Source organism: Rhizobium sp. G187 (assembly GCF_051549525.1).
Classification (GTDB): Bacteria; Pseudomonadota; Alphaproteobacteria; order Rhizobiales; family Rhizobiaceae; genus Allorhizobium.
Genome location: NZ_JBPUGM010000007.1, coordinates 173015 through 220282 on the forward strand (window position 1 = coordinate 173015; position 47268 = coordinate 220282).

39 protein-coding genes and 1 riboswitch (1 of these 40 running past the window's edge) are annotated in these 47268 nt (G+C 60.4%); of the genes, 14 read left to right on the plus strand and 25 right to left on the minus strand.

Going from position 1 to position 47268, the window contains the following annotated elements; translation table 11 throughout:
• Window positions 1-186 carry the end of a response regulator gene (locus tag ACSV9I_RS19090; protein WP_054158799.1) on the plus strand. 207 nt of this gene lie to the left of the window's left edge, so only the last 186 of its 393 coding nucleotides appear in the window; the start codon falls outside the window, past its left edge; the stop codon is at window positions 184-186.
• A gap of 3 nt (window positions 187-189) precedes the next feature.
• On the opposite strand, the gene ACSV9I_RS19095 is transcribed toward ACSV9I_RS19090, so the two are convergent.
• Window positions 190-810, minus strand: a complete 621-nt coding sequence (locus ACSV9I_RS19095; protein ID WP_438330387.1) for a riboflavin synthase subunit alpha — start codon at window positions 808-810, stop codon at window positions 190-192.
• Window positions 811-1028: 218 nt separating this feature from the next.
• Between ACSV9I_RS19095 and ACSV9I_RS19100 the strand changes: the two genes are divergently transcribed.
• From ACSV9I_RS19100 to ACSV9I_RS19115, 4 genes are all read left to right on the plus strand, one after another.
• A complete protein-coding gene (locus ACSV9I_RS19100; RefSeq protein ID WP_438330388.1) occupies window positions 1029-1973 on the plus strand; it encodes a 1-phosphofructokinase family hexose kinase in 945 nt (314 codons plus the stop codon).
• Between the two features lie 127 nt (window positions 1974-2100).
• Entirely contained in the window at window positions 2101-3279 is a 1179-nt protein-coding gene (gene exbB, locus ACSV9I_RS19105) for a tonB-system energizer ExbB (RefSeq protein WP_438330389.1), read from the plus strand.
• Between the two features lie 4 nt (window positions 3280-3283).
• The gene (gene exbD / locus ACSV9I_RS19110; protein ID WP_054158795.1) at window positions 3284-3757 is read left to right on the plus strand and encodes a TonB system transport protein ExbD; all 474 of its coding nucleotides are present in this window, start codon (window positions 3284-3286) and stop codon (window positions 3755-3757) included.
• Window positions 3754-4710 (plus strand): TonB family protein, encoded by a 957-nt coding sequence (locus ACSV9I_RS19115; protein ID WP_438330390.1) that lies wholly within the window; start codon window positions 3754-3756, stop codon window positions 4708-4710. Before exbD ends, ACSV9I_RS19115 begins: the two co-directional genes overlap by 4 nt.
• Here the strand turns inward: ACSV9I_RS19115 and ACSV9I_RS19120 are convergent.
• The 3 genes from ACSV9I_RS19120 to ACSV9I_RS19130 form a co-directional block, all read right to left on the minus strand.
• Window positions 4697-6250, minus strand: a complete 1554-nt coding sequence (locus ACSV9I_RS19120) for an AAA family ATPase (RefSeq protein WP_438330391.1) — start codon at window positions 6248-6250, stop codon at window positions 4697-4699. The two genes, ACSV9I_RS19115 and ACSV9I_RS19120, sit on opposite strands and share 14 nt — an antisense overlap.
• A 125-nt stretch (window positions 6251-6375) precedes the next feature.
• Window positions 6376-7917 (minus strand): L-piperidine-6-carboxylate dehydrogenase, encoded by a 1542-nt coding sequence (amaB, locus tag ACSV9I_RS19125; protein WP_438330392.1) that lies wholly within the window; start codon window positions 7915-7917, stop codon window positions 6376-6378.
• A gap of 38 nt (window positions 7918-7955) precedes the next feature.
• Window positions 7956-9239, minus strand: a complete 1284-nt coding sequence (locus ACSV9I_RS19130; protein WP_438330393.1) for an NAD(P)/FAD-dependent oxidoreductase — start codon at window positions 9237-9239, stop codon at window positions 7956-7958.
• Between the two features lie 167 nt (window positions 9240-9406).
• Between ACSV9I_RS19130 and ACSV9I_RS19135 the strand changes: the two genes are divergently transcribed.
• The gene (locus ACSV9I_RS19135; protein WP_438330394.1) at window positions 9407-10309 is read left to right on the plus strand and encodes a LysR family transcriptional regulator; all 903 of its coding nucleotides are present in this window, start codon (window positions 9407-9409) and stop codon (window positions 10307-10309) included.
• 2 nt (window positions 10310-10311) lie between these two features.
• On the opposite strand, the gene ACSV9I_RS19140 is transcribed toward ACSV9I_RS19135, so the two are convergent.
• The 3 genes from ACSV9I_RS19140 to purU form a co-directional block, all read right to left on the minus strand.
• A complete protein-coding gene (locus ACSV9I_RS19140) occupies window positions 10312-10725 on the minus strand; it encodes a DUF3307 domain-containing protein (protein WP_054158790.1) in 414 nt (137 codons plus the stop codon).
• A 173-nt stretch (window positions 10726-10898) separates the two neighbouring features.
• Window positions 10899-13826, minus strand: a complete 2928-nt coding sequence (locus ACSV9I_RS19145) for an aminotransferase (RefSeq protein ID WP_438330395.1) — start codon at window positions 13824-13826, stop codon at window positions 10899-10901.
• 98 nt (window positions 13827-13924) lie between these two features.
• Window positions 13925-14809 carry a formyltetrahydrofolate deformylase gene (purU, locus tag ACSV9I_RS19150; protein ID WP_438330396.1) on the minus strand — a complete coding sequence of 295 codons (885 nt, stop codon included), beginning with the start codon at window positions 14807-14809 and terminating at the stop codon, window positions 13925-13927.
• 350 nt (window positions 14810-15159) lie between these two features.
• Between purU and ACSV9I_RS19155 the strand changes: the two genes are divergently transcribed.
• Window positions 15160-16161 carry a glycoside hydrolase family 5 protein gene (locus ACSV9I_RS19155; protein WP_438330419.1) on the plus strand — a complete coding sequence of 334 codons (1002 nt, stop codon included), beginning with the start codon at window positions 15160-15162 and terminating at the stop codon, window positions 16159-16161.
• Here the strand turns inward: ACSV9I_RS19155 and ACSV9I_RS19160 are convergent.
• Together ACSV9I_RS19160 and ACSV9I_RS19165 are read right to left on the minus strand one after the other, a co-directional pair.
• Window positions 16112-17455 (minus strand): UDP-phosphate alpha N-acetylglucosaminyltransferase, encoded by a 1344-nt coding sequence (locus ACSV9I_RS19160; protein ID WP_438330397.1) that lies wholly within the window; start codon window positions 17453-17455, stop codon window positions 16112-16114. The two genes, ACSV9I_RS19155 and ACSV9I_RS19160, sit on opposite strands and share 50 nt — an antisense overlap.
• Window positions 17455-19464 carry a GumC family protein gene (locus ACSV9I_RS19165; protein ID WP_438330398.1) on the minus strand — a complete coding sequence of 670 codons (2010 nt, stop codon included), beginning with the start codon at window positions 19462-19464 and terminating at the stop codon, window positions 17455-17457. The genes ACSV9I_RS19160 and ACSV9I_RS19165 overlap by 1 nt, the downstream gene beginning before the upstream one ends.
• A 234-nt stretch (window positions 19465-19698) precedes the next feature.
• Between ACSV9I_RS19165 and ACSV9I_RS19170 the strand changes: the two genes are divergently transcribed.
• Genes ACSV9I_RS19170 through ACSV9I_RS19180 form a run of 3 tightly spaced genes read left to right on the plus strand, consistent with a single transcriptional unit; the run spans window position 19699 to window position 23766 of the window.
• Window positions 19699-20874, plus strand: coding sequence for a glycosyltransferase family 4 protein (locus ACSV9I_RS19170; protein WP_438330399.1), 1176 nt, complete (start codon window positions 19699-19701; stop codon window positions 20872-20874).
• Window positions 20871-21992: a GumK N-terminal domain-containing glycosyltransferase gene (locus ACSV9I_RS19175; protein WP_438330400.1), complete on the plus strand. Its 1122-nt coding sequence runs from the start codon at window positions 20871-20873 to the stop codon at window positions 21990-21992. The genes ACSV9I_RS19170 and ACSV9I_RS19175 overlap by 4 nt, the downstream gene beginning before the upstream one ends.
• Window positions 21976-23766, plus strand: coding sequence for an alpha/beta hydrolase (locus tag ACSV9I_RS19180; protein WP_438330401.1), 1791 nt, complete (start codon window positions 21976-21978; stop codon window positions 23764-23766). Before ACSV9I_RS19175 ends, ACSV9I_RS19180 begins: the two co-directional genes overlap by 17 nt.
• Here ACSV9I_RS19180 and ACSV9I_RS19185 read toward each other — a convergent pair.
• The 7 genes from ACSV9I_RS19185 to epmA all read right to left on the minus strand — a co-directional run bounded on the left by ACSV9I_RS19185 (window position 23751) and on the right by epmA (window position 31810).
• Window positions 23751-26213, minus strand: coding sequence for a glycosyl hydrolase 2 galactose-binding domain-containing protein (locus ACSV9I_RS19185; protein WP_438330402.1), 2463 nt, complete (start codon window positions 26211-26213; stop codon window positions 23751-23753). The genes ACSV9I_RS19180 and ACSV9I_RS19185 overlap by 16 nt on opposite strands.
• Window positions 26214-26223: 10 nt before the next feature.
• A complete protein-coding gene (locus ACSV9I_RS19190; RefSeq protein WP_438330403.1) occupies window positions 26224-27225 on the minus strand; it encodes a DUF1839 family protein in 1002 nt (333 codons plus the stop codon).
• Complete coding sequence (locus ACSV9I_RS19195; protein ID WP_054160404.1) at window positions 27197-28105, minus strand: amino acid--[acyl-carrier-protein] ligase; 909 nt, start codon at window positions 28103-28105, stop codon at window positions 27197-27199. The genes ACSV9I_RS19190 and ACSV9I_RS19195 overlap by 29 nt, the downstream gene beginning before the upstream one ends.
• 6 nt (window positions 28106-28111) lie before the next feature.
• On the minus strand, window positions 28112-29296 hold the full coding sequence (locus ACSV9I_RS19200) for an acyl-CoA dehydrogenase family protein (RefSeq protein ID WP_438330404.1): 1185 nt from the start codon (window positions 29294-29296) through the stop codon (window positions 28112-28114).
• Window positions 29296-29547 carry an acyl carrier protein gene (locus tag ACSV9I_RS19205; protein WP_054160414.1) on the minus strand — a complete coding sequence of 84 codons (252 nt, stop codon included), beginning with the start codon at window positions 29545-29547 and terminating at the stop codon, window positions 29296-29298. Before ACSV9I_RS19205 ends, ACSV9I_RS19200 begins: the two co-directional genes overlap by 1 nt.
• A gap of 159 nt (window positions 29548-29706) precedes the next feature.
• Complete coding sequence (locus ACSV9I_RS19210; RefSeq protein WP_438330420.1) at window positions 29707-30753, minus strand: lysine-2,3-aminomutase-like protein; 1047 nt, start codon at window positions 30751-30753, stop codon at window positions 29707-29709.
• Complete coding sequence (gene epmA / locus ACSV9I_RS19215; protein ID WP_438330405.1) at window positions 30743-31810, minus strand: EF-P lysine aminoacylase EpmA; 1068 nt, start codon at window positions 31808-31810, stop codon at window positions 30743-30745. Before epmA ends, ACSV9I_RS19210 begins: the two co-directional genes overlap by 11 nt.
• Before the next feature lie 136 nt (window positions 31811-31946).
• On the opposite strand from epmA, the gene efp reads away from it, so the two are divergent.
• Entirely contained in the window at window positions 31947-32516 is a 570-nt protein-coding gene (gene efp, locus ACSV9I_RS19220; protein ID WP_054160400.1) for an elongation factor P, read from the plus strand.
• 154 nt (window positions 32517-32670) lie between these two features.
• On the opposite strand, the gene ACSV9I_RS19225 is transcribed toward efp, so the two are convergent.
• Window positions 32671-32901, minus strand: coding sequence for a DUF465 domain-containing protein (locus tag ACSV9I_RS19225; RefSeq protein ID WP_054160399.1), 231 nt, complete (start codon window positions 32899-32901; stop codon window positions 32671-32673).
• A gap of 105 nt (window positions 32902-33006) precedes the next feature.
• Between ACSV9I_RS19225 and ACSV9I_RS19230 the strand changes: the two genes are divergently transcribed.
• Window positions 33007-33951, plus strand: a complete 945-nt coding sequence (locus tag ACSV9I_RS19230) for a hydrogen peroxide-inducible genes activator (protein ID WP_438330406.1) — start codon at window positions 33007-33009, stop codon at window positions 33949-33951.
• Between the two features lie 18 nt (window positions 33952-33969).
• Here ACSV9I_RS19230 and ACSV9I_RS19235 read toward each other — a convergent pair whose 3' ends face one another.
• Both ACSV9I_RS19235 and ACSV9I_RS19240 read right to left on the minus strand, forming a co-directional pair.
• On the minus strand, window positions 33970-35454 hold the full coding sequence (locus ACSV9I_RS19235) for an NAD-dependent succinate-semialdehyde dehydrogenase (protein WP_438330407.1): 1485 nt from the start codon (window positions 35452-35454) through the stop codon (window positions 33970-33972).
• Between the two features lie 3 nt (window positions 35455-35457).
• On the minus strand, window positions 35458-36738 hold the full coding sequence (locus ACSV9I_RS19240) for a 4-aminobutyrate--2-oxoglutarate transaminase (RefSeq protein ID WP_438330408.1): 1281 nt from the start codon (window positions 36736-36738) through the stop codon (window positions 35458-35460).
• Window positions 36739-36923: 185 nt separating this feature from the next.
• On the opposite strand from ACSV9I_RS19240, the gene ACSV9I_RS19245 reads away from it, so the two are divergent.
• The gene (locus tag ACSV9I_RS19245; protein ID WP_054160413.1) at window positions 36924-37712 is read left to right on the plus strand and encodes a cupin domain-containing protein; all 789 of its coding nucleotides are present in this window, start codon (window positions 36924-36926) and stop codon (window positions 37710-37712) included.
• A 60-nt stretch (window positions 37713-37772) separates the two neighbouring features.
• Here the strand turns inward: ACSV9I_RS19245 and ACSV9I_RS19250 are convergent, their stop codons facing one another.
• The 6 genes from ACSV9I_RS19250 to ACSV9I_RS19275 all read right to left on the minus strand — a co-directional run bounded on the left by ACSV9I_RS19250 (window position 37773) and on the right by ACSV9I_RS19275 (window position 46277).
• The gene (locus ACSV9I_RS19250) at window positions 37773-39197 is read right to left on the minus strand and encodes an efflux transporter outer membrane subunit (protein WP_054160395.1); all 1425 of its coding nucleotides are present in this window, start codon (window positions 39195-39197) and stop codon (window positions 37773-37775) included.
• A 134-nt stretch (window positions 39198-39331) separates the two neighbouring features.
• On the minus strand, window positions 39332-42448 hold the full coding sequence (locus tag ACSV9I_RS19255) for an efflux RND transporter permease subunit (protein WP_438330409.1): 3117 nt from the start codon (window positions 42446-42448) through the stop codon (window positions 39332-39334).
• 40 nt (window positions 42449-42488) lie between these two features.
• Window positions 42489-43691, minus strand: a complete 1203-nt coding sequence (locus ACSV9I_RS19260) for an efflux RND transporter periplasmic adaptor subunit (protein ID WP_054160393.1) — start codon at window positions 43689-43691, stop codon at window positions 42489-42491.
• Window positions 43692-43815: 124 nt separating this feature from the next.
• Complete coding sequence (locus tag ACSV9I_RS19265; protein ID WP_438330410.1) at window positions 43816-44481, minus strand: TetR family transcriptional regulator; 666 nt, start codon at window positions 44479-44481, stop codon at window positions 43816-43818.
• A 7-nt stretch (window positions 44482-44488) separates the two neighbouring features.
• Window positions 44489-45439 (minus strand): phosphoribosylaminoimidazolesuccinocarboxamide synthase, encoded by a 951-nt coding sequence (locus tag ACSV9I_RS19270; protein ID WP_438330411.1) that lies wholly within the window; start codon window positions 45437-45439, stop codon window positions 44489-44491.
• 154 nt (window positions 45440-45593) lie between these two features.
• A complete protein-coding gene (locus tag ACSV9I_RS19275) occupies window positions 45594-46277 on the minus strand; it encodes an energy-coupling factor ABC transporter permease (RefSeq protein WP_438330412.1) in 684 nt (227 codons plus the stop codon).
• 51 nt (window positions 46278-46328) lie between these two features.
• A riboswitch (cobalamin riboswitch) is annotated at window positions 46329-46542 on the minus strand.
• 167 nt (window positions 46543-46709) lie between these two features.
• Between ACSV9I_RS19275 and ACSV9I_RS19280 the strand changes: the two genes are divergently transcribed.
• A complete protein-coding gene (locus ACSV9I_RS19280) occupies window positions 46710-46925 on the plus strand; it encodes a hypothetical protein (protein ID WP_438330413.1) in 216 nt (71 codons plus the stop codon).
• Window positions 46926-47268 lie beyond the last annotated feature (343 nt).

A 47268-nucleotide genomic window follows, 5' to 3' on the forward strand; every position in this document is an offset into this window, starting at 1 on the left:
CCTGTTGTTCAGAAACTTCGTGTCCGTGGAATTCCCTTCCGCGTCGTTTCGGGGTCCACGTTCCAGGAGATCGCCGACAACGGCATTCCGCGCGAATTGTGCACGGCGAAACCCGCAGACTACAGCAAGGTCGTCAACGCTCTATCGCCCGGTCAGAATGGCTTTGGCAGTGCAAGGCATCACTAAGGGTCAGCTGCGTTTCGCCATCAGGCGCTCGAGTGTGCGTTCAACCACGTCGACCATCACCATGGTCTGGTGATCGACCTCAATGTTGATTGCGTCGCCGACCGCATAGTCGGCAAACGTCGTCTGGCGCAAAGTTTCCGGAATGAGGTTGATGGTGAACTCGTCCCCTTCCGCTTCCGCCACGGTGAGGCTCGCACCGTTCACGGCCAGATAGCCGCGCTTGAACACGTATTTCGACCATTCTTCCGGCATCTTGAACCGGATGAAGGCGCCCGGCATTTCGAACTTGGCTGCAACGATCTCTGCCGTCGTTGCGATGTGGCCCGCAATGTTATGGCCGCCGTTTTCATCCGTTGGCTTGGCCGAGCGCTCGATGTTGACAGTGCTGCCTCCCTTGAGACGTCCCAGGTTTGTGCGATCAAGCGTGGCATCCATGGCGTCAAAGGTGACCGTCGAGCCGGCCATCGATGTCACGGACAGGCAGACACCCTCGACCGAAACGCTGGCACCGAGCTTCAGATCATCGAGCAGGGTTTCCGGCAGATCGATAGCAAAGGTGGTGTAGCCGTCATGGCGGGTAACTTCGGTGACGGGCGCGACGGTCTGGACGATGCCGGTATACATGTTGGTCTTTCCTCGAACTGTTCAGCGAAAAATAGTGTCTCTTTGTCGAAACACAATGCCGTTAGACCATCTCTGGCATAGGTTGGGTTCAGGGACAGGGGGGCATCTTTCAGGGTTGGATCAGCCACGCCCTTTCGGTTCCGAGCCTGTTTGATACGCTTGTTCCACCGGCTTTAGCTCTCATTACGTTTGTCGCTGTCTAGCAGAATGGTCGTTTGATGAAGAAAATTCTCACCATCGCTCTCAATCCCGCCATCGATATTTCCAGTGAAGCCGAGGTGGTGCGTCATACGCACAAGACCCGGACCCATAACCAGCAACAGTTTCCCGGGGGAGGTGGCGTGAATGTCGCGCGCGTGCTGGCGGAGCTTGGGGCTGAGTGCGAGTTGATGTTCCTGTCCGGTGGTGCCACCGGCGAGTTGCTTCAGGCCATGCTGCGGCCCTTGCCGATTGTCGAGCGTCCCTTTCCAATCCATGATCCGGTCCGCGTTGCCTATGCTGTTCGCGAGAGCTCGACCGGGCTCGAATATCGCTTCGTACCCGAGGGACCGCTCGTTACGGATGTGGAACTGGAGCCGCTGATGGAGGCCGTGCGGAGGAGCGATGCGGATTATGTCGTGGCCAGCGGCAGCCTGCCACGCGGGGTATCCAGCGATACCTATGTCCGGCTCGCTGCATTCGCGGAAGCGAGAGGCGCGAAGTTTATTCTCGACACGTCTGGCGACGCGCTCACGGAAGTTCTGACCAAGGCGAGGGTCTTTTTGGTCAAGCCCAGTCTTGGCGAATTTGAGAGTTTTGTTGGCCGCAAACTGGGGCATGATGTGGTTGGTCCTGTTGCTCAGGATTATGTGCGGCAGGGAATTGCCGAGCATATCGCGGTCACGCTTGGTGCCGATGGTGCAATCCTCGTTTCGGCTGATCGCATTGTCCGGCTTGCGGCGATCGACGTGCCGGTCAATTCGGCAACCGGTGCCGGAGACAGTTTCGTTGCCGGCATGGTCTGGTCACTTGCCGAAGGACATAGCGTGGCAGACGCCTTCCGTTTCGGACAGGCTGCTGGCGCTGCAACTGTAATGACCGCAGGCACGGAGCTTTGCAGACGGGCGGACGTGTTGCGTCTCTACGAGGGCTCCAAAATGGCGCCCGAAGGGGCGCGCGGTTGAAAGCTTCGTGAAAATGTCTGGTTAGATTCGGATATTACTTGTCACTCTGGGTCAAGTTTATTAAGGGAGATGCAAGGCCAGCAAGGCTGGCGGTTTACTCTCAGCACGAATTTATAAGGAGCTCCCAATGTCGCTCATCCATTCGGGACCTTCATCGAAACGCATCGGTTTTACGCTTATTGCGCTTCTGCTTGCAGCATCTGTACAGGCGCAAGACGTGTCCACCACGCCGGCTGCGCCACAGCCCGTTGTGCCTCAGGCCAGCACTCTCCCCGCTGACGCACCGACGCCGTCTGCCGCGACGCAGGCAGCACCTGCGGTGACCCAGCCGTCTCCGGTTCTGTCGCCTGCAACGGCGCCAGCCCCGGTAGAGGCTGCTCCGCGAGCGGCCGCACCTCAGGCGTCTGGGAACACGAACAGCACAGCTGCTCCGTCTTCTTCGGCTGCTCCTGCGGGCACTGTTCCTGCTGAGGTTCAGGTCGCGCCGGCCGAGCCCTTGCCGCCGACATCGAACCTGGAAACGGCAGCACCCGCGACACCGGCGCCGGCTAGCACCGCACCCGCAACGGATGCCGCAGACACCATCCCGCATGACCTGTCGCCCGAAGGCATGTTCATGGCCGCCGACTGGATCGTGAAGTCGGTGATGCTGTCGCTCGCATTCGCTTCCCTGGTGACCTGGACCGTCTGGGTCGCCAAATCGCTGCAGCTTTTCGGCGCACGGGCTCGCGCCAATCGTGGACTGAAGGCGATCCTCAAGGCGCGCCATCTGAAGGACGCGCTGTCTGTGCTGGAGAACCGGCCGGGCGTGGTTGCCTCAATGGTCCGTGCCGCCCAGCATGAAATGCTGTCTTCCGATGCTGCCATTGATCGCGTTGGTGGTGATGGGGTCAAGGAGCGTGTGGCCTCGGCACTTGGCCGCATCGAAGCTCGTGCCGGTCGCCAGATGTCCAAGGGCACCGGCGTGCTGGCGAGCATTGGCTCTACTGCGCCTTTCGTCGGTCTGTTCGGCACGGTCTGGGGCATCATGAATTCGTTCATCGGCATTGCCGAAACGCAGACGACCAATCTTGCGGTCGTTGCGCCTGGTATTGCGGAAGCGCTGCTGGCGACGGCAATTGGTCTCGTCGCGGCCATTCCGGCCGTCATCATCTACAACGTTTTTGCGCGGTCTGTTACCGGCTACCGGCAGCTACTTGCCGATGCCGGTGCGGGGATCGAACGGCTGGTGAGCCGCGATCTGGACTATCGCAAGAGCGCCTTGCTCGCCACGGGCGGCAAGGACGTCAGACAAGCGGCGGAGTGAGACCATGGCCGGCGGCATTCGCGAAAACGGTTCTGGCGACGATCTATCCGAGAACCACGAAATCAATGTGACGCCATTCATCGACGTCATGCTGGTGCTCTTGATCATCTTCATGGTGGCAGCGCCGTTGTCGACTGTGGATGTCAATATCGATCTGCCCGCCTCGACCGCGCAGCCGGCCAAGCGTCCGGATGAGCCGGTTTATGTTTCGCTCAAGGGCGATATGAGCCTTGCACTGGGCAATGACACCGTGGCGCGCGAAGAGCTTGGTGCATCGCTGGATCGCTTGACCCAGGCCAACAAGGAGACCCGGATCTTCCTGCGCGCCGACAAGGCGGTCGACTATGGCAGCTTCATGGAGATCATGAACCTGCTGCGCGATGCCGGCTATCTCAAGATCGCCCTTGTGGGCCTGGAACAACTTCCCATGCCGCAGAGTGCGGCGGAGCCTGCTTCTGCCACGGAGCCCACCCCATGACCATGCTCGACGAGCGCCGCTCGACAGGCCGTGTAATCGGTGAGTGGGCCTTGTGGACTTCGGCCTTCGTGATCATCGGTGCCGTTCATGCCGGTGCTGTGGCGCTGCTGTTGCAGGAACCTGACGTCGTCATCGCCGATGGTGGACCGCCGCCGGCGATCATGATCGAACTCGCGCCTGAGCCTGAGGCCGTCAATACCGAGGAAACGGAGTTGACGACCGAGGAGGTCGATGCTGAGGAGGTCAAGACCGCAACCGCCGAGCCGATCATCGAGCCGGTTGTGGAACCTCCGCCGGAACCCATGCCGGAACCGCTGCCACCAGAGCCGTTACCCGAACCGGAACCCGAAGTCGTCGAGCCGGTTGTGGAACCCGTCGTCGAGCCCTTGCCGATCGAGCCTGAGCCGCTTCCCGAGCCGGTCGAGACCGTGGATCCGATTGAGGAACTGGTGATGGCGCAGCTCGAAAATGTCGAGGTACCCGTGCCGATGATGCGGCCGAAGCCGGCGCCGGAAAAGAAGCCCGATCCGGTGAAAAAGCAGGTGGTGAAGAAGCAGAAGCCGCAGGTGCAGGTGCAAGCTTCGCAGGCGGCTCGCAAGGCCGAAGCCCAGGTCGCGCAGTCCAACCGGAATGCCGCTGCTGCGACCAGCAACAGCACTGGCCGAAGCAGCGTATCGCCGGCAAAATGGCAGTCGCGGCTGGCATCGCATCTGGAGCGGCGGAAGAAGTACCCGCCAGAGGCGCGTCGTAACCGCGAAGAGGGCACTGTCTATGTTCGTTTCAAGATCGACGATTCCGGCAATGTCTTGACGGTATCCCTGTCGCGCTCGTCGGGATCGACGGCCCTCGACAATGCGGTTCTCGATATGGTGCGTCGGGCATCGCCGGTTCCGGCACCCCCTGCAGGTGTCAATAAGACCATCACCACGCCGGTTCGCTTCAATATCCGTTGAGGCGGATCGAGGCGGGCACCATAGTGAGGACCCGGGCGAGCAATTCGGCCGGTGTCGCATCGTTGCGCACATGGGTCCAGTCGAGGGGCCCCAGATCCCGCCGCATCTGCATGTCGAGGATCTCGACGGTTGCATCCGAATCCAATTTTGGACGGGCTTCAAGGCGCTCTCGCAGAACCTGCGTATCGACATCTAGCCATAGACCCACAAATGGAACGGCGTTGCGCTTCGCCACGTCTTCGATGGCTCGCCTGTCGCCCTCCCGGTCGAACACCGCATTGACCACGGCGCATGCGCCAGAGCTGACGATGATTTGCGCTTTGTCGAAAAGGCTTTGATAAACACGAGCAGACATATCAGGGAGATAGGCCTCCGGCGGCATCTTGACCCCACGCGGGAGCGCGAGGAAGGATCGACGGATCCTATCACTTTCGAGCAGTCTTGCGCCCGGTGCCTGCCCAAGCCTGGGCGCTAGAGCCTCGGCAAGCGTTGACTTGCCCGACCCACTCAAGCCGCCGATTGCAATAAGAATCGATGTCTGGGGCCGCAATAGGCGTTCTGCGAGATCGACATAGGCTTCTGCCTCCGTCAGCAATGCTACCGTCTGGTCGTTCGCCTGTGAAATCCGGGTGGCCGAGACATGTGCGCGGATGGCGGCACGCACGGCCATGAACAGCGGCAGGGCGGCAAATCCGCCCTCGTCATTCATGCGGTCCAGGTAACGGTTGACGACGATGTTGGCAAAATCCGGGAGATCGCGGTGCCAGAGATCCATCAGCAGAAAAGCGAGATCATACAAAACATCGGAGACTGCGAGCTTTTCGTTGAAATCGATACAGTCGAACATGCGGGGACCGTGGGGGCCGAGGAACAGGTTCCTCAGATGAAGGTCGCCGTGGCAGAGCCGGACGGCGTCTTCCATTTCGCGACGGTCGAGGCGATCACTCTCGGCGCTCCAGGCGGCGCGGAAAGCTGCGTTCAGTGACGCGATACGTCTCGCTGGAAAGATGTTAGCCGAGGCGAAGGCCGCTTCATTGATGTCGAGCACCGCACCGAGATTGGCGCTGCCGCTGCCCTCGTGGCGGATTTCGGCGGAGCTGTGAAAGTCGGCAATCCGTTCGGCCGTCTCTTCCATGAGCGGCTTGCTCAACTGCCCCTGCTCGGCGAGCCGGTCAAACAGCTTGGCTTGCGAAAAGCGAGACATCTCGACGACATAGTCGATGACATCAGCATCCGCGTCATCTGCAGCGAAGGCCAGCGTCCCGTCCTTGCTCCGGATCACGGAGCGCACGCCAAGATAGATTTCCGGCGCGGTCCGGCCGTTCAACTCGACCTCAGCGCGGCAATATTTCAGGCGCAGGGCAAGGGTCGAAAAATCGGCGTAGGGCAGCTTTACCGCACGCTTGAGCTTGTAGGCGCGATCCCCGGCGAGCGCGATGATCGAGATATGAGTCTCGATAACCTGGACGTCCTCTGCATCCGTATAAGAGGCAGGGTCCGATAGGAAGGCAATCGTGGCGGACTGGTCGTCGAACTGCATTTCGCTTTCCGCAAATTGGGCTGGTCAGGCCAGTGTCGCGGAAACGGGCGTCGATGAACAGTCGATCCGTGCCCGACCTTTGTCGAAGAAAAAAGGGCCGGTGGAAAACACCGGCCCTTGGCAGTTTATTCGATGTCGAACTTCACGCCCTGCGCCAGTGGCAGGGTGCGGCCGTAGTTCACTGTATTGGTCTGGCGGCGCATATAGGCCTTCCAGCTGTCGGAACCCGATTCACGGCCACCACCAGTTTCCTTTTCACCGCCGAAGGCGCCACCGATTTCAGCACCCGAGGGGCCGATATTGACATTGGCGATGCCGCAGTCGGAACCGCGATCGGATACGAAGGCTTCGGCCTCGCGGATGTCATTAGTGAAAATCGACGAGGACAGCCCCTGCGGGACGTCGTTGTTCATGGCAAGTGCGGCATCGAAGTCGCTGTATTTGATGACGTAGAGGATCGGCGCGAAGGTCTCGTCAACGACCGGGCCGGACTGCGCGGGCATCTCCACGAGTGCTGGACGCACGTAAAATGCCTCAGCTGCATCGCTGGCATGGACGCGGTCGCCGCCATGGACGGTGCCGCCCATAGACTTGGCCGCAGTCAGGGCCGATTGCATGCGCTCATAAGAGCCCTTGTCAATCAGGGGACCAATGAGAGTGCCGTTTTGTAGCGGATTGCCTATGGTGACGGAGGCGTAAGCCTTGATCAGGCGCGGCACCAGCGTATCGTAGACGCTTTCGTGCACGAAGAGGCGGCGCAAGGTCGTGCAGCGCTGGCCGGCTGTGCCCATGGCGGAGAAGGCAACACCGCGAAGTGTGAGGTCAAGGTCGGCCGACGGGCAGACGATGGCGGCGTTGTTGCCGCCGAGTTCGAGAATCGAACGGCCGAAGCGGGCAGCGACACGCGGACCGACAGCGCGACCCATGGCCGTCGAGCCGGTTGCCGAAATCAGCGGCACCTTCGGGTGATCAACCATGATCTCGCCAATGTCGCGGCCGCCAATCAAGAGGGTAGAGAGGTTTGCCGGGGCCTTGCCGCCCGACGCGTTGTAGCGCTTCAGCGCCTTCTCGAAGATGGCCTGGGTAGCGATTGCGGTCAGTGGGGTCTTTTCCGAAGGCTTCCAGACAGTTGGATTGCCGCAGACCATGGCAAGTGCTGCATTCCACGACCAAACGGCGACGGGGAAGTTGAAGGCCGAGATGATGCCGGTAACGCCAAGCGGGTGCCAGGTCTCCATCATCCGGTGTTCGGCGCGTTCGGTGGCGATGGTGAGACCGTAAAGCTGGCGCGACAGGCCGACCGCGAAGTCGCAGATGTCGATCATTTCCTGGACTTCACCAAGCCCCTCGGAGGTGATCTTGCCGACTTCGATCGACACGAGGCGGCCGAGTTCGGTCTTTGCGGCGCGCAGTTCCTCGCCGAGAAGGCGGATCAGTTCGCCGCGCTGCGGGGCAGGTACGAGGCGCCATTCGAGGAATGCCTGATGCGCTGCGTCAATTGCCTTTGCAGTGTCCCCGGCGGATATTTCCGTGACGGCTGCGATGGTTTCGCCATTGATGGGCGAGCGGACCGACAGCGTGCCGCCTGCAAGCGTCTTTGCATCGACGCCGAAGCTTGCCATCAGTTTTGCTGTTTCCGCCGAAAAATTGAGATTGGCGAGGGTCATGATGGTCCTTCCGTCAGGTGTTCCTGGTTTTGGTCTGTTTAAAACCGGGCGCCGGCCAGATGTGCCAGCTGGGCGCCCGTCTCGTACCATGCTTCCTTGAGCGTGCGGAAGGGCGGGGTTTCCGGCGCGGTCAACGGTAGCGGCAACGCGTCCTCGGCGATCTGGCCCAGAATATGCGCGGCGAGCGTTTTGCCGAAGACAGTGCCGGGGGCAATGCCACGCCCGTTATAACCGGAGAAACCGATGACGCCGGGCGCGAACTTATGGAAGCGCGGCAGGTTGTTGGTGGTCATGCCGATCTTGCCGTACCATTCGCATTCGAATGGTACATCGCCGATCTGCGGGAAAACCGATTTCAGGGCGCGGCGCGCCCAGGCCCGATGAATGGGAAGGCCCGTGCCGCGCAGGGCGCCGACGCTGCCGAAGACCATGCGTCCGGCCTTGTCCATGCGGAAGGAGGTCAGCACTTCCTTCGTGTCCCAGCAGCCCTGCCGTTCGGCAAGGATCGACTTCTGCAAGTTGTCGCTCAATGGTGCCGTGGCGAAATTGAAATAGGGAAGGTGGACCTGTTCCTCGCGGACGGTCTTGAACGGGCCTTCGCTGTAAGCATCTGTTGCAACGACGATCCACTGCGCGATGACACTGCCCGCGCCCGTTGTCACGCGCCAGCCTGTTGCCGTTTTCTCATAAGCGTCTACCGGGCTTTCTGTGTGGAGGGTAGCGCCCGCTTTGGCGGCCGCATGGGCAAGGCCCCGGACATAGGCAAGCGGCTGCAGGGTGCCGGCTCGACGATCGAGCAGGCTGCCTCCATAGGTGCGCGTCCCGATTTTGCCTTCGGTCTCCGCTGCATCGAGCAGGTCCACCGGTGCTCCGCGACGCTGCCACTGTTCGGCGCGTGCCTCGATTTCCTTCTGGCCGGACTTGCCGACAGCGCAATGCAGTGTGCCGGCCCGTTCCAGTTCGCATGCAATGCCGTGGCGGTCGATGAGATCCTTGACGGTTTGCGGCCCGTTGCCGAGCAAATCCAGCAGGCGCTCGCCGTAAACCGGACCAAGTTCACCGGGCAGGTCGTCGGGCATGACCCACATGCCGGCATTGATCAGCCCGACATTGCGGCCCGCACCGCCAAAGCCGATTTCCTTCGCTTCAAGCAGGATCACGCGTGTACCGGCTTCCGCGAGATGCAGGGCGGCGGACAGACCCGTATAGCCACCACCGACAATTACGACGTCTGTCGCATGGTCGCCCTGCAGAGCCGTTGTTACCGGAGCAGCTGGTGCTGTCTTTTCCCAAAGGCCGTGAGAGCGTGGATCATCGAGCATGGTGTGTTCCGCAGGTTAAAGGGCCATTGCGGAGCACATCCGCGACGGTGCGGTTCGATCTGCGGCATGTCCGCATGTCATTCCGCTTGGGTACAGTCTTGCGATTCCTAGAAGAGCATTCTACGCCATTCCAGCGATAAATTCTCAAGAGATCATTCCGTGAGGGTATGACCATGTTGCCCGCCCGCCGCTTCCTGCCCTCGCTTTCATTGCTGGCTGCCTTCGAGGCTGCGGCACGCACCGGCAGTATTACGGCGGCCGCGCGCGAACTTGATTTGACCCAGAGTGCGGTCAGCCGTCAGATCAAGGCGCTGGAGAGCCAGCTGGGTGTCGAACTCTTCCTGCGAGAGCGGCAGACCATCCGCCTGACTGTCGCCGGTGATGGCTATGCGCGGGAGATCCGGGAGGCGCTTCGGCGAATTTCGAGCGCATCGCTTAATCTGCGTGCCAATCCCCATGGTGGCACACTCAATCTTGCCATCCTGCCAACTTTCGGTGCGCGCTGGCTTGCACCGCGGCTGGGACATTTCCTTGCTCTCAATCCCGGTATCACCATCAATCTCGTGACCCGGATCGCGCCATTTGATTTTCGGCTGGATTCCATTGATGCGGCCATTCATTTCGGCGATGCCGTCTGGCCCGGTGCGGAGCTAATGTTCCTGATGCAGGAGGAGACGATTCCGGCCTGCAGCCCGGCCTTCAAGGCAGCCCACCGAATTGCAGAACCTGGCGATCTTCTGTCGGTGCCACTCCTGCATCTGACCACACGCCCAGATGCGTGGGAGCGCTGGTTCACTCATGCCGAAGTGCCATTCGGCAGTGTCCATGGAATGTTGTTCGACCAGTTTGCGACCGTATCACAAGCGGCGATCGGAGGGCTCGGGGTCGCGCTTTTGCCGACTTTCCTGTTCAGGGACGAGCTGGAGCGAGGGGATCTCGTGGCGGCAATAGATCAGCCAATGGCGAGCCAGCAGCGTTACTATCTGGCGTGTCCCAAGGAGCGGGCGTCATATCCGCCGCTGGTCGCTTTTCGTGACTGGATCCTCGGCGAAGTTGCCAAAACCTCGTAAATTCAAAGGGCTGGTGTCATGACGCTTGAGGCAATCGCGACCGCGAAGGCCAGATGCGTAAGGTGATGCAATGTCTGGTCGGATCCCAGCAGCCACCAGTATTTGCCCTGATTAGGCGACAGCTGCAGCCTCAATTGCATCAATGACTTGCTGCGGTCGATGGTGCCGTGGATAACAAAATCGACGAGGGCGAGCCAGAACAGGGCGGGGCTCAGTGTCAGGCAGATCGTGAGCGTGCAAGCCGCATGCACGCTCACATGCGCGACAAGCGGCGGAAGCCACCCCTTGGGCTTTTCCTTGCCCAGGGCCATCCAAGTGGTCTGAAGGAAATAGTCCGCGACCAGTTGTTTGAAAATGAAGAGCGCGGTTGCCAAAATCAGGGCGTTGGCGGAGATCGAACCCGAGGCAATGGGCATGCATATGTCCTTAAGGCTTTGATCCCCGACGCATGAAGGGGAGCAACTTTCTGCAAAGCGCAGTCTCAATACACCCAAACTTGATCTTTGCCATATCGCGCAAAGACGTTCTTTAAGTCATCGGTGGCGTGGGGTGACACATCTCACGCCACTTTCCAAGCTGCGAGAAGTGGTCACCATCCTTCAGTCAGTATTTTTTCGAGCATATCGACGAAGAAGTCCGCACTGTCACGCGACAGGCAGAGCGGCGGCTTGATTTTCAACACATTCAGGTGATCGCCAGTCGGCTGCATGATTACGCCAAGCTCCAGGAGCCGGTCACAGATGGAAGCCGTTTCCCGGGTTGCGGGTTCGAGTGTGTTGCGGTCGAGAACAAATTCGAGGCCGAGATAGAGACCCATGCCATGAACTGCGCCCACGAGGGAAAAACGCTCGCCAAGTGCTTCGAGCCGGGCTTTCAAATGATCGCCGACTGCGCGCGCATTGTCCTGCAAACCCTCTTCCTGCATAATGTCGAGGACCGTCATTCCAACGACACAACTGACCGGGCTACCGCCGGAAGAGGAGAAGAAGTATCCTTCCCTCTCCAGATTGTCAGCGATCTCGCGTCGCGTGATCACAGCGCCGAGGGGCTGGCCATTGCCCATGCCCTTGGCGACCGTGATGATGTCAGGCACGACGCCCTGCTGCTCGAAACCCCAGAAATGATGGCCAAGGCGACCATAGCCGACCTGCACTTCGTCCGCGATGCAGAGCCCGCCGCGTTCTCGGACCATGGCATAGACCTGATCGAGGTAGCCTGACGGCAGCGGGATGCCGCCGGCATTGCCATAGACGCTCTCGGCAATGAAGCCCGCGAGCCCGGCGCCGCTCTCCTCGATGGTTGCGAGCTTCTCGGCCACGGCTGCGACATAGGCGTCTGTGGTGTCGTCCCCGCGGAAGCGGCCACGATAGGTGTTGGGTGAAAGGACAGGGTGGACCCAGTCAGGCCTCGTTTCCAGTGCGCGAGGATTGTCGGCGATCGAGGTGGAGACGGCGTCGCTGGCCACCGTCCAGCCGTGATAGGCCTCGAGCAGGCTGAGCATATGACGCGAGCCGGTATGAGCCCAAGCCAGACGAATGGCGAGGTCGACGGCTTCAGAGCCGGAATTGACCAGGAAGACGGTGTCGAGCCCTTCGGGTGCGAGGGCTGCGAGGCGATCGGAAAATTCGGCGACGGCTGCATAGTGGAAGCGTGAATTGGTGTTCAAAAGCGCCCATTGGCGGCCAACGGCTTCTGCAAGCTTCGGATTGCCGTGACCGAGGATGGTGACGTTATTGACCATGTCGAGATAGGCGCGACCGTCGACGTCGAAGAGATGCTCGCGCCAGCCGCGCTCTATTTGTGGCGGATTGGCATAATAATTCTTCTGAGCACCAGCGAATGTTGCCTTACGGCGCGCAAGCAACTTTCCGCTTGCCGATGCGGGCGCATCGACATCAATGCCAAGGAGCTGGGACGGGGAAGGGCATATCCGCCGCCAAACCTCGCTTTGCCGCGGTTTGGCAAAGAGCGGTGGGACAAGGTCAGGGTCGCGGCAGAGCTGGATGCGCAGGCCACCCACGCCCCCGGGTGCACCGCCGACATGGCCGATTGGATCGCCGGCTGCAATTTTCGCACCGTTTTCGAGGGTCGTCTCGATGCCGTCGAGATGCAGGGACAGGTCCGGTGTGGACAGAATCAGATGGTGACCGTCTCGCAGGATCGTCGCGTCGAACGGGGCGGCCGCTTGCGTGCCGCCCGGCAGGCAGACATCGACATGAAGGGCAAACGTCGCTGGCGGCTGTGCGGATCTGGTCTTGGTATAAGACAGCCGGCATTCGCCATATCGGGTGGACGCGACGCCGGTCTCGATCGCTGCGCGGGCGAGAAGCTTCCAGTCGATCTCAGGGTCGGCCCAGTTGTCGGCCACGAGTGCGGGGCTGAGCACGCTGAGATCGGTGAAGCGAAGCCGTTCCGGCGCGATCTCCGGCAGCAGGGCCGATGCTTGGCTCAGGTCCGGTTCTGGCAGTGCGTGGCCGGCTGCATCGAGGATCGCGGCCTCCATCAACGAGAAGGGGACGGACGTCGCCAGCTCGAAGATTTCGCGTTCGTGGCCGATATTGCCGAGCACGTAGTCATTGTCCGGATCGATCGAGAGCTGCTGTTCGCTGCTCGCCACGAGAATGCCGGCGCGGGCGACGACCAGCGGCCAAAGGGCCTTCAGTTCCCCCTCTTCAAGGGGGTAACGTGCATGGAAGGCGCGGATCGCCGGCAGGATGAAAAAGGGATCGCCGTCGGCATGGTGCAGCAGGGAGGCACAGGTCACGGCCAGATCTGCGACCAGCCAGCCGTTCATCACGTCACCGAAGTCGATCACGCCATCCGGCATCAGTCGACCCTTGGCATCCGGTCTTGCAACGATGTTGTCATCGGTGATGTCATGGTGGATTGGCTGGACCCGCAAGGCGGCGGCGAGCGGCTGGATTCGTTTGACTGCGACGATCATCGCCTTTGCGATGCGGTCCCGCTGCTTCTGATCCTTCACCGATTTCAGGAGGTGAAGGGCGACCGGGCCTGCGCGGCGAAGATCCCACTGCAGCGTGCGATCAAGACCGTGATGACGGAACTCCTTCAGGCCAATCGCAATCTTCGCGCCGACGTCGCCAAAAGCAGCGACGACTTCGGGTGACAGGTATTTCTGGCGGGTCAGGGGTTCGCCATCAAGGAAGGTCAGAACCCGCAGCCAGTAGTGCTCGCCGTCGATTTCGAAGCGCAAAACATATTCGCCTGTTAGCGCGGCGATCGGTTCGGGGACGCGAAGTCCGAGATCCATGGAGAACAGATGATCCATGGCCTGGTTCTGCGCTTCCAGTTCGTGACGCGGATATTCGGCTCGCGTCACCTTGAGCACGAAGCGCTCGTTGCCCGCATCGATCAGGAAGTTGCGGTCCTGTTGGCTTCCCAGTTCCCGCAGGCTGCCGTTCAAGCCGAAATAGTCGCTGAGGATACCCTTGGCATCCTCAATCGTCACATTTGGTCGTGCCAGTTCCGTGCGCTGGAGAAGAGCCGAATCGGCCATGATCGTTCCCCCAAGAAAATCATGGATGAACCTTATCAGAGCCGAGAGGCGCGTCTATCCCAACGTAAGGCTGCAATCGCCCTATGCTGGGAGCATGCTCACCCCATGCGCTCGGAGGCGTAAGAGCCCGGGCTTGCGGGGAAGACGACCGTGCGGTTGCCGTTGATGAAGGTGCGGTGATGGATGTGCGCGTGGATGGCACGGGCCAGCACCTGGCTTTCAACATCGCGGCCGATCGAGACGTAATCCTCCGCCGACTGGGCATGGGTGATGCGGGCGACGTCCTGCTCGATGATCGGACCTTCGTCGAGATCGGCGGTGACGTAGTGGGCGGTCGCACCGATCAGCTTCACGCCGCGCTCGAAGGCCTGCTTGTAGGGGTTTGCACCCTTGAACGACGGCAGGAAGGAGTGATGGATGTTGATGATCTTGCCGGACATCTTTTGGCACATCTGATCCGACAGGATCTGCATGTAGCGGGCAAGCACGATGAGTTCGGTGCCGGTCTGTTCGACGAGGTCCATGATCCGGGCTTCGGCTTCCGGCTTGTTGGCCTTGGTGACCGGGATGTGGTGGAAGGGGATGTCGTGGTTCACGACGACCTTCTGATAGTCGAAGTGGTTGGAGACGACGCCGACGATCTCGATCGGCAGCGCCCCGATCTTCCAGCGATAGAGAAGGTCATTGAGGCAGTGGCCGAAGCGGGAGACCATCAGCAGGACCTTCTCGCGCTTGGCGGCGTCATGCAGGTTCCAGGTCATGCCGAAGGTTTCAGCAACGGTGGTGAAGCCCTTTTCGAGCTTGGCCTGGCTTGCGCCATCCTCTGAAATGAAGGAGACGCGCATGAAGAACTGGCCGGTGTCGAGGTCGTCGAACTGGGAGCTATCGACAATGTTGCAGCCCTCGGCGGCCAGATAGCCGGAGATCGCCGCGACAATGCCGCGGGTGGACTTGCAGGATACGGTCAAAACATAGCTCGTCATCGACATACTTCTCCTCGGCGGAACTGGCCGCGTGTCTCTATCGCATCTCAGGGGCGTCCGAAAGCCATCAGCCGCCCCCTTTGGTGTCAGCGAGATTATGCGAGGCGGCGCAAAATTCCGTCCCTATTGCGCCGTCCACCGACGCATCCTCGCCGTGCACCTGATCTCGAAGCCTTGCTCACCTGTCCGTTTACGGGGCTCCGATGCATTGACCTTTGTCCGGGGGGCAATAGTTTGAATAGCGTGACCGGCATTTGAGGGGCAGCATGGTGAACGGGTTGGGGCGACGCGGCGCAGGGTCTGCGGCTGGATGGCGGGGCCGGATCGGCATAGCCGCACTTCTCTTCGCCATGGCGACGCAACAGGTATCGGCGGCCACGGGAGCTTGCCTTCGCGGCGTCAACCTCGCCGGTGCCGAATTTGGCGAAGAGGGCGGGGCCTATGGCACTGCCTATATCTACCCGTCTGAAAAGACGATCTCGTATTTCGCCTCCAAGGGCTTCAATTCCGTGCGCCTGCCCTTTGCCTGGAGCCGGTTGCAGACATCTCTCGATCAGGATTTTGACGCGGAGGAGTTCGCGCGGCTTAAGGACACGGTCGCTGCGTTGCGACGGGAGGGCCTGACCGTCGTTCTCGATCCACACAATTATGCCCGCTACCGCGGTGGCGTCATTGGTTCTGATGTTCCGTTTGAGGCCTTCGCCACGCTCTGGCGCAAACTCGCTGACGAGTTTGGCAATCAGGAGGGTATCGTCTTCGGTCTGATGAATGAGCCCTTCGATATGCCGACTTCGCAATGGCTCGAAGCCAGTAATGCGGCGATTGCGGCCATCCGGGAGACCGGCGCACGCAATCTAATCCTCGTACCGGGCAATGCCTGGTCCGGTGCGCATAGTTGGATGGGCGAACATTATGGCGGTGCGAATGGAAGGGTCATGCTTGACGTCGTCGATCCTCTCGATTTCTGGGCCTATGAAGTTCACCAGTATTTCGACGAGGATTTCTCCGGCACCAAGGACAGCTGTTCCCGTGCAAAGGATGCCGTTGCGGCCATTGATCAGTTCACCCGCTGGCTGCGCGAAAACGGCAAGCGAGGCTATCTCGGCGAGTTCGGCGTGCCGAAGGATGAAGCCTGCGTCGATGCACTCGAAGATATGGTGACCGTGATGGAGCGGGGGCGCGACGTCTGGGTCGGCTGGGCCTACTGGGCAGGGGGTGACTGGTGGCCGGAAGAGGAAGCGCTGAACATTCAGCCGACCGTGGCCGGTGACCGCCCGCAATTGCGCGGACTCTCAAGAGCGCTCAAAGATTTTTCCGAAGCTGCTGCGACCTGCCCCGCCTTGGAACGCTGAGCGAGTTGCTTGGCTTTGGTCGAGTTTGTTCTCCTGAGAGCCGTGACCAGTCGACAGCGCCTGCCGTGCCGACGAGGAACCAGACGAGGGCTGCGGTTTTGATCGAGAAGAACGAGTTGCTGATCAGCATGAGCAGCAGAAGATAAATCATCACCATGGAATGAAACGTCCAGGCCCGCCTGTCCTTGATGGGCGCATAGGCGAACGCGGCCCATAGAAACACGAAGCCGACAATGCCGAATTTTGTCAGCGTATAGGCAAGGCCGGAATCGGCGGTGAACTGGTCGGTTGTCTGCGCGCCGATGATGACGGCGAAATCGAGCTTCGTCAGCAGGGTGGCTGTGACGGAGAAGCGGCCGGCAATATCGTTCGCACCGCCATCTGCGCCGGTCGCGAGACCATAGACGGCGACTGATGTCAGCATCAGGAAGGGCATGATGGCCCAGACCAGCCTTGGTACCAGACGGTAGAAGGGCAGCATCAGCGTGACGAGGATGCAGGTGAAGAAGCCGAATCGGGCATCGGCGAGCACGATCGTGGTCAAGGCAGCTGCAATCACGAAGTAACGCAGGCGCATGGCCGGGCGAAACAGCGCCCAGGCATAGATGATCGCTCCAAAATTGCCGGCGGAGACGGGTTCCAGGAAAACGCCGGAGACACGATGCTGGCCGAGAAAAGGCAGGAGTGTCCTCGGTTCAGGGCGAAGTCCGCTGATGAACAGGCCGCGTGTTGCCCCGAAACTCTCCTCAAGCGTCACGGTGCCGCGTGAAATGAAGTAACCGAGAACGTTGAAGTAATCGAGGTAGGTCTCGAGAAAGAGATATTCGAACAGCCCTACGACAAGCGCGATAAGGATCGTGATTGTCACTAGTCGATCGGCAAGGCGGGCATTCTGGACCGCGCTGCCGAGGAAGTAGAAGGCGATCGGGATCAGAATGTCACGCAGGGCCTTGAGGTCGATTGCACCGCGCAGGGCAAACAGCAGGATCATGTAGCTGATGAACAGCGCGGAGAGCAGATACATGTCAACGCGGCGGGACAGGGCCGCAAGAAAGGCCGAGGCGATCAAGATCAGTTCGGCCAGCATCACATGGGCGTCGCTGACGCCCATGATCCGGGTCTGAACGAAGCAGAGGAAGAGATTGAAGGTTGTGCCGCCGAGGACAGCGAATGTTGCGACCTGGCCGCGCCAACCACTGTCGGTCTGGCCCCCGGTGAGGACGCCTTCGCTGCTGGTCGGCACGGGTGAAGGGTTAAGTCGCCGCCATGCCTCCGGGCGAGCAGCGCGCGGCATCAGTCTGACTCCACCACGACCAAGCCGATGACCTTGTCGAGATTGTCGCCGAATGCGGCGAGGTGCGCCGACAGGCTCTTCGAACGGAGATCCGTATGCCTGATGATGATGGCAATTGCATCGGCTTCGTCGGAGAGTTCCGGCAGATGTTGGGTGATGTCAGTGCCGCAGGCGTTGATCACGATCAGGTCGCCCTCCCGTCGGGCCTCCCTCGGTGCGAAGGCTGAAACCTTGGGCTTGCGGCTTGTGGGCGCGGGCGATGCCGGCTTGGCTGCGTCCAGCATGTCGTAGTGCAGAAGGTTTGAGAGCGGCAGGTCCAGGTGTTCGTCCCTTGCCAGGACTGCGTTGACGCTTGGTCGACCGGCACGCCGTGGGGCTTTCGGGCGGCGAGCTGCCAACGGTCCCGAAGCATAGGCAACATATTCGCCTTCCTCGGTGAAGGCCTGGACGAGATCGGTGGTGATTCCGGCTGCAGTGACGATGTCGCCGGTCTTGGTGAACATCAGATTGTAAGGGCGCTGGACCTCGATCTCGGCCAGAATGCGACGGGCGGCCTCGTGAATGTCCTGAGAGCCGTCGGTAGCGTTCTCGGGCTCACCGCTTGTTCCGATCGCGGAGAGGCGCTGCCATATCCCCTTCGGCTTGGCAGCGTCGAACTTGAGCGTGGCGATGATCGGCAAGTCGTGATCAGACGTGGTCGCCTTTTCTTCGGTGCGGTTCCCCACGAGGATTTCGCTCAATACAGCGAGGCAGGCGCCGGCAATGGTGCCGAAGAGGGCTGCGGCGATCAGGATCAGGATCTTCAGTTTGGCCGATGATTTCGGCAGCGGTGTTGCGGCTGTGATGATGCGCGAATTGTCGGTGTTGACAGTCTGCTGCTGCCCCAGTTCCTCGGCGCGATTGAGAAAGGTCTTGTAGAGGGTGCGGACCGCATCAGCCTCGTTTTCAAGCTGGCGCATGCGGATCTGCGCTGCACCGCTGTCAAAGCTTGTCGCGGTCAGGCTGTCCAGGCGCTGGGTGAGCGCCTTTGTGTTTGCAGCCGCGCGGTCATAGCTCACCTTCATCGACTGACGGATGCGGTCTAGCTCGCCCTGGATCGCCTGCTGCATGTTAGCGACCTGGGAATTGATCGCCCGCAATTGCGGGTGATTGGCGCCGAGATTGGTGGCGAGCTGGGTGCGGCGATCGACGAGCACGGCATAGCGATCACGCAGGAGGCCGATGGTGGTGGATTGCAGGACTTCCGGCGTAGCACCGCCTTCAAGGGAGGCAACGGTCAGGTTGCGGACCTGATCATAGGCGGTCTGGGCCTGTTCTTCAGCAACGCGCGCTGCCGTCAGCTGTTCGCTAAGACCGGCGACCTGCTGCTCGATGACCAGCCCTTGCTGGCCGGTGGTGGCCAGGCCGTTTTCCGACTTGAACTGTTCGACGGCGAGTTCAGCTTTCAGCACCCTGTCGCGCAGCTCGCTTGCCTGGATCTGAAACGTGGTGCTGGCGCGGCGGGCCGCGTCGGACCGGGATTGGTCGAGTTGCTGCAGATAAATCTCGGCGACGGCATTGGCGATATCGGCCGCCCGCTTGGCGTCCGGATGCTCAGCTGCGATGGTGAAGACGAGGGACTGCCCCTGGCGTTCCACTTTGACCTTGGTCTTCAGCGCCTCGACGGCTGCGGCTTGCTTGTCTACGGCTGATCGCGGAACCAATGCGAGGTCGTCCGCGAGGCTGAGGCGTTCGACTACGGCGCGCATGACATTGCTCGACTGCATCACGAAAATCTGGCTGTCGATGTTCGGCTGGTCCTGCCGCGTCGTCGCGGGTGTGCCCTTCAAGTCGAGGGCCTCGCTGGCAAGCCCGTTCGGGTCGAGCAGCAATTCGGCGGAGGAGGTGAAGGTCGGCGTCATGCGCAACACAAGTCCGAGCGCCACCACGATGCACAAGACGGCAATGATCATGACCAGCCGGAAGCGGCGTGCCAGGATCTCCGGTAGCTGAAAAATGTCGATGTTCATTTCCCTGTCCGGAACGCTTTCTCGGGAGCTTGTTCGATGATGGCCTGCCGCGGCCTCGTGCCGCGAAGACTGCAGGGCGGAGATCTGACCTCGCCTTATCCTTTCAAACCATGGTTAATCATTGCTGAACGCGGAGGTCATAACCAACAGGGAACCCGGTCTTAACCGTTTGCGGGTATGTCCGAGAGAGGTTTTCGGGCCAGGAATTTAGATAGCAGGCGACGGAACAGGATCATGACGAGGGCCCAGATCGACAATCGCCGAAGCGATGAGCGCGCGCCGCTGGTGGTGCAGATTGTCCGCCAATACACGCCGAGCCGCGGTGGGCTGGAGGATGTCGTCGCAAACCTCAGTCGCTCGCTTCTCGCGAAGGGCTGGCGCGTCCGGGCCGTGACGCTCGATCGATTGTTTCGGGATCCGGACAATACGCTCTCACCGCGGGACATCATTGATGGCGTCGATGTGGTGCGTATTCCCTGGCGGGGCAGCAGCCGTTATCCGATCGCTCCCTCCGTCTTCAGCCATGTCCGCGACGCCGACCTAGTGCATGTCCACGGGATCGACTTCTTCTATGATGCCCTGGCATGGACACGTGTCTTGCATGGCAAGCCGCTGGTCGCGACCACGCATGGCGGCTTTTTCCATACCCAGAAGCATGCGCTCCTGAAAAAGATCTGGTTTCAGACTGCCACGCGTCTTTCCGGGCTCGCCTATGATGCCGTGATCTGTTGCAGCCAGTCTGATCGTGATCGCTTCCTGCCGATTACCGGCTCGCGGACCCGGCTGATCGAAAACGGTGTCGATATCGGCAAGTTTGCCGGTTTGTCGTCGACCGTACCCGTTCGACGGCTCGTGACGATCGGGCGGTTCTCGGTCAACAAGCGCCTTGAGCGCCTGCTCGACATGCTTGTTCAGCTCAGATCGAGCGCGCCCGACTGGCGGCTCGATATCATCGGCTCGCCATCGGATCTCTCGTCCCGCGATCTTGAGCGGGAAATCGCGACGCGTCGTCTCGGCGGTGCCGTGACCTTGCATGTAGGCGTCACGGATGAAGAGGTGCGCAAGGTGCTCGGCGAATGCTCGGTTTTCGTGTCTGCGTCCGACTATGAAGGCTTTGGGCTGGTTGCCGTTGAAGCCATGAGTGCCGGGCTTCTTCCTGTCCTCCACGACAATGCGGCCTACCGCGTTCTGGCAGACAGTCATGCCGGGGTCGGGCTTACAGACTTCGCGCATCCGCAGGTGGCGGCGGCCAAGGTCGAGCAGGCTTTCGCCATGCTGCTGGACAAGCCGGCTATGCGGGAAGAGATGATGCTTGCGGCAAGCCAACATGACTGGGGCGGCGTCTGCGACCGACATATCGATCTTTATCGGCATATCCTGTCGGGCCGCAGATCGGGGAGAGCCGGATGACAAAGGGCAAGAACCGCGTCCTGATCGTGACTGGCCAGCATTTCGCCGACTCCCCCCGGCGTGTCGATCTGCATTTCATGGCGGAACAGTTGCTGGAGGATGGCGACCACGTCGACTTTCTCGTCTGCCGCCTCAGTCCGATCAGCCGCTTCATCAAGGATGGCCGCTACGAGCAGGCTATGCGTCATCCGGCCAATCGCTGGGAGACCTTTCGCGAGCGGTTGGAGCAATTCATCTGGATTGCGCCCTATCATCCGGTCAATCTGCGCAATCGCTTGTTGAATGCGCTCGTCATGCCTCTCTACTGTGCCTACCCGCAGTTTTTACCCAGAGCCGTGCTCGATCGCTTGCCGAACTATACGCATGTTGTGGTGGAAAGCGGTCCGTCACCGCTTCTGACCCGTAGGTTGCGGCGCTTCGCTCCTGAAGCCCGGTTCATCTATCATGCGGCGGACCGGCTGGAGACGATCGGCACCCATCCCTGTGTAGGCAAACAATTGGCGGCGACCATCGGGCTCTATGACAGCGTTCGGATCATGGCGGAGGCGATGCGGTCCGATTTTCCCGCAGACGCGCCCGTGATTTTCCTGCCGCACGGTATTAGCAAGGATGCCTTCGACCGCGCGGTTTCCAACCCCTATGCGGGTCCTCGACAAGCGGTCAGCGTCGGGGACATGAAGTTCGATGCAGATGTCATCGATGTTCTGGCGCGGGCCAATCATGACTGGACCTTCCATCTCTTCGGCAAGAAGGCACTGCCGCTGGAACGCTTGCCGAACATCGTCGTGCACGGGGAAGTGCCTTTCGATATCATCGTGCCCTTTATCAAACATGCCGATGTGGGCCTGGCGCCCTATCGCGAGGGCGATGGCGCCGACTATCTCAGCCAGTCGAGCCTGAAGATGATCCAGTACAGCTACTGCCATCTGCCGATTGTCGCACCGCGTTTCGCCGCCGCCGGCCGTGACCATGTCTGTGCCTATGATCCCGCTGATCCGGGAAGCGTATGCGCTGCCTTCGAAAAGGCAAAAGCCATGGATCATCTGGCCATCGACACCTCCTCGATCCGGACGTGGAAGCAAGTGGTCGATACGATCTTCAATGCTGATGAGGGCTGAGGTGGTCGACCAACCGGTAGTGCAGCCAGTAACCTTTGCCGATACGGTTGGTCTTTTTCAGCCGACCGGTGCTTTGCATTCGGATGCCGCAGTTCTGTTCGTCAGCCCGTTCGGGCTTGAGGACATGTGTCTGCGCAAACTCTGGCGGATCACGGCCGAGCGGATTGCCGTGATTGGATTGCCCAGTCTGCGCTTCGACCATCCTGGCACCGGGGATGCACTGGACGGTCCGCAAGGCTCTGTCGACCTCGACCTCTGGGAAAAAACGATTGTCGCTGCTGCCGATGCGCTTTGTGCTCTTTCACGATGCAGGCGGATCATTCTCGTCGGTCATGGTCTCGGGGCCACGCTCGCTCTGCGCATGGCGGGGCGAATGGACGCGGTTGATGCCGTCGCCTGCCTTGCGCCCGTGACCTCCGGTCGTGCCTATCTGCGGGAGTTACAAATCTGGTCGCGGATGGTGGATGAGGGTCTCGGACTTGCCGAGGCGTATAGGATCACGGACCGGCCGTCGATCGGTGGGCATATCCTGCCGCAAGGGGTCGCTGCGGACCTCAAGACTTTGACCCTCGTGGAGGCTTCCTTGCCTTCGCTCAGCCATGCCTTCGTTGCTTCCCGGCCAGAACGGGCAGCGGAAGCGGGGATCGCGGATGGACTGGCGGCCTTGGGGGCGGCCCTGACGCGGACAGTCTATGCCGGCTATGATTCCTTCGTGGCGAACCCTGCCATTTCCCGGTTGCCTGATCCTTTGATCGACGATCTCGTCGAGTGGCTGTTTGGTTTTGTGCGGGAAGAGACGGGTGCGCAACCACGCACATCTATGGATCCGGCACCCTGCCTTCTGGTTGGGTCGAACTTTTCCGAACGTCCGATCACGTTCGGATCGGGTTTGCAGGGCGCCTTCTGCCAGCCTGCAAAGCCTAGGCCATCTGCGGCCGTTCTGCTTCTGGGCACTGCCTATGATCGCCACGCTGGATGGGGGCGCTCTTCGGTCACCCTGGCTCGGGAGCTGGCGGCTGCCGGCATTGCTTCGCTTCGGTTCGATGGTGCGAGTGTCGCAGACAGTCCGCCCCGGCCGGGCGCGCCGAAACAGGTGCTTTATGATGATCACCAGTTGATCGATGTGAGTGAGGCGCTTGACGTCCTTCGGACCTTGCATGATGGGCCCGTAATCGTGGCCGGTCGATGCAGTGGTGCCTATCTCGCCTTCCGGTCAGCGGTCGCAGACAGCCGGATCGACGGGTTGATCGCAGTCAACCCTTACGTCTTCGAATGGGACCCTACCCTGGACGTCGATGTTGCGTTGCAGGGCGCGCCGCGTTCGCTGGATGACTATGGCAGCCGGCTGCTGCAGGGTGGTACCTTCAAACGCCTGCTGCGCGGTGAGGTGGATATCGCCGCGGCCCTCAAGAACATCGTGCTGGCGATCGCCGGGCGGATCTGGCGGCTCAGCTTACCCCTTCTCGGGCGACTGCCCGGTATTGCCCCGCGCCGCCGATCGATCCTGAACGCCTTTCGGACGCTTGGTGCGCGAAATGTCAGCGTCGATCTCATCTATAGCGAAGGTGATGTCGGCTTCGAGCATTTTGCGTCACTTTTCGGCGCCGATGGCCGTGGTCTTCGAAGCTTTGGCGACATGCGGCTGACAATCCTGGCTGGCGCGGATCACAATCTGAGCCCTGCCTTTGCCCGCGACGCCTATCGGGATGCGCTCATTGATCTGGCGGCCCGTGTTTCGGCAAAATCTCAGGCCGTGGTTCAGGAAAAGCCGTAAGAGTTATGACCGCCAAGGCTGCGCAGGGAGCCGCGAGGCGCGGCGCCAGGCGTGCCGCGTGCGATGAGCCGAACCGTCTTCCAAACACCCGGCGCCAGATGGAACCAGTCGTCGTCGGAACGATAGTCTTCGCAATCGACATGGATGGACTGGGCAAGGGTGTCGCTGCGGATATCGAGACACCAGACGCCTTCGCGCTGTTCCAGTCGATGCTCAAATTGCGGCCGATGCAGCGCTTCTCGCCTGCCAAGCGGGAAATGAAACGCCTCGGACAGCATCGTCCCGTCTGTGCTTAGAAGCGAAGCCACGGTCACGTCATGCGAGGGCGGGCCGAATCGGAAGGCGTAGGTGGTGTCGAAAAAGGCGCCGAAGACATCCGTTGCCGGGAGCGTTTCGACCGAGTGCGGCTTCAGCGTTACGGCGGCTCTGCCGCGTGCGGACGGCTGGCGGCCATTTCTCAGGCAGGCCAGATCCAGCGTTGCTTCGACGGTCGCCTGGGTGTCATTGACGAGATGGATCGCGAGGCCATTGGTGCCTTCATTGGTCAGGATCACCTGAACCGGACGGAAGGCGCGCTTCAGGCCATACCAGACCGGCTTCGGCTCGCCCGTTGCGTCAATCACACCCCAGCCCGGTCCAGCTTCCAGATCTTGCAGGGTCCACACAAGTGCACCCTTGCAGGTCGATCCCTCGCGCCGCCATTCGCCGTAGGTTTCGCTGATAACCTCGGCTGTCACCGCGCGGGAGAAATCGAGATAACGCGCCGGATCTTCACGACGTAACCTTGCCGGATCGACGCCGTAGAGATCCTGCAGGTAGTGGTCCCTGATATCCTCGAAATCCCAGGAGGCGGAGCGATCACGCGGCACGCGGGCCTTCCAGCGTGGATCATGGACGGGTGGAACGGGAAGATGTTGGTCAAGCGTTGCCTGCTGTGGCACATGGGCAAAGGCTAGGCATTCGGCGGCAAAACGCACCTCGGCACGGCGGGCATCCTCCAGCGGTTGCTGATAGGCGCCGACGCCATAGTAATGCGTGACGCCCGCATTCGGGGCAAAAGGCATGGCGCCGCCGAAGGGTGAATTGGGGACGTAAGCGCAATCGGGACGACCGGTCTTAGCAATCTCGGCCAGGGTGGAGTTGAAGAAGTCCCCGTTCCAGCTCTTCTGTGGAAGGCCGAGCATGGCACCCTGCTGGAAAACTTCGCTTCCCCCAGAGATGACTGCAAGCGAGGGATGTCCCTGCAATTGTGCAAGGAGAGTTTCGGCCTCGCTTTGGGCTTGTGCCGCAAAATCCGCGTCGGCGAAGGGATAGTCGTAATTGGCGAACATCAGATCTTGCCAGATCAACAGACCAAGCTGGTCGCACAGGCTGAAGAATTCGCGGCTCTCATAGGTCATGGTTCCGCCGATGCGGATCATGTTCATATTGGCCTCGGCTGCCTTCATCAGCCAAGGCGCATAGGCTTCGGCGGATCCGGGGAGGCGCAGGATATCGGCATTGGTCCAGACGGCACCGCGGCAGAAAACGGGGGTGCCGTTGACGCGAAGCCCGAAGCTTTTGCCGTCATCTCCACGGTCAATGTCGATGCGGCGGAACCCGACGAGACCAAGGGGGTGAACCTGGCCGTCAAGGATGAGATCGAGTTCATGCAGGGTCGGATTGCCGTGGGTTCGCGGCCACCAGGGCTCGATCCCGGGCAGTCGCATCGAGGCGTTGATCGCGCCATCGGATCCGGCTTCCAGTTCTGCGGCGACGCCCGCGCAACGCAGGACGACGCTACGGCCTGGCTCGGCTTGAAGGCGAACCGAGAGGAGCCCGGTGCCGGCCTCATCGAAATCGGTCTGGATATGGAGTTCGCCGATCGTATCACGACCGGGGCGGATCAAGAGGATCGGGCGGTAGGGGCCTGTCGGATGGATCGATGGGCACCAGCCGGGCATGCGGCCGAGCAGGCTCGTTCGCACAAGCCGCAATCCCTGGTGATCCATCATCTGCGGCCGCCAGCGCGCGCGCGGACCTTTGGCATCAAGGCGCGGTTGAAGGGCGCGGAAACAGATTGCCAGATCGTCGTCGCCAGTGAGATCCACCGACAGGTCGTGGCTCTCGAACATGCTGTCGCTCGTCAGCATGAGGTTTCCGTTGATGTAGATCTCGGCGAGCGTTGCCAGCCCTTCGAAGCGCAGCACGGCAGGTCCCGAAGCTTCACCTTCCAGCGATCGGAAATACCAGATGTCCTTGTCATGCAGCGGCGACGGGGCGGCCGGGTCGAACAGTCCGGCATCCGTCAATGCTCCGGCAACCGTGCCGGGAACTGATGCCGGAATGCGGGCGGCGGGCCGGTGGACGTCGGAAGGCGTTTGGTGGCGACCGGGTTCGGTGACCAGGAGTGTCCATCCATGCTCGAGCGGGCGGATGTCCGCTCCGAGATAGATCCTCGTGGTCATGTGCGTCCTTTCAAGCCAAGTGGGGCTTCAGATCATCCATCAGCCGATCCCAGCCGGCAATGGCGGGATCAAGGGCTTGGCCTAGCGCATCGAATTTCTTCCGGGTTACGGCGCGCGCCAGCTGGAACTGGACGCTTTTGGCATTTTCCGAGATCGCAAGGGCGGCTTTCATCGCATTAGCATGGGCGGCCGTATCCAGCCAGGCGAGGTGGCTCGCCAGAAGCTCGAAATTCGCGCCGAACTGTCGAAGCGTGTTGAAGGCATATTTGTGGAAGTAGCCGAAGGGGCGTTCGGCTACTGCCTCGACCTGCGCCGGGAATTCCTTGGCGAAGGCGGCGATCGGATTGGCGTCCGGGTGCCGGGCGAAATGCTGCTTCAGGAGCCGGTGGGCGACATCGCGCTGGTGACCCAGTGACGTCGGCTCAACCGGGAACTTGGCAAATTCGGTGTAGGGCAGAAAGGGCAGGGCACCCTCAGGTGCATCCAGTTGGAAGACGCCGTCGAAATCCTCGCCCTCGAGCCGGAAGAAGCCGCCATTGTGGAAATAGTCCATCACGCGGCCTGCCATATCCAGTCGGTTGATGCCAACCGTGGTCTTGCCGTGGTCCTGACGATAGCCGACACCGCGGGTGTCGGGCATGAAGAAGCTGTCCATCTCGACGAGGCAGAGACGGCCGCGCCCGATTTGCGCCTGAACATGCGCCTCGACGCTGTCGAAGATCGCAAGTTCCGTGGCGCGGATGCCGTAAAGCGCTTCCAGATCCTCCAGCGGTACCTTGAAGAAGGTGAACTGGTCGCCCTCGAAATCCTGGGTCAGCGTGAAGCCAAGCATGGCTTCCGGGTGCGAGCCCTGGGCGGAGAGAACTTCGATCCAGAGATCGACGTAGCAATTGGTCTCCGGCCACATGCGCTCGCTTGAATGCAGCGCATGGGGTTGGTACCGGGCCGGATCAAGGCCGGGAAAGACGGATGTCGTCACGTGATCAGCCCCAGAGCGTCTTGCGGACGGCATCGGGCCAGACGGCGACATCGAGGCCATGTTTGGCGAAGAGGGCAAGTGCGATGCGCTCCAGGCCGAAACCGACGCAGGCGGTATGGGCGACAGAACCGTCTTCAAGGTTCAGACCCCATTTTTGGCCGAAGGCGTCCTGGTGATAGTTGAAGCTCATGCAGGCCGTCTTGTTGGCCTGCGAGGTGACAGGAATGAGCAGCTCGAACTTCAGGTTCTGGTCGCGCTGGTTGTTGGCGAGCAAGCGACCGGCGCGGCCGAAGAAGGGGTCGTTCGCCACATCGATTTCAACGTCGAGGCCGATCGACTTCATCATCTCGACACCGCGATCCATCCAGGTCTGGCGGAAGGTGGTGACATGGGCCTCGGTGCCCATGCAGACATATTCGCGCATGCGGAACAACTGCTGGCGGGCTGGATCTTTCGACGGCTCGTGGCGGAAGCAATAGGATTGCAGGTCGTAGAGACCGCCCTTGTTCGAAATCGGGCCGCGCTTGGCCACCGTTGGATAGAGCGGATAGCAGGCGGCTGGCGTCAGCGCGATATCCGTCGCCTTTTGCTCCTTCGTCCAGTCCTTGCCCTCTTCCATGCACTGGAGGAGGCTCATGTGGTCGTGGTCGTTGCCGCAAAAAGAATGCACGGTACCGGCGAGCTGCGGGAAGCTCTTCATGTAGCCGCTTTTCTCGAAGTAGGCGACGTTCATGCCGGGCGGAAAGCGGATCGCCTCCGCACCGTCGGCGCCGCCAATGCGATCGATGAGCCGCTCAAAGGCTGCAATCACGTCCTCAAACTGGCCGCTGCGACCATAAAGGCCGTCGACGCCGGTTTCGATCAGAAGGCCGCTCTCGAAGAGACGGTCCAGAAAGCTTACCTGCATATCCATGTCCGTTTACCCCAAAAGTCCGGTTTCTTGTTTGTGGACGAGCAGCATTGTCGACGTATTGCCGAGGATGCGATCGTTGGAAATCATCAGTTCGGCGGAGTGTGCGTCGCGCAGGTGGCGGCCCAGGCTGAACGGCGTACCGTTCTTGTACCCCATGATGCCGCAGATCCGGAGCGCCTGGTTGATAACGGGCAGGATCATCTCGGAGGAGGCAATCTTCACGTTGTTCATCGCGACGGCAAAAGCCATCGAGGACAGCCGGTCGTGGTCTGCGAGTGCGGTCTCGTAGGATGCGAGACCCTGAAGGATGTTTGAGCGGATCACCTGAAGCTGGCTCGACATTTCCGCCAGTTGCACGAGCCCTGGCGGTTGCGTTCCGGGTGCTTTGCGGGCAGCCGCGCGCACGAAGGTCTGGGCCTTGGTGAAGGCGTCGACGGCGATGCCGTACCAGAGGGCGCTCCAGAGCAGATGCGAGCTTGCCAGCATCGACTGGGCGGCGATCTCGGCAAAGGGTTTCGGCAGGATTTGGACGGCTGGTGCCTCGCCCTTGAAAATGAAGCCGTCGGAACAGGTGCCGCGCATGCCCATCGTATCCCAGACATGGGTCTGCTCAAGGCTATACTGATCCTTGAGGAAGACGGTCATGACCTGGTCGCTGGGCGGGGCATCCTTGTGGGCGCGCGATGTGATCAGGATCGCATCGGCATGTTTGCCGTAGGAAATGACTGTCGCATCCTTTTCCAGTCGGCAGATATCGCCATCGACCTCAATGGCGCAGATCGAATTGCGCAGGTTTCCGCCGATGCCACCTTCTGTGGTCGCCGAGCCGAGCAGCATCTGCTCGTCGCAAACACGGCGCATGAAGTCGCGATGCCAGCTGGCATCCGTACCGTGCGAGACCAGGCTCGAAACCTTGATCTGGTGCATGGCGAAGATCATGGCGCTGGCGGCGCAGGCCTGTGCCAGGATGGTGCAGACTTCAGCAATCTCCGACGTCGATCGGCCTTCGCCGCCGCAATCGACGGGGATCTGGATGCCCATCAGGCGTTCGGCCTTTAGCGCCTCGACCGCTTCCTTTGGGAAGCGACCGACCTTGTCGACATCATCGGCATGGGCGGCGGCGACCTTTGCCACACGCGCCGCACGCGCCTTCAGGCTGACCTCTGTTGAGGACGTGCTCGAGAGATCCATCAGGCGACCTTTCTGTCCCCGAGAATGGTGTTCACTGTCGCTTCGATCGCCGCGATGCTGGCAAAGGACTTGCGGTTCAGGAGATGATCCGGGAACTCCATGTCGAAGGCTTCTTCGAGGCCGAGCATTAGTTGCACGGAGGCGAAGGAAGAAAGGCCGGCTGCATAAAGGTCTGCGTCGTCTGCGAGCGTATCGACTGCAACCGGCAGGCCGCCAAGCTTCGTGACAAGTGCGCGAATGGTGTCGTTCATCGTTTTCTCCCAGATCATCGCTCGGAATTTTTATTGAGCGATTTCTTACCTAGGAAAGACGAAGTTTCCGCTAAACAATTGGGTAAACTTCGACTGAATGGTATCTGGAGGCGGGTTCGGAAGGCTGGGCGTAGCCTGTAATGAGCGCTAAAGCGTCTGCTACGCCGGGTAAACGTGTTCCTCGCCCACTCGGTCGAGGATGATGTATCGATTTGGTTCAATTTCTTGCAGTGCGGCGTGGCCGGCCTCAATCTTGCCGTGGCCGCCGGGCAAATCGAGGATGTAATGGGGGATGCAAAGACCAGAAATCCTGTTGCGCAGTTCCCGCATGATCGCCTGCCCCTCGGCAATCGTCAGGCGGAAGTGGCCCGTTCCGGGCGCCATGTCGGGATGATGGAGATAGTAGGGCTTGATCCTGCTCTCGACGAAGGCGCGCATCAGATCCGCGAGCGTATCGGCGTCGTCATTGACACCCTTGAGGAGAACGCTCTGACTAACCATGGTGATGCCGGCATCGATCAGGCGTGCGCAGGCGGCTCGCGCATTCTCAGTCATCTCGCGAGCGTGGTTTGCGTGAAGCGCCACGTAAACGGACTTGCCGCTCGATTTCAGCGCGTCCAGAAGCTCCTGGGTGATCCGGCCCGGATCGGCAACTGGCACGCGGCTGTGAATACGGACAATCTTCACATGCTCGATCGAGGCCAATTGCAGCATCACATCGCGCAGTCTGCGGGGTGAGAGGATCAGCGGGTCACCACCGGTCAGGATGACTTCCCAGATGCGGCTGTCCGAGTGGATGTAGTCGAGCGCCTTGCCGATCTGTTCGGCGTTCAGCGTGCCGTCTCCTTCCGGTCCGACCATTTCTCGGCGGAAGCAGAAGCGGCAGTAGACCGGACAGACATGCAGAAGCTTCAGCAGAACCCGGTCCGGATAGCGATGGACGATACCTTCCACCGGCGTGTGCGGTCTGTCGCCGATTGGATCGTCGCGCTCTGCCGGATGCTCGGTCAGTTCGGCTGGGGTGGGCAGATATTGCGCAGCGATCGGGTCGTTGGGATCGTTCGGATCGATGAGGTCGAGAACGGCCGGCGTCAAAGCGATCGCATAGCGTGACGCAACAGGGGCGAGACCCTTCGCGCTTTCATCGGAGATGAGGCCCGCAGAGACCAGATCCTCAATGCTGCGAAGCGTGGCATCAGCCAAGATGTGTCTCCGCAACTGGCGCCCAGATCACCTGGTCGATGCGCAGGGCGCCGGTCGCCAGCATGACCAGACGGTCGAAGCCGAGCGCGATGCCGGAGGCTTCGGGCATAATCGAGAGCGCGTCGAGAAAGTCTTCGTCGAGCGGATAGGTCTCGCCATAGATGCGGTTTTTCTCGACCATCTCGGCCTCGAAACGCCGGCGCTGTTCGTTCGGGTCGGTCAATTCGCCGAAGGCATTGGCGAGTTCGACGCCGCAGGCATAGAGTTCAAAACGTTCGGCAACCCTCGGATCATCGGGGCAGGGGCGCGCCAATGCTGCTTCGGCAACCGGATAGCGGTCGAGGATCGTCGGGCGGCTGTTGCCGAGGTTCGGTTCCACCTTCTCCACGATGACGCGGCTGAAGAGATCGGCCCAGGTATCATCGTCCGCAACGCGCAGGCCTTGGTCGCGCATCTGTGCGGCCAGATTTTCACGGTCTGTGCTGCCGTCGGCTGCGATGGTGGCAAGCAGGTCTATGCCTGCGTAGCGCGTGAAGGCATCGGCGACGGAAAGGCGCTCGGGTGCCGCGAATGGATCACAGGCCTTATTGCCATAGGCGAACTGCCGTGTTCCTGATGTTTCGGCTGCAAGCGCCAGAAGGCTTGCGCAGTCTGCCATCAGCTGCTCGTAGCGTTCGCCGACGCGGTACCATTCCAGCATGGTGAATTCCGGGTGGTGCAAGGGCCCGCGTTCGCGATTGCGGTAGACATGGGCGAAGCAGGCGATGCGCGTCTCGCCGGCTGCGAGAAGCTTCTTGCAGGCAAATTCGGGCGATGTGTGCAGGTAAAGCGGAACCGAGGTCCTGTCATGGCCGATGGCCTGCGTGGCAAATGCGTGCAGATGGGCCTCGTTTCCGGGCGAAATCTGCAGGGTAGCGGTATCGACTTCGACAAAATCCGAAACGGCGAAGTGTGCGCGGAAGGCAGCCTGGATCCGGTTGCGTCCGACAAGGAAGGGGCGCCGATCCGCATGGGCAGACGGGGTCCACCAAGGGGGCGCTGAACTTCGGCGGTCAATCATGCCGGAATCTCGGTCCTTTTCTCAACGCGGGCTGGCTATTTTCCCGGATTTGGGTTAGTTGCGCCCCAGAAATTCGAAGAGGTCAGTCGGGAGGCCGTCCTTTACGACGGGTCTTACGCAGATACAAGGAATTCCAATGGTCAAGATTATCGCCTCGTCCGTGCGCAAGGGCAATGTTATCGATGTCGACGGCAAGCTCTATGTCGTTTTGACGGCCGAGAACTTTCACCCGGGCAAGGGCACACCGGTGACGCAGGTCAACATGCGCCGCATCGTCGATGGCGTGAAGGTGTCGGAGCGCTGGCGCACGACCGAGCAGGTCGAGCGCGCGTTTGTTGAAGACGTGAACCACCAGTTCCTCTACGAGGACGGTGAAGGCTTCCACTTCATGAACCCGGAAAACTACGATCAGGTCGTCGTCGACGTTGAGACCATGGGCGAGCAGAAGGCTTACCTGCAGGAAGGCATGGTCTGCATCCTGTCCATGCATGAAGGCGTCGCGCTCGCCATCCAGCTTCCGCGTCACGTGACGCTCGAGATCGTTGAGACCGAGCCGGTCGTCAAGGGCCAGACGGCTTCGTCGTCCTACAAACCGGCGATCCTGTCGAACGGCATCCGCACGATGGTGCCGCCGCATGTTGACGCCGGTGTCCGCGTCGTCATCGCGACCGAAGACAATTCCTACGTCGAGCGCGCGAAGAACTGAGGCGTAGACCGCACCTCAATCAAAAAGCCCGGCGTCATCGATGCCGGGCTTTCTTTTTGCGGTGTGACCGCGCGGTGATCCGATGGACTACATCTGTTACGCGGCGCGTTTCACACGGCGCCGGATAACCCGCGATGACGGCAGTATCCGGGTCTCATCGCCCAGACGGCAAGGTATGGGCGAGTTTGGCCGATCCGATGCGAGACCGAACCGTTTTCGCCGCGTCACCACGTTCCAGGACCATGATCTGCTCCTTTAAGTGCATCTTGATCTTCTTCAAGGCGCGGACCCTTATGCCGTCGGGCTGAGGGCGTCTCTGTTCCTCATCGATCGTCGCCGCGATGATCGATTGGCGGGCTTTCAGGGCTTTCAGCAGCTGTTTCATGAGCGATCTCCTATGTCCTACGAGACATAATATGATGCCGACTGTTTGATTGTTCTAATTCATTGATTATATGATTGCGATAGATCCTCTCTATCGGAGTCGCTCTTGCCCTACCGCCCTAGCCATCGGCAACTGGAATATCTCGTAGCGCTCGACGACTGTCGGCATTTCGGAGAGGCCGCGCGACAGTGCCACGTCTCCCAGCCCACATTGTCCGTGCAGGTTGCGCTTCTGGAAAAACAGTTGGGCGTGACACTCATCGAGCGCCTTCCCGGTCAGGTCCGGCCGACGCCCATTGGCACGGACGTTATCTCAGCGGCGAGGATCATCCTGAATGGGCTCGATGAGATCCGTACACTCGCCGCCAGTTCGATCGGCAATCTCGGTGGCATGATGCGAATGGGAACAGCGCCCTCGTTCGGTCCCTATTTTCTGCCGTATCTGTTGCCGCCTTTGCATCAGCAGTATCCTGAGCTCAAGCTCTATATCCGCGAAGAAAAGCCGGCGGATCTTGAAGAGACCGTTCTGCAAGGGGTGATGGACTGTGGGCTGGGTCCACTGCCCAGGCGTTCCGAAGGTCTAATCTCCGAAGTCATTTGCCGGGAGCGGATTTTTCTCGCAGCCCCCCGGGAGCATCCGCTGGCAGAACGCGACACAATTCAACTTGCAGACCTAGCGGGGGTGAAACTTCTCAGCCTCGGCGCGGGGCACCGACTTATGGACGATGTGCGCAATTTCTCGGCCGCATCCGGTGCCGTGGTCGCAGAAGACTACGAGGGATCAAGCCTCGATGCCATTCGCCAGATGGTGTCGATCAATATGGGCCTGTCGCTCTTTCCGGAATTTTATGTCCGCTCGGAATTCGCCAAGGATCAGGACATCCGACTGATGAACATCGTTGGTTGGCAGGGGATGAGGGAAATCGGGATCTTCTGGCGCGCGACCAGTGCACGTGGAGATCACTACCGGCAACTGGCCGAACTCGCTCGCCGGGTCGCGTCAGGTCTGACGGATGAACTGGCCGCCGGGACCGGGCGGTCCCCGGAATGACCGGGGACCGCTCTCGTCTTACGCAATGCCGCCGAGGCAGATGTACTTCATCTCGGTATAATCATCGATGCCGTATTTCGATCCTTCACGGCCGAGGCCCGACTGCTTGATGCCGCCGAAAGGCGCGACCTCTGTGGAAATCAGGCCGGTATTGACACCGACCATGCCGTATTCGAGGGCTTCCGCGACCCGGAAGATCTTGGCGATGTCCTTCGAGTAGAAATAGGAGGCGAGGCCGAACTCGGTCGCATTGGCGAGTTCGACAACTTCGTCTTCCGTCTCGAATTTGAAGAGCGGGGCGACTGGGCCGAAGGTTTCTTCGGTTGCGACCTTCATCTCTGTTGTGACGCCGGTCAGGATGGTGGGTTCGAAGAACAGGTCGCCTGCGGCCGACGACTTGCCGCCGAGCGCGACCTTGGCGCCCTTCGACACGGCGTCTGCGACGTGTTCCTTGACCTTTTTAATGGCGTTGGCATCGATCAGCGGCCCAGTCGTCACGCCTTCCGCGAAACCATTGCCAACCTTGAGCTGCGCAACCTTCTCGGCAAGCTTGGCTGCGAAGGCATCGTAAACGCCAGACTGCACGTAAAGGCGGTTGGCGCAGACGCAGGTCTGGCCGGCATTGCGATACTTCGAGATCATCGCACCTTCGACGGCGGCGTCGAGATCTGCATCGTCGAAGACGATGAAGGGCGCATTGCCGCCGAGTTCCAGGCCGAGCTTCATGATCTGGTCGGCGCCCTGACGCATCAGGATACGGCCGACATTGGTGGAGCCGGTGAAGGTCAACTTGCGGACCTTGTCATTGGCGCAGAACTCCTGGCCGACCATGGCTGCATCGGTCGAGGTCAGCACCGAGAACAGACCAGCCGGCAAGCCGGCGCGCTCGGCGAGGATGGCAAGCGCCAGTGCCGAGAGCGGGGTCTGGGCGGCGGGCTTCGACACCATCGCGCAGCCGACGGCAAGCGCTGGAGCCACCTTGCGGGCGAGCATGGCGTTCGGGAAGTTCCATGGCGTGATGGCGCCGACCACGCCGATGGGCTGCTTGATCACCATGATGCGCTTGTCGGCCTGATGGCCGGGAATGGTGTCACCGTAGACGCGCTTGGCCTCTTCGGCGAACCACTCGACGTAAGATGCGCCGTAGAGGATTTCGCCGCGGGCTTCGGGCCAGGGTTTGCCCATTTCCATTGTCAGGATCGTTGCCAGATCGTCGGCATTGGCGACCATCAGGTCGTTCAACTTGCGCAGGATGGCGGCACGTTCCTTGCCGGTTTTCTTTGCCCAGGCCTTCTGCGCGGTGTGAGCCGCATCGACCGCTTTCGTGACTTCAGCCTTGGTAAGGTCGGGAAGTACTGCGATGACTTCGCCGGTGGCCGGGTTGGTGACCTCGAAGGTCTTGCCGGACTGGCTTGCAGCCAGCCAGTCGTTTCCGACCAGCGACTTGTCGGTCGCCAGTGTCGGGTCCTTGAGTTTGTCGGTCAGAATGTTCGAAAGGGTCATGCCTCAGGCTCCTGCTGCAACTTCACGGATCGAAGCTTCGATCAGGTCGAGCGCCTCGTTGAAGACCTCGTCCTGAATGGTGATCGGGGCGAGGAAGCGGATGACGTTGCTGTAGACGCCGCAGGTGAGAAGGATCAGGCCCTTTTCCAGCGCCTTGACGCGTACCGCATTGGTGAAATCCGCGTTCGGCTTGTCGGTTCCCGGGATCTTGAACTCCACGGCGTTCATGAAGCCGAGGCCACGGATGTCCATGATGTGAGGCACGTCTGCGCGGATGGCTTCCAAGCGTTGCTTGAGACGGTTGCCGAGCTGGTTGGCGCGGTCGCAAAGCTGCTCTTCCTCGATCACGTCAAGGACTGCATGGGCGGCGGCGATCGCCAGCGGATTGCCAGCATAGGTGCCGCCGAGGCCGCCGGGGCCGGGGGCATCCATCAGCTCGGCGCGACCGGTGACGGCAGACAGCGGGAAGCCGCCCGCGAGGCTCTTGGCCATAGTCGTCAGGTCCGGAACCACGTCGTAATGCTCCATGGCGAAGAGCTTGCCGGTGCGGGCGAAGCCGGTCTGGACTTCGTCGGCGACCAGCAGGATGCCGTGTTCGTCGCAGAGTTCGCGCAGGGCCTTCATGAGGGCGCGCGGAACATCATAGAAACCGCCTTCGCCCTGGACGGGTTCCAGGATGATGGCTGCAACGCGCTTCGGGTCGACGTCGGCCTTGAACAGCTTGTCGAGCACGTCGAGGGAGGTTTCGACATCGATGCCGTGCATTTCGAGCGGGAAGGGAACGTGGAAGACGTCACCCATCATCGGGCCGAAGCCAACCTTATAGGGCACGACCTTGCCGGTCAGCGCCATACCGAGGAAGGTGCGACCATGGAAGCCGCCGGTAAACGCGATGACGGCCGACCGGCCCGTCGCGCAACGGGCAATCTTGATGGCGTTTTCGACAGCTTCGGCACCCGTGGTCGCGAAGATCGTCTTTTTCTCGAACTTGCCCGGTACGATCTTGTTGAGACGCTCGGCAAGCGCGACGTAGTTTTCGTAAGGGACGACCTGGTGGCAAGTGTGGGTGAAACGGTCAAGTTGGGCCTTCACCGCTTCGACCACCTTCGGGTGGCGATGGCCGGTGTTGAGAACCGCAATGCCGCCAGCGAAATCGATGTATCGATTGCCCTCGACATCCCAGATTTCGGCGTTCTCCGCCTTGTCGGCATAGATCTGCGTGGTCATGCCAACGCCGCGGGAGATGGCGTCGTTCTTGCGAGCTGAGATATCGGCGTTCTTCATCGTATTCGTCCTGTGCGACGGGGTTGCCACGGGGCGCGCTCGCTTCGAAGCGAGCGCCTGTATAATTTCCTACATTTTTTCTGTAGACTTGCAATATGCCTTTTCGGCATTATCACCCGAGATCGCGACATCCGTAAGGGGCCCCCGTGGACGAGATCCGTTTCAAGATTGCTGAAGCTGCCCGCATGGCGGGGGTATCGCCGTCGACGCTCAGGTTATGGGAGAGCCAATCTCTCATCCAACCAATCCGTACGGCGACCGGACAACGCGTCTATGACAAGGCGCTTGTTGACCGGCTGAAACGCATTGCCTGGCTGCGAAGTGAAAAGGGACTGAACCCCGCAGCAATCCGCGAGACGCTGCGTGATGAGGCAGCCCTTTCTGACGAAGACAGGAGTGAGCCGGACGACGAGGCGATCGACGCCAGCGATGTCAGGCCTGGAACCCGGATGCGTCGTTTGCGGCGGGATGCTGGCCGGACGCTCGAAAGTGTGGCGCAGGCGACGGGCGTTGCGGTCTCGCAGCTCTCGACATTCGAGCGCACCTCGCAGGGGCTCTCGTTCACGGCTTTGCATGAGGTTGCCCGGCATCTCGGCACGACCCTGGCCTCATTAAGCGGGCAGGAGGAGGGGCGCGGTGGCGAGTCGCTTATTCGCGATGGCAAGTGGCCCTCATGGCCGACCACATCGTCCGGCGTGGCCGTGCAGGTGCTGGCCGAGGGACGGAACCAGATGGAATGCAACCGCTTCCAGCTGGCGCCGGGTGCGTCAAGTGAAGGGGCTTATCAGCACGAGGGCGAAGAGTTCATCCACATGCTGCAGGGAAACCTTGAGATCGTGCTCGACGGCGACCAGTTTTTCGAACTCGGTCCTGGAGACAGTTTCTACTTCGAGAGCCGGCGACCACATTCGTGGCGGAATGTCTCAGATGGCGAGACCGTGCTCATCTGGATCAACACGCCGGCGACGTTCTGACCCCGGACAAACAAAAACGGCGACCGAGAGGTCGCCGTTTTCATTGAATGGGCGTCAAGCCTACTTCTTGGCGACAGTCGTCGTTGCGCCCCAGGCATAGCCACCACCAATGGCGACGTTGAGGTTGACGTAGTTGGTCGCGACCTGCTGGACGGCCTGGGCCAGATTGGCCTGCGCACTTGCCACGTTCCGCTGGGCGTCGAGTACGTCGAGCAGCGAGGAAGCGCCGTCACGATAGCTGGCAGTCGCCAGCGACAGGGCTTCTTCATAAGAACGAACCGTTGCCGTCAGTGCAGAGACTGTCTGGCGGGCGCGGTTGACGGCCACCAGTGCATTTTCGACTTCCTGTACCGCGTTGAGAACGGCTTCCTTCCAGGCGAGCTGCGCTTCGCGGACGGCCGATTCCCGTGCCTTGACGTTGGCGCGCCGTGCGCCTGCGTCGAAGATCGGCAGGTTCAAGCTCGGGCCAAAGCCCCAGGACGTGACACTGCCATCGACGCCTGACGATGCGATATGGGCCGGCGAAATTGTGCCGCTGAGCGAGATCGACGGATAGAGTGCTGCTTCCGCCACGCCGACTTCGGCGACGGCCGCTGCGAGATTGCGCTCAGCTGCGCGGATGTCGGGGCGATTGCGGATGAGGTCGGCTGGAACGCCGGAGTTCACGCTGCGGCGGGCGTAAGGCTGTGGTGCGCCCTTCTGCAGATCGGCAACAAGGGTTGCGGCCGGCAAGCCGAGCAGGAAGGCGATGCGATGTGTGGCCTGGCGGAACGACGTTTCGAGTCCTGGGATTTCGGCCAGTGTCGAGTTGACCAGACCTTCGGCCTGGACAACGTCGAGACGCGAGGCGGCGCCTGCTTCGAGCTGGAGCTTGGTCAGGTCCAGCGTTTCCCGACGCGACGCGAGGCTCTTGCGGGCAATCGCAATGCGCTCCTGATAGTAGCGGGCGTCAATATAGGCGGACACGACGCTGGAGAGATAGGTAAGCTTGGCGACATCGGCGCTCGCATAGGCGGCGTCGAGGGTGGCGCCCGCACTTTCCTTCGAGCGGCGATATTCGCCGAACAGATCGAGCAACCAGGATGCGTTCAGCGAGCCGCTCGTGGTGCGGGTGTTGTCGCTGCTGCGTGTGGCGGCGAGATCACCGGTTGCCCTTGCGCCGGAGACTTCGAATGCCGACGACGTGGTCAGCTGCGGGAAGGCGCCGGCGTCAGCGGCGTTGAAGTTGGCTTCCGCGGCCGAGATGCGTTCGATGGCCTGAAGGACGGAGAGGTTTTCCGACAGTCCCTTTTCGACCAGCGAATCGAGCCGGCGATCGTTGAAGGCAGTCCACCAGGATGCCATCGTCACGTCGCCATTCGGCTTGGTGCTGCCTTCGGAGAATTTGGCCGGAAGGGCAGTCTGCGGCGTTTCATGGTTCGGGCCGACAACGCAGCCTGAAAGAAGGAGCATTACGAGTGGAGCGGCTGCACGAATGGATGGCATCACGAATTCCTGTTCAAGTCCCCAAGGCCTACAACGAATTGGCTACCTCATGGAAGCCTGTATCGGTGGCCGCTGTGCGCGCATAGGCTGTCAACGCAGCCTATGCTTTGATGGTTAACATAGATTGTCAGCTTCTAGGATGTCACGCCTTCGTCGGCTTTTGCACCGCCGAAAAGCTTGCGAATAATGACGAAAAACGATGGTACGAAGAAAATTCCTAGCGCTGTTGCCGTAAAGACACCGCCCAGCACGCCAATGCCGATCGAGTTCTGTGCAGCCGAGCCGGCGCCTGAGGCAATGGCGAGAGGCACAACACCCAGCATAAAGGCCAGAGACGTCATGATGATCGGACGCAGGCGAAGCTTTGCGGCCTCGAGTGTCGCCTCGATCAGGCTCACGCCCGGCCCCTGCCGGTCTTTCGCGAATTCGACGATGAGAATCGCATTCTTTGCGGCAAGACCGATGGTCGTCAGGAGGCCGACCTTGAAGTAGACGTCGTTCGACTGGCCAAAGAAGTGAGCCGCCGCGACCGCCCCCAGAACACCTACGGGCACTGCCATGATCACCGAGAAGGGGATCGACCAGCTTTCATAGAGGGCTGCGAGGCAGAGGAAGACGATCAGAACCGACAGGGCGTAGAGTATCGGAGCCTGCGAACCGGATAGGCGTTCCTGATAGGAAATCCCCTGCCAGGCAACGGTGTAGCCGCCGCCGAGACCGGCCGTCAGCTGTTCCATCGTGTCCATAGCCGTGCCGGAGCTTACGCCCGGACCAGCAGCACCTTCCATGGAGATGGCGCCGACACCGTTGAAACGGCTGAGCGTCGGAGCGCCGCTGACCCATTCGGTCTTCACGAAGGACGAGAAGGGTACCATCTCGCCTTCCGTATTGCGGGCATACCAGTGATCGACAGCGTCTTCCTGCATGCGGTAGGGCGCGTCGCCCTGAACGTAGACAGGCTTCAACTCGCCATTCAGGGTAAAGTCGTTCACGTCTCTGCCGGCGAAGATGGTCGACAGCATGTTGTTGACGGTCGCGATGTCGAGACCCATGGCGCCCATCTTCTCCTGGTCGAGGAGGAGTTTGAGCTGGCTTTCTGCCGGCGGGTTGTTCGAACGAAGCGAGCTGACATTTGCATTGCTGCTTCCAGCCTGCATGAGCTGCCCTGAGGCCGCCGTCAGTGCCTCGGTGCCGTTCTTGCCGCTGTCGACAAGATACATCGAGAAGCCGCTGGAGGTGCCGAGACCGGGGATGGCCGGCGGCTGAAGCGGGAAGACCATGGCATCACGGATTGTGAAGAAATATCCCATGGCGCGCTGGACGATCGCAGAGGCTGCCAGTTCCGGCGTCTGGCGTTCGTCGAAATCCTTCAGCTTGGCAAAGACGAGCGCATAGTTCTGGCCAGAGCCCACAAAGGAGAAGCCGGACACGGAAAACACGTCCTGAATCGCGTCCTTTTCCTTGTCGAGATAGTAGTTCTCGATCTTCTTGATGACCTCTTCCGTCCGCGTAACGGTTGCACCGTTCGGCAGCTGGACGATGGTCATCAGAACACCCTGGTCTTCCTGCGGCAGGAAGGAAGAGGGCAGGCGAAGGAAGAACCATCCCATACCACCGATGACAACCACGAACATCAGCATGACACGGAAGGGGCGCTTAAGCAGGTATCCGATCGTCGACACGTAGCCGCCGGTGGTGCGATCGAAATTGCGATTGAACCAGGCCGAAAGGCCGCGCTTTGGCTTGTGGTGGTCCACAGGCTTCAGCATCGTGGCGCAGAGCGCCGGGGTCAGAACGAGTGCGACAATGGCAGAGAGTGCCATGGCCGAGACGATGGTGATCGAGAACTGACGATAGATGATGCCCGTGGAGCCGCCGAAGAAGGCCATCGGGATGAATACGGCCGTCAGGACCAGAGCGATACCGACGATTGCGCCGGTGATTTCACCCATGGACTTTTCAGTGGCCTCAAGCGGTGACAAGCCCTCTTCGGTCATGATGCGCTCGACATTCTCGACGACCACGATGGCGTCGTCGACGAGAAGACCGATTGCGAGAACCATCGCGAACATTGTCAGCGTGTTGATCGAATATCCGGTGATTGCCAGGACGCCGAAGGTACCGAGCAGAACGACGGGCACGGCAATCATCGGAATGAGAGTGGCGCGGAAGTTCTGCAGGAAGACCAGCAGCACGACGAAGACCAGGATAATTGCTTCGAAAAGCGTGTGAACCACCTTCTCGATCGACAGCTCAACGAAGGGAGTCGTGTCATAAGGGTATGTAATGACGACGTTTTCCGGCAGGGCTTCGCTGAGAGTGGTCAGCACTGTCTTTACGCGATCGGCCGTGTCCAGTGCGTTCGCACCAGTTGCCAGGTTCACCGCAAAGCCGGTCGCCGGATTGCGGTTTGACCTCGTGTTTGTCGCGTAGCTTTCCTGACCGATCTCGATGCGGGCAACGTCGCTCAGTCGAACGGTGGCACCGTCGGTTTCGGTCTTCAGGATGATCGATTCGAATTCAGAGACGGACTGCAACTGGCTTTGTGCCGTCACCGTCACGTTGATCTGCTGGCCTTCGGCCATAGGCTGTCCGCCGAGCGAGCCCACGGACACTTGGGTGTTCTGCGACTGGATGGCCGTCGTAATGTCCGTCGGGGTCAGCTGGAACTTGTTCAGCTTGAACGGGTCAAGCCAGACGCGCATGGCGTATCCGGTGCCGAAGACCTCGATGCTACCAACGCCCTCCAGGCGCTTGATCTGATCCTCGATCTGCGTCGAGAAGATATCGCCGAGTTCAACATTGGTGCGGCTGCCGTCGGTCGAGACCAGTGCGCCGACGAGCAGGATACTCGATGTCGAGCGGGTGACCGATATACCTGCCGTCTGGACGATGTCCGGCAACTGCGACTGGACGAGCTGCAGCTTGTTCTGGACCTGGACCTGGGCAATTTCCGGGTCGACGGAATTGCCGAAGGTGAGGGTTACGCTGGCCGAGCCTGTGCTCGACGACGACGTCATATAGGTCAGATCATCAAGGCCGGTCATGCCGTCTTCGATAATCGAAGTCACTGATTTTTCAACGGTTTCCGCACTTGCGCCGTTGTAGCTTGCCGAAATGCGGACAGTTGTCGGTGCGATTTCGGGATACTGGGCGATCGACAGGGTCGAGATCGCCAGCGCACCGCCGAGCATGATGATGATCGCAATCACCCATGCAAAGACCGGGCGACGAATAAAATATTTGGCCATTGGTTTTCCCCTAGTGCCTCAAATGCCGCGTTGCGTCAGCTCAGGGCTTTGCAGCGGGGGCGGCCTCGGGCTTCGCGACTTCCTCGACGATGCCCTGTTCATTGATGGTCGCCTCGACCGGGTTTACAGGGGCGCCGTCAGCGATCCACTGGAAGCCGTCGAGGATGAGCTTATCGCCATCGGAGATGCCTTGCGTCACAAGCCAGTTGTTTCCGGATACCTGGCTTTCGGCAAAGGAGCGGGTTTCAACCTTGTTGTCGGCTGTCACGAATTTTGCCGTTAGCTGGCCCTTGGCGTCGCGGGTTGCAGCGCGCTGGGGAATGAGGAAGCCTTCTTCCGTTCCGACTGTGGCCGTCGCGCGAACATACATGCCCGGCAGAACGAGATTGTCCGGATTGTCGAAGACAGCGCGGATCGTATAAGTGCCGGTGGTTTCAGATACAGCCATATCCGACATGTCGAGCTTGCCGACGACCGGGTATTCGTGGCCATCTTCGAGAGTCAGGCGGATTTCGGTAATCTCGCTCTGATTGACGCGGCCAGCCTTGATCGCTTCGCGCAGCCGCAGAAGATTGACGCTGGATTCCGTCAAATCGATATAGATTGGGTCGAGCTGCCGAAGCGTCGTCAGGGAATCGGCCTGGTTTGCGGTGACGACGTTGCCGACAGAATAGGTGGACGCGTTTGTAACACCTTCGAAGGGCGCGCGGACTTCGGTCAAACCGAGTTCGATTTCTGTCGACCGAAGCGCTGCCTTTGCGACGGCGACATCCGCCTCGGCCTGCAGCAATGTCACGCGGGCGTTTTCAAGTTCAACCTGGGTCGCGCCGCTGCCGACAAGGCGCTCCTGGCGGGCGAGGTTGGACTGCGCGGTCGGAACGCCGGCCTCAGCCTTCCGGAGAGTTGCTTCGGCTTGCGCATAAGCGGCGCGATAGGTGTCGTCCTCGATCTTGTAGAGCAGATCGCCCTGCTTGACTTCACTGCCTTCCTTGAAGGCGATTTCCTTGATGATGCCGCTAACACGCGGACGGATCTGAGCGGTCTGGAACGCGGAGGCACGGCCCGGCAGATTGCTGGTCAAGGCATGCGGTGCCTTCTTCATCACCGCAATGCTCACTGGTGCGGGCGGTCGTTCCTGCCCGGCGCCCGGAGCGCCTGTAGCGGCCGTTTCTGAATCACTGCAGCTTGCGAGCGTGACGAGGCAGATCGCGACGGCGGAGGCGAGTTTGAGGCGTCGGGTCATCGATAATCCCAAGAGCTATAGAATGATGTCATTTCCGCCCGCGAAGGGAGGAAGGCATAGGCGTGCGGGACCACGTGATCATGCCACGCAGATCACAGGCAAAAGTGACGTAAGTTAATTATCGTCACTTTGCAAGCGGAGAGCGCAGTGCAGCATCGATAAGCGCGACAACGTGATTACAGCGTGTTGCCAATATGTCAGTTTTCTCCAACCCGATCATGACAGGATGGATCACGCAGACGAGCGCGTCGAACGCGGCGTTGGCGAAACGTGGAATGTCTGCCACATGATAGCTGCCTTCCTCGATGCCAGCCTCAATGATCCGGCTCAGCATTTCGACGATCATGTCGCGGAAGCGCTCGCCGCAATCCAGCTCTTCCCGAATGGTCACGAGGATCATTTCGAAGACGAAAGGAGTGTCCTTTCGGTCATTGAAATGTTCCATCATCAGATGATGGGCCAGGGCAGAGAGGCGTTCGGTTGCGCAGCGTGTTGAATCAAGTGCCTCGAGTTCTGAGACTTTCTGCTCGATTGCGCGGGTCGCAATGGCATCGACGAGGCTAGTTTTGGTGCGAAAGTGTTTGAAGACGTTCGCCGGTGACATCGAAAGATCGGCCGCAATGTCTGCGATCGAGACACTGGCGAAGCCATGGGTGCGGAACAGCTCTTCGGCCGTGTTGAGGATCTCTTCGCGGGTCTCCTCTGCGGAGCGACGCGGACGCCTCTGCGACCGCTCCTGCATAGCGACCGCTATCGAAATGTTTTTGGGCTTCCGGCAATCCTGATCCATGGCAATTCTACTTTCCTGGGAAGTAAGTCTCCAGATTCTGCCGCACGCGCTCAAAGGGGGTCGCGCCACGGTCGTCGGGTTCGAAGGTGAGGCCAGTAATGGCTTCATATGCTTGTATATAGACCCGTGACGTGTCGTTCACCAGTGTCGCCGGAATTTCCGGGATTTCATCATGATATGGATCACAGCGTTCGGCGACCCAGGCCCGGACGAAATCCTTGTCGAAGCTTTTCGGGCGCTCGCCCTTTTCGAAGCTTTCCGGATAACTGTCAGCCAGCCAGTAACGGCTGCTGTCGGGCGTGTGGATCTCGTCTGCCAGAATGATCGTGCCATTCTCATCCGTGCCGAATTCATACTTCGTGTCGACGAGAATGAGCCCACGGGCTGCTGCCATTTCCTGACCCCGCGCAAAGAGGCCGAGCGCGTAGCGTGACAAGGTCTGCCATTGTTCTTCGGTCAGCAGGCCACGCGACACGATCTCATCCGGCGTGAGTGGTTCGTCGTGACCGCCATCGAATTCCTTGCTGGTCGGAGTGATGATCGGGGAGGGCAGCTTTTCATTGTCACGCATGCCGTCGGGCAGGGTGATGCCATACATGCTGCGTTCGCCCTTCTTATAGAGCGTCAGGATTGAGGTGCCGGTGGTGCCGGCGAGATAGCCGCGCACCACGATCTCGACTGGCAGGATGTCCAGCCGCTTGCCAACGACCACATTCGGATCGGGATAAGCGATGACGTGGTTCGGGCAGATGTCGGCCGTGTGTTCGAACCAGTAGCGGGCCGTCTGCGTCAGGACCTGACCTTTGTAGGGAATGCAGGTGAGGATGCGATCGAAGGCGCTAAGGCGGTCGGTCGAGATGATAATCCGGCTGCCATCAGCAAGATCGTAATTCTCGCGAACCTTGCCACGATAATAGCTGGGCAGTTCCGGGAAAAAGGCTTCGGACAGAATGCGCATGGTCGTCCTCGTCGGGTCAGTGTGCCGTGCTGCAGCGCGCAGCGTCATGTCTTTGGCGGTAGCCGAAACTTCGCCGCCTTTCAAAGAAAAAGCGCATGGCCTTGACCATGCGCTTTCTCCGTTGCGCGGTTGGATCGTCCTTTGGACTTGGCAATCAGCCCGCGGCGTGATGGAGCCGGTCGCTGAACAGATGGTTGTCGGTCGCCGTGCGCCAGGATTTGGCCGCTGCCAAGACCGCGAGGTCGATCAGGGGTTCGACGACGACGACCAGCATATAGGCGGCGCCAAAGGCGGCGACATTGCCAAGATTGTCGGCATTGAAGCCGTGACCATAAAGTGCCCAGAAAGCGACCCAGGCGACGATGCCGCCCTGGTAGGTCGTCGAAAGCGCAAGCGCATCGCGATAACGGACGTCCACATAGGCCGTCTTCCTCGGGATCATGTGGTTGGCGATCCGGCTGAGGCCAAAGAGCGGTACAATCAGGGTTGTCACGTTCATACCGTATTGCGGCAGATCGAAGGGCGCAAAGAAAAGACCCTGAAGCAGAAGACCAAGCGCCAGCCCGATCGACGCAGCTCCTGCGCCGAACATAAGAAAGAGTGTGGAGCCAAGGATCAGGTGCACTTCGGAGACGCCAACCGGATGATGCGGAAGGATTTCGAAGAAGGAAAAGACCAGGGCCGTGGTCATGACCGACCGTGCGGCGAGGCCGATCGGGGTCTTGCTGGATGTGAGGTCGTCACGGACCATCTTGGCCACGAGACCGAATGAGAGTGCTGCCGTGGCATAGGAGAGTGCGAGTTTGGCGCCGTCGACGGCGCCGGGTTCGATATGCATAGTCTTGTCCTTTCGTCCGCGCCCACCGCGCGAGAAGAGTAAATGCCGCCAAAGCGACGTCGATTGATGGCAGGTCTCCTGGCTCACGGGTCAGGGCTCGATCCGCCTTATCGACCTTAAGGCCAATGGCATGTCGGATGTCGCTCGCCGTTCACAGTTGCGGGGGCAGCCACGGTTTCGGCCCCTGATGGGTAGTCCTCACCGTATTCCCTCTTCGTCCACCCCTGTCTCTCGTCGGGGCGGAACCATCAGGATGAAATCTAGAGCCCGGCTTCATCGTCTGTCCAGCAAATTGCGACGTTTCGTGATGTGATCCGGCGGGGGAGGGGCCTACGATTGACGAACGCCAATTTGACGCATTGCGACAGCTGGGACCCTGGGGGAGAATGTTCGGCAGCCAAATGGCTACAATTGAAGAAAGGGACTGAAACCATGCTTTCTACCATCATCTATCGCGTGCCGGTGTTCGGCTGGATGCTGAAGGAAGCGGTCCAAGGAAGTGCCACAGCCAAGGTGCTGTTCATTCTCAACCTGCTGATGGTCTGGATTCTGGCCATTGTCACATTCGGCTATCCCGCGATCATCATTCCGGCTCTGACGGCGGTACCCTTGATGTTCATAATGCTCATCCTGATCACGATGGGCTGAACATGGGCCGGGATTGAAAGGCCGCTCCGTACAATCCCGCAGTTCCGCGCCTCTCAAGGTGGCTTGTCAGGCTCGACCACAGCGCACTTAGTGCGAGAAGGCAGCCAGTTAGAAGCCAATGATAGAGTGCCGCCCAGGCCCTCGCTTAATAAAACCATTATTTTCAATGGTTTATGAAAAAAGACAGATTTTTGACAATTCGTTGTTGACGGTTCCGAGGAGTGGCCGTATAAGCCGCTTCACCGAACGAGAGGCGGCGGCGCGGAAGCGGCGACGGACTGGTTCAGAAAGAAATCTTCTAGAAATTGGCTGAATTGCTGATTTGTTGCCCGGCTTTAGGGTT

What these genes read in the sequence shown, in the direction of transcription:
- ACSV9I_RS19095 (WP_438330387.1), bottom strand. Translation starts at nt 810, where the DNA reads ATGTATACCGGCATCGTCCAGACCGTCGCGCCCGTCACCGAAGTTACC.
- ACSV9I_RS19100 (WP_438330388.1), top strand. Translation starts at nt 1,029, where the DNA reads ATGAAGAAAATTCTCACCATCGCTCTCAATCCCGCCATCGATATTTCC.
- exbB (WP_438330389.1), top strand. Translation starts at nt 2,101, where the DNA reads ATGTCGCTCATCCATTCGGGACCTTCATCGAAACGCATCGGTTTTACG.
- exbD (WP_054158795.1), top strand. Translation starts at nt 3,284, where the DNA reads ATGGCCGGCGGCATTCGCGAAAACGGTTCTGGCGACGATCTATCCGAG.
- ACSV9I_RS19115 (WP_438330390.1), top strand. Translation starts at nt 3,754, where the DNA reads ATGACCATGCTCGACGAGCGCCGCTCGACAGGCCGTGTAATCGGTGAG.
- ACSV9I_RS19120 (WP_438330391.1), bottom strand. Translation starts at nt 6,250, where the DNA reads ATGCAGTTCGACGACCAGTCCGCCACGATTGCCTTCCTATCGGACCCT.
- amaB (WP_438330392.1), bottom strand. Translation starts at nt 7,917, where the DNA reads ATGACCCTCGCCAATCTCAATTTTTCGGCGGAAACAGCAAAACTGATG.
- ACSV9I_RS19130 (WP_438330393.1), bottom strand. Translation starts at nt 9,239, where the DNA reads ATGCTCGATGATCCACGCTCTCACGGCCTTTGGGAAAAGACAGCACCA.
- ACSV9I_RS19135 (WP_438330394.1), top strand. Translation starts at nt 9,407, where the DNA reads ATGACCATGTTGCCCGCCCGCCGCTTCCTGCCCTCGCTTTCATTGCTG.
- ACSV9I_RS19140 (WP_054158790.1), bottom strand. Translation starts at nt 10,725, where the DNA reads ATGCCCATTGCCTCGGGTTCGATCTCCGCCAACGCCCTGATTTTGGCA.
- ACSV9I_RS19145 (WP_438330395.1), bottom strand. Translation starts at nt 13,826, where the DNA reads ATGGCCGATTCGGCTCTTCTCCAGCGCACGGAACTGGCACGACCAAAT.
- purU (WP_438330396.1), bottom strand. Translation starts at nt 14,809, where the DNA reads ATGACGAGCTATGTTTTGACCGTATCCTGCAAGTCCACCCGCGGCATT.
- ACSV9I_RS19155 (WP_438330419.1), top strand. Translation starts at nt 15,160, where the DNA reads ATGGCGACGCAACAGGTATCGGCGGCCACGGGAGCTTGCCTTCGCGGC.
- ACSV9I_RS19160 (WP_438330397.1), bottom strand. Translation starts at nt 17,455, where the DNA reads ATGCCGCGCGCTGCTCGCCCGGAGGCATGGCGGCGACTTAACCCTTCA.
- ACSV9I_RS19165 (WP_438330398.1), bottom strand. Translation starts at nt 19,464, where the DNA reads ATGAACATCGACATTTTTCAGCTACCGGAGATCCTGGCACGCCGCTTC.
- ACSV9I_RS19170 (WP_438330399.1), top strand. Translation starts at nt 19,699, where the DNA reads ATGACGAGGGCCCAGATCGACAATCGCCGAAGCGATGAGCGCGCGCCG.
- ACSV9I_RS19175 (WP_438330400.1), top strand. Translation starts at nt 20,871, where the DNA reads ATGACAAAGGGCAAGAACCGCGTCCTGATCGTGACTGGCCAGCATTTC.
- ACSV9I_RS19180 (WP_438330401.1), top strand. Translation starts at nt 21,976, where the DNA reads ATGCTGATGAGGGCTGAGGTGGTCGACCAACCGGTAGTGCAGCCAGTA.
- ACSV9I_RS19185 (WP_438330402.1), bottom strand. Translation starts at nt 26,213, where the DNA reads ATGACCACGAGGATCTATCTCGGAGCGGACATCCGCCCGCTCGAGCAT.
- ACSV9I_RS19190 (WP_438330403.1), bottom strand. Translation starts at nt 27,225, where the DNA reads ATGCCGTCCGCAAGACGCTCTGGGGCTGATCACGTGACGACATCCGTC.
- ACSV9I_RS19195 (WP_054160404.1), bottom strand. Translation starts at nt 28,105, where the DNA reads ATGGATATGCAGGTAAGCTTTCTGGACCGTCTCTTCGAGAGCGGCCTT.
- ACSV9I_RS19200 (WP_438330404.1), bottom strand. Translation starts at nt 29,296, where the DNA reads ATGGATCTCTCGAGCACGTCCTCAACAGAGGTCAGCCTGAAGGCGCGT.
- ACSV9I_RS19205 (WP_054160414.1), bottom strand. Translation starts at nt 29,547, where the DNA reads ATGAACGACACCATTCGCGCACTTGTCACGAAGCTTGGCGGCCTGCCG.
- epmA (WP_438330405.1), bottom strand. Translation starts at nt 31,810, where the DNA reads ATGATTGACCGCCGAAGTTCAGCGCCCCCTTGGTGGACCCCGTCTGCC.
- efp (WP_054160400.1), top strand. Translation starts at nt 31,947, where the DNA reads ATGGTCAAGATTATCGCCTCGTCCGTGCGCAAGGGCAATGTTATCGAT.
- ACSV9I_RS19225 (WP_054160399.1), bottom strand. Translation starts at nt 32,901, where the DNA reads ATGAAACAGCTGCTGAAAGCCCTGAAAGCCCGCCAATCGATCATCGCG.
- ACSV9I_RS19235 (WP_438330407.1), bottom strand. Translation starts at nt 35,454, where the DNA reads ATGACCCTTTCGAACATTCTGACCGACAAACTCAAGGACCCGACACTG.
- ACSV9I_RS19240 (WP_438330408.1), bottom strand. Translation starts at nt 36,738, where the DNA reads ATGAAGAACGCCGATATCTCAGCTCGCAAGAACGACGCCATCTCCCGC.
- ACSV9I_RS19245 (WP_054160413.1), top strand. Translation starts at nt 36,924, where the DNA reads ATGGCGGGGGTATCGCCGTCGACGCTCAGGTTATGGGAGAGCCAATCT.
- ACSV9I_RS19250 (WP_054160395.1), bottom strand. Translation starts at nt 39,197, where the DNA reads ATGCCATCCATTCGTGCAGCCGCTCCACTCGTAATGCTCCTTCTTTCA.
- ACSV9I_RS19255 (WP_438330409.1), bottom strand. Translation starts at nt 42,448, where the DNA reads ATGGCCAAATATTTTATTCGTCGCCCGGTCTTTGCATGGGTGATTGCG.
- ACSV9I_RS19260 (WP_054160393.1), bottom strand. Translation starts at nt 43,691, where the DNA reads ATGACCCGACGCCTCAAACTCGCCTCCGCCGTCGCGATCTGCCTCGTC.
- ACSV9I_RS19265 (WP_438330410.1), bottom strand. Translation starts at nt 44,481, where the DNA reads ATGGATCAGGATTGCCGGAAGCCCAAAAACATTTCGATAGCGGTCGCT.
- ACSV9I_RS19270 (WP_438330411.1), bottom strand. Translation starts at nt 45,439, where the DNA reads ATGCGCATTCTGTCCGAAGCCTTTTTCCCGGAACTGCCCAGCTATTAT.
- ACSV9I_RS19275 (WP_438330412.1), bottom strand. Translation starts at nt 46,277, where the DNA reads ATGCATATCGAACCCGGCGCCGTCGACGGCGCCAAACTCGCACTCTCC.
- ACSV9I_RS19280 (WP_438330413.1), top strand. Translation starts at nt 46,710, where the DNA reads ATGCTTTCTACCATCATCTATCGCGTGCCGGTGTTCGGCTGGATGCTG.